General features: G+C 66.6%; 45 protein-coding genes (2 of these 45 cut by a window edge). 38 read left to right on the top strand and 7 right to left on the bottom strand.

All coding sequences use genetic code 11. The features are described from left to right. The 7 genes from U5809_RS19005 to U5809_RS18975 all read left to right on the top strand — a co-directional run. Positions 1-609: the 3' portion of a LacI family DNA-binding transcriptional regulator gene (locus U5809_RS19005; protein WP_176048098.1), read on the top strand. It extends 423 nt beyond the left edge of the window; 609 of the gene's 1,032 nt are visible here — the last part of the coding sequence; its start codon lies off the left edge, out of view; the stop codon is at positions 607-609. Then, a complete protein-coding gene (gene rbsK / locus U5809_RS19000) occupies positions 606-1,541 on the top strand; it encodes a ribokinase (RefSeq protein ID WP_322087696.1) in 936 nt (311 codons plus the stop codon). The genes U5809_RS19005 and rbsK overlap by 4 nt, the downstream gene beginning before the upstream one ends. Positions 1,542-1,828: 287 nt before the next feature. After that, on the top strand, positions 1,829-3,589 hold the full coding sequence (locus U5809_RS18995; protein ID WP_322087695.1) for a methyl-accepting chemotaxis protein: 1,761 nt from the start codon (positions 1,829-1,831) through the stop codon (positions 3,587-3,589). A 549-nt stretch (positions 3,590-4,138) separates the two neighbouring features. Further along, positions 4,139-6,061 carry a PrkA family serine protein kinase gene (locus tag U5809_RS18990; protein ID WP_011351905.1) on the top strand — a complete coding sequence of 641 codons (1,923 nt, stop codon included), beginning with the start codon at positions 4,139-4,141 and terminating at the stop codon, positions 6,059-6,061. Positions 6,062-6,186: 125 nt separating this feature from the next. Beyond that, entirely contained in the window at positions 6,187-7,455 is a 1,269-nt protein-coding gene (locus U5809_RS18985) for a YeaH/YhbH family protein (RefSeq protein WP_011351906.1), read from the top strand. Further along, positions 7,452-9,131 (top strand): SpoVR family protein, encoded by a 1,680-nt coding sequence (locus tag U5809_RS18980; RefSeq protein WP_282507441.1) that lies wholly within the window; start codon positions 7,452-7,454, stop codon positions 9,129-9,131. The genes U5809_RS18985 and U5809_RS18980 overlap by 4 nt, the downstream gene beginning before the upstream one ends. A 234-nt stretch (positions 9,132-9,365) precedes the next feature. After that, on the top strand, positions 9,366-10,670 hold the full coding sequence (locus U5809_RS18975) for an MFS family transporter (protein WP_176048093.1): 1,305 nt from the start codon (positions 9,366-9,368) through the stop codon (positions 10,668-10,670). Positions 10,671-10,746: 76 nt separating this feature from the next. Here U5809_RS18975 and U5809_RS18970 read toward each other — a convergent pair whose 3' ends face one another. Further along, entirely contained in the window at positions 10,747-11,676 is a 930-nt protein-coding gene (locus U5809_RS18970; protein WP_176048092.1) for a LysR family transcriptional regulator, read from the bottom strand. A gap of 101 nt (positions 11,677-11,777) precedes the next feature. Here U5809_RS18970 and U5809_RS18965 point away from each other — a divergent pair, with 101 nt between their 5' ends. The 16 genes from U5809_RS18965 (at position 11,778) to U5809_RS18890 (ending at position 31,709) form a co-directional block, all read left to right on the top strand. Continuing rightward, a complete protein-coding gene (locus tag U5809_RS18965) occupies positions 11,778-12,815 on the top strand; it encodes an agmatine deiminase family protein (RefSeq protein ID WP_322087694.1) in 1,038 nt (345 codons plus the stop codon). 45 nt (positions 12,816-12,860) lie between these two features. Further along, the gene (aguB, locus tag U5809_RS18960; protein WP_322087693.1) at positions 12,861-13,775 is read left to right on the top strand and encodes an N-carbamoylputrescine amidase; all 915 of its coding nucleotides are present in this window, start codon (positions 12,861-12,863) and stop codon (positions 13,773-13,775) included. A gap of 10 nt (positions 13,776-13,785) precedes the next feature. After that, positions 13,786-14,898, top strand: a complete 1,113-nt coding sequence (locus U5809_RS18955; protein WP_322087692.1) for a polyamine ABC transporter substrate-binding protein — start codon at positions 13,786-13,788, stop codon at positions 14,896-14,898. A gap of 50 nt (positions 14,899-14,948) precedes the next feature. Then, entirely contained in the window at positions 14,949-16,061 is a 1,113-nt protein-coding gene (locus U5809_RS18950) for an agmatine deiminase family protein (RefSeq protein WP_322087691.1), read from the top strand. 22 nt (positions 16,062-16,083) lie between these two features. Continuing rightward, on the top strand, positions 16,084-17,724 hold the full coding sequence (locus U5809_RS18945; protein WP_322087690.1) for an agmatine deiminase family protein: 1,641 nt from the start codon (positions 16,084-16,086) through the stop codon (positions 17,722-17,724). A gap of 702 nt (positions 17,725-18,426) precedes the next feature. Beyond that, positions 18,427-19,161 carry a fimbrial protein gene (locus U5809_RS18940; RefSeq protein ID WP_322087689.1) on the top strand — a complete coding sequence of 245 codons (735 nt, stop codon included), beginning with the start codon at positions 18,427-18,429 and terminating at the stop codon, positions 19,159-19,161. 3 nt (positions 19,162-19,164) lie between these two features. Then, on the top strand, positions 19,165-19,944 hold the full coding sequence (locus tag U5809_RS18935) for a molecular chaperone (protein WP_322087688.1): 780 nt from the start codon (positions 19,165-19,167) through the stop codon (positions 19,942-19,944). A gap of 205 nt (positions 19,945-20,149) precedes the next feature. Beyond that, the gene (locus tag U5809_RS18930) at positions 20,150-22,783 is read left to right on the top strand and encodes a fimbria/pilus outer membrane usher protein (RefSeq protein ID WP_322087687.1); all 2,634 of its coding nucleotides are present in this window, start codon (positions 20,150-20,152) and stop codon (positions 22,781-22,783) included. 4 nt (positions 22,784-22,787) lie between these two features. After that, positions 22,788-23,591, top strand: a complete 804-nt coding sequence (locus U5809_RS18925; protein ID WP_322087686.1) for a molecular chaperone — start codon at positions 22,788-22,790, stop codon at positions 23,589-23,591. Between the two features lie 84 nt (positions 23,592-23,675). Continuing rightward, positions 23,676-26,693: a filamentous hemagglutinin N-terminal domain-containing protein gene (locus U5809_RS18920; RefSeq protein ID WP_322087685.1), complete on the top strand. Its 3,018-nt coding sequence runs from the start codon at positions 23,676-23,678 to the stop codon at positions 26,691-26,693. Between the two features lie 53 nt (positions 26,694-26,746). After that, a complete protein-coding gene (locus tag U5809_RS18915) occupies positions 26,747-27,928 on the top strand; it encodes a fimbrial protein (protein ID WP_322087684.1) in 1,182 nt (393 codons plus the stop codon). Between the two features lie 39 nt (positions 27,929-27,967). Then, complete coding sequence (locus U5809_RS18910) at positions 27,968-28,228, top strand: hypothetical protein (RefSeq protein ID WP_322087683.1); 261 nt, start codon at positions 27,968-27,970, stop codon at positions 28,226-28,228. Between the two features lie 203 nt (positions 28,229-28,431). Then, positions 28,432-29,124, top strand: a complete 693-nt coding sequence (locus U5809_RS18905; RefSeq protein ID WP_282507455.1) for an alpha/beta hydrolase — start codon at positions 28,432-28,434, stop codon at positions 29,122-29,124. A gap of 224 nt (positions 29,125-29,348) precedes the next feature. Then, positions 29,349-30,164: an ABC transporter substrate-binding protein gene (locus tag U5809_RS18900; RefSeq protein ID WP_282507456.1), complete on the top strand. Its 816-nt coding sequence runs from the start codon at positions 29,349-29,351 to the stop codon at positions 30,162-30,164. 94 nt (positions 30,165-30,258) lie between these two features. Next, a complete protein-coding gene (locus U5809_RS18895) occupies positions 30,259-30,981 on the top strand; it encodes an amino acid ABC transporter permease (protein WP_322087682.1) in 723 nt (240 codons plus the stop codon). A 2-nt stretch (positions 30,982-30,983) separates the two neighbouring features. Then, entirely contained in the window at positions 30,984-31,709 is a 726-nt protein-coding gene (locus U5809_RS18890) for an amino acid ABC transporter permease (protein ID WP_322087681.1), read from the top strand. 28 nt (positions 31,710-31,737) lie between these two features. Here U5809_RS18890 and U5809_RS18885 read toward each other — a convergent pair whose 3' ends face one another. Further along, positions 31,738-33,003: a M23 family metallopeptidase gene (locus tag U5809_RS18885; RefSeq protein WP_322087680.1), complete on the bottom strand. Its 1,266-nt coding sequence runs from the start codon at positions 33,001-33,003 to the stop codon at positions 31,738-31,740. A gap of 338 nt (positions 33,004-33,341) precedes the next feature. Next, the gene (locus U5809_RS18880; RefSeq protein ID WP_322087679.1) at positions 33,342-33,989 is read right to left on the bottom strand and encodes a TetR family transcriptional regulator; all 648 of its coding nucleotides are present in this window, start codon (positions 33,987-33,989) and stop codon (positions 33,342-33,344) included. 150 nt (positions 33,990-34,139) lie between these two features. Between U5809_RS18880 and U5809_RS18875 the strand changes: the two genes are divergently transcribed. The 3 genes from U5809_RS18875 to U5809_RS18865 are packed head-to-tail and all read left to right on the top strand — an operon-like array spanning position 34,140 to position 39,952. Continuing rightward, positions 34,140-35,339 (top strand): MexX/AxyX family multidrug efflux RND transporter periplasmic adaptor subunit, encoded by a 1,200-nt coding sequence (locus U5809_RS18875; RefSeq protein ID WP_322087678.1) that lies wholly within the window; start codon positions 34,140-34,142, stop codon positions 35,337-35,339. A 15-nt stretch (positions 35,340-35,354) separates the two neighbouring features. Continuing rightward, a complete protein-coding gene (locus U5809_RS18870; protein WP_322087677.1) occupies positions 35,355-38,492 on the top strand; it encodes a multidrug efflux RND transporter permease subunit in 3,138 nt (1,045 codons plus the stop codon). Continuing rightward, the gene (locus U5809_RS18865) at positions 38,489-39,952 is read left to right on the top strand and encodes an efflux transporter outer membrane subunit (protein ID WP_322087676.1); all 1,464 of its coding nucleotides are present in this window, start codon (positions 38,489-38,491) and stop codon (positions 39,950-39,952) included. Before U5809_RS18870 ends, U5809_RS18865 begins: the two co-directional genes overlap by 4 nt. A gap of 614 nt (positions 39,953-40,566) precedes the next feature. Here U5809_RS18865 and U5809_RS18860 read toward each other — a convergent pair. Continuing rightward, positions 40,567-40,785: a hypothetical protein gene (locus tag U5809_RS18860; protein WP_322087675.1), complete on the bottom strand. Its 219-nt coding sequence runs from the start codon at positions 40,783-40,785 to the stop codon at positions 40,567-40,569. A gap of 23 nt (positions 40,786-40,808) precedes the next feature. Here U5809_RS18860 and U5809_RS18855 point away from each other — a divergent pair, with 23 nt between their 5' ends. The 4 genes from U5809_RS18855 to U5809_RS18840 all read left to right on the top strand — a co-directional run bounded on the left by U5809_RS18855 (position 40,809) and on the right by U5809_RS18840 (position 45,682). Next, positions 40,809-41,321, top strand: coding sequence for a fimbrial protein (locus tag U5809_RS18855; protein WP_322087674.1), 513 nt, complete (start codon positions 40,809-40,811; stop codon positions 41,319-41,321). A gap of 122 nt (positions 41,322-41,443) precedes the next feature. Continuing rightward, a complete protein-coding gene (locus tag U5809_RS18850; protein WP_322087780.1) occupies positions 41,444-43,897 on the top strand; it encodes a fimbria/pilus outer membrane usher protein in 2,454 nt (817 codons plus the stop codon). Positions 43,898-43,913: 16 nt separating this feature from the next. Beyond that, on the top strand, positions 43,914-44,660 hold the full coding sequence (locus U5809_RS18845) for a molecular chaperone (RefSeq protein WP_322087673.1): 747 nt from the start codon (positions 43,914-43,916) through the stop codon (positions 44,658-44,660). Then, positions 44,657-45,682, top strand: a complete 1,026-nt coding sequence (locus U5809_RS18840) for a fimbrial protein (RefSeq protein WP_322087672.1) — start codon at positions 44,657-44,659, stop codon at positions 45,680-45,682. Before U5809_RS18845 ends, U5809_RS18840 begins: the two co-directional genes overlap by 4 nt. Positions 45,683-45,914: 232 nt before the next feature. Here U5809_RS18840 and U5809_RS18835 read toward each other — a convergent pair whose 3' ends face one another. Together U5809_RS18835 and U5809_RS18830 are read right to left on the bottom strand one after the other, a co-directional pair. Then, positions 45,915-46,052: an HHHH-motif protein gene (locus U5809_RS18835; RefSeq protein ID WP_176048069.1), complete on the bottom strand. Its 138-nt coding sequence runs from the start codon at positions 46,050-46,052 to the stop codon at positions 45,915-45,917. Between the two features lie 48 nt (positions 46,053-46,100). Further along, positions 46,101-46,343: a hypothetical protein gene (locus tag U5809_RS18830; RefSeq protein WP_322087671.1), complete on the bottom strand. Its 243-nt coding sequence runs from the start codon at positions 46,341-46,343 to the stop codon at positions 46,101-46,103. Positions 46,344-46,668: 325 nt separating this feature from the next. Between U5809_RS18830 and U5809_RS18825 the strand changes: the two genes are divergently transcribed. The 7 genes from U5809_RS18825 (at position 46,669) to U5809_RS18795 (ending at position 53,494) form a co-directional block, all read left to right on the top strand. Continuing rightward, the gene (locus U5809_RS18825; protein ID WP_322087670.1) at positions 46,669-47,337 is read left to right on the top strand and encodes an RNA polymerase factor sigma-70; all 669 of its coding nucleotides are present in this window, start codon (positions 46,669-46,671) and stop codon (positions 47,335-47,337) included. Positions 47,338-47,423: 86 nt separating this feature from the next. Continuing rightward, the gene (locus tag U5809_RS18820) at positions 47,424-47,666 is read left to right on the top strand and encodes an MbtH family protein (protein ID WP_039358664.1); all 243 of its coding nucleotides are present in this window, start codon (positions 47,424-47,426) and stop codon (positions 47,664-47,666) included. A gap of 45 nt (positions 47,667-47,711) precedes the next feature. Next, complete coding sequence (locus U5809_RS18815) at positions 47,712-48,719, top strand: TauD/TfdA family dioxygenase (RefSeq protein ID WP_322087669.1); 1,008 nt, start codon at positions 47,712-47,714, stop codon at positions 48,717-48,719. After that, positions 48,719-49,567: an ABC transporter ATP-binding protein gene (locus U5809_RS18810; RefSeq protein ID WP_322087668.1), complete on the top strand. Its 849-nt coding sequence runs from the start codon at positions 48,719-48,721 to the stop codon at positions 49,565-49,567. Before U5809_RS18815 ends, U5809_RS18810 begins: the two co-directional genes overlap by 1 nt. Continuing rightward, complete coding sequence (gene fhuB / locus U5809_RS18805; protein WP_322087667.1) at positions 49,564-51,654, top strand: Fe(3+)-hydroxamate ABC transporter permease FhuB; 2,091 nt, start codon at positions 49,564-49,566, stop codon at positions 51,652-51,654. Before U5809_RS18810 ends, fhuB begins: the two co-directional genes overlap by 4 nt. Next, a complete protein-coding gene (gene fhuF, locus U5809_RS18800; RefSeq protein WP_322087666.1) occupies positions 51,651-52,451 on the top strand; it encodes a siderophore-iron reductase FhuF in 801 nt (266 codons plus the stop codon). The genes fhuB and fhuF overlap by 4 nt, the downstream gene beginning before the upstream one ends. After that, complete coding sequence (locus tag U5809_RS18795; RefSeq protein WP_322087665.1) at positions 52,448-53,494, top strand: iron-siderophore ABC transporter substrate-binding protein; 1,047 nt, start codon at positions 52,448-52,450, stop codon at positions 53,492-53,494. The genes fhuF and U5809_RS18795 overlap by 4 nt, the downstream gene beginning before the upstream one ends. A 128-nt stretch (positions 53,495-53,622) precedes the next feature. Here the strand turns inward: U5809_RS18795 and U5809_RS18790 are convergent, their stop codons facing one another. Next, positions 53,623-55,368: a cyclic peptide export ABC transporter gene (locus U5809_RS18790; protein WP_322087664.1), complete on the bottom strand. Its 1,746-nt coding sequence runs from the start codon at positions 55,366-55,368 to the stop codon at positions 53,623-53,625. Between the two features lie 274 nt (positions 55,369-55,642). Here U5809_RS18790 and U5809_RS18785 point away from each other — a divergent pair, with 274 nt between their 5' ends. After that, positions 55,643-57,671, top strand: partial view of a non-ribosomal peptide synthetase gene (locus U5809_RS18785; RefSeq protein WP_322087663.1) — the 5' portion only. 7,637 nt of this gene lie beyond the right edge of the window; only the first 2,029 of its 9,666 coding nucleotides appear in the window; it begins with the start codon at positions 55,643-55,645; the stop codon falls past the right edge of the window.

The following is a 57,671-nucleotide window of genomic DNA, read 5'->3' as shown; positions in this document are numbered from 1 at the left end:
GTCGTGGTCGACCGCAACATCGAAGGGCTCGCGGCCGATCTCGTGCAGATCGACCACGAGCGCGGCGCGTATCTGGCGACGCGCCACCTGCTCGAACTCGGGCACGCGAAGATCGGCTGCATCACGGGGCCGACCGACACGGCCGTCAGCGCGATGCGCGTGCACGGCTTCATCCGCGCGATGGCCGAGCGCGGCGTCGATATCGTGCCGGGCGCGATCGCGGAAAGCGATTTCTCGTGCCTTGGCGGCTATCACGCGGCGTCGCGGCTGTTCGAATCCGTGCGGCCGAGCGCGATCTTCGCGGGCAACGACCTGATGGGCGTCGGCGCGCTGCGCGCGGCGGCCGAGCGTGGGCTGCGCGTGCCGGACGACTGCTCGATCATCGGTTTCGACGACATCGAATTTTCCCGCTACACGTATCCGGCGCTGTCGACGGTCGGCCAGTCGGTGCGCGCGCTCGGCGAAATGGCTGCGCAGACGCTGATCGAGCGGATCGGCGGCGGCTCGACGGCCGTGCCGAGCCGTCGCCGCGTGGTGTCGCCGCGCCTCGTGCTGCGCGAATCGACGGCTGTCTACCGCGAGCCGCCCGTGTCGGGCGGTCGCGCATGACCGCGCACGCAATGAACACCGGCCGCGTGACGGTGGTCGGCAGCCTCAACATGGATCTCGTCGTGCGAGCGCCCCGGCTGCCGCTGCCGGGCGAAACGCTTGCCGGCCATGCGTTTGCACAGGCGGCAGGCGGCAAGGGCGGCAATCAGGCCGTCGCCGCCGCACGGCTCGGTGCGCAGGTCGCGATGATCGGCTGCGTCGGCGCGGATGCGCACGGCGCGGCACTACGCGCGGGCCTGGAAGCCGAAGGAATCGACTGCTCGGGGCTCGCGACGAGCGCGTCGGCGTCAACCGGCGTCGCGCTGATCGTCGTCGACGATGCGAGCCAGAACGCGATCGTGATCGTCGCGGGTGGCAACGGCGAGGTCACGACCGGGACGGTTGCGCGGCATGAGGCCGTACTGGCGTCGGCCGACGTGCTGATCTGCCAGCTCGAGACGCCGCCGGACGCCGTGTTCGCGGCGCTGTCGGCCGGGCGTCGGCTCGGCCGCACGGTGGTGCTCAATCCGGCGCCGGCCGTCGCGCCGCTGCCGGATGGCTGGCTGCCGCTCGTCGATTACCTGATCCCGAACGAGGTCGAGGCGGCCGCGCTGACCGCGCTGCCCGTGCGCGACCCGGCCGAGGCGGAAACCGCCGCACGGGCGCTGCAGGCCGGCGGCGCGCGCAACGTGCTGGTCACGCTCGGCGCGCGGGGCGTGCTCGCGCTGACGGCCGACGGCACCGCGCGGCACTATCCGGCGCCGGTCGTGCAGGCCGTCGACACGACGGCCGCCGGCGATACCTTCATCGGCGGTTTTTCCGCCCGGCTTGCGGCCGGCGCGGACGTCGACACGGCCATCCGCTTCGCGCAACGCGCGGCGGCACTGTCGGTCACGCGCGCGGGCGCGCAACCGTCGATTCCGACCCGCGCCGAACTGGCCGATCAGGGCTAATCCTCCGACTCACGATTCCGTATCGCGGCCGGCCGTCTCCCGGGACGGCCGGCCGCGCCGACTGCAACACGCTGAAACCTGGGCGTGCCGCGGTTCCGTCATGTTTTCCGCATCCATCGGGTGCCGGGATAATTATTCAGCTATCTGTAATAAACAGACGAATAATTCGAAAAAATACATATAAAACCATCAAGTTGTGCACTGCACGGTCGTAAATGCACGGAGTGAAGCAATGCTTCCACGCAACGGGCCGAGCCCGTTCATGACGACGCAACACAGGATGGATGATGGTGTTCAGGAACCTGACGATTCGTGCGCGCATCGCTTTGACGATGGCGTTTCTGGCGGTGCTGCTGGGCGTGACCGGCGTGCTCGGGCTGTATGGGATGACGCGTTCGAACGATTCGACGCGCGATATTTTCACGAACCAGATGCCGAGCGCGGTCGACGTGGCCGTCGCGGAAATGTTCGCCGCGCGCGAACGCCTCGCGCTCGACCGCGCGGCGCTGCTGGCCGGCACGCCCGACTCGGCGGCGGCCGTCGAGCGCAGCCACGGGATGCGCACGCAGTCCGACGCATCGTGGCAGAAGTACCTCGCGCTGCCGCGCGGCCCGGAAGAAGACCGGCTCGCGCAGGACGTCGCCGCGAAGCGGCTGGCGCTGCAGCGCGCCTGTGACGCGTTCGCGAGCATCCTCGGGGCCGACCAGCGCGATCGCATCGGCGACGGCGCCAAGCAGCTCCAGGCGCTCTACAACGACCTCGCGGTGTCCAGCGAAGCGTTGCGCAATTTCCAGTTCACCGATGCGCAGGCGAGCTTCAACCAGGCGGAATCCGTGTTCGACACGCTGCGCGTGTTGTCGATCGTCGCGCTACTGGCCGGCGTTGGCGCCGCGCTGCTGTCGTGGCTGACGCTGAGCCGTGCGATCGGCCGCCCGATCGCCGACGCGCTGTCGCATTTCGACGCAATCGCCGCCGGCGACCTGCGCCGTCCGATCGTCGTGGACCGGCGCGACGAGATGGGCCAGTTGCTCGACGGCCTCGCGAAGATGCAGCGCGGGTTGGTCGACACGGTGCGCACCGTGCGCGGCGGCAGCGAGTCGATCGCGACCGCGGCGCGCCAGATCGCGGCCGGCAACATCGATCTGTCGTCGCGCACCGAGGAGCAGGCCGCCGCACTGCAGGAAACCGCGTCGAGCATGGAACAGCTGACCGGCACCGTGAAACAGAACGCGGACAATGCGCGCCAGGCCAGTTCGCTGGCCGCGAATGCGTCGGAGATTGCAAACAAGGGCAATACGGTGGTCGGCCAGGTGGTCGGCACGATGGGCGAGATCAACGACAGCTCGGCGAAGATCGCGGACATCATTGCGATCATCGAGGGAATCGCGTTCCAGACCAACATTCTTGCGCTGAATGCGGCCGTCGAAGCCGCGCGTGCGGGCGAGGAAGGCCGCGGCTTCGCGGTCGTCGCGGGCGAGGTGCGCAGCCTCGCGCAGCGTTCGTCGAGCGCGGCGAAGGAAATCAAGGCGCTGATCGACGCGTCGGTGGAGCGTATCCGGACGGGTTCGACGCTGGTCGACGAAGCGGGGCGCACGATGAGCGACGTGATCGGCGCGGTGCAGCGCGTGACCGACATCATGGGCGAGATCGCGGCGGCGTCGGAGGAGCAGAGCGGCGGGATCGATCAGGTCGCGCGTGCCGTCGCGCAGATGGACGAAGTCACGCAGCAGAATGCGGCGCTCGTCGAGGAAGCCGCGGCCGCCGCGCAGTCGCTCGACGAGCAGGCCGGGCGCTTGCGTGAGACGGCAGCGGTATTCCAGCTCGATGACGAAGCGGCGCGCGCTGTCGCGCCGGTTGCGGCGCGTCACGTGTCGCGCGCGCCTTCCGCTGCGGTTGCCGCGCCCGTGCAGGTCGCTGCGCGCGACGATCGCGATGCACCGCCGAAGCGCACGGCCGCGACGATGCCGGCACGCAAGCCCGCCGTGGCCGCTGCCGTGCCGGCACCGGCTGCCGCTACCGCCGGCGGTGACGACTGGGAGACCTTCTGATTCGCGCGTGCCGCGCATCTATCCCCATTTGGTGATGAACGACGCCCGCGACATGCGGGCGTTGTCGTTTCCGCGGCAGACGAAATGTGACAGCGCGAATGATCGATCGTGCATCGTCGCGAGCGTCGCGCGTCCTGCATCGATGGATACGTGTACGCGTGCAGCATCAATCACGTTCCCGCATCCGTCGTACGGGTATCTCCGTAAGGGCGCTGCGAAAAAAATTTGTAACGGCGCGCGCAACGTGTCATCGCATGCGGCTGCTCGAACGTCTAGGGATGAAGGGGGAAGCGACGACGTCGGATGTGTCCAACGCACAAGACGTTCCGTCGTTCGACGAGACGTGACGGATGCAGTTTCTGCGGCTCGGGACGACAATTGTAAAACGACGAAATGCGTTGTCCAAGCGGTGTTGTCGAGAATGACGAACTTCATACGAAGAGTTCGTGAAAAAAAATAAGAAAGGGTTTAGGATGAATTCGAACGCGCTTGCTTCTGCGCAGTCGTACGAAGGCAGGCACGTCTTCAGACTCAGGCGAGGGAGGTAGCATGGATATTTACAGCAGCTTCGCGAACCGCTTCGAAAAAACGCGAGAGGAAGAGCTCTCGCTGGAGGAGTATCTCGCGCTCTGCAAGAACGATCCATCCGCGTACGCGACGGCTGGTGAACGCATGCTGGAAGCAATCGGGGAACCTGAACACATCGATACCCGCAACGATCCGCGCTTGTCGCGCATCTTTGCGAACAAGGTCATCAAGGTCTATCCGGCATTCCGTGAGTTCTACGGAATGGAGGAAGTGATCGAGCAGGTGGTTGCGTACTTCCGCCACGCTGCGCAAGGGCTCGAAGAGAAGAAGCAGATCCTCTATCTGCTGGGCCCGGTGGGCGGCGGCAAGTCGTCGATCGCCGAGCGTTTGAAGCAACTGATGGAGCGCGTGCCGTTCTATTCGCTGAAGGGCTCGCCCGTCAACGAATCGCCGCTCGGGCTGTTCGACTACGACGAAGACGGCCCGATCCTCGAGGAACAGTACGGCATTCCACGCCGCTACCTGAAAAACATCCTGAGTCCGTGGGCCGTCAAGCGCCTGCACGAATACAACGGCGACATCCGCCAGTTCCGCGTGGTGCGTCGCTATCCGTCGATCCTGCGGCAGGTCGGCATCGCGAAGACGGAGCCGGGTGACGAGAACAACCAGGATATCTCGTCGCTGGTCGGCAAGGTCGATATCCGCAAGCTCGAACAGTACGCGCAGGACGACGCCGATGCGTACAGCTACTCGGGTGGCCTGTGCCTCGCGAACCAGGGCCTGCTCGAGTTCGTCGAAATGTTCAAGGCGCCGATCAAGGTGTTGCACCCGCTGCTCACCGCCACGCAGGAAGGCAACTTCAAGGGCACCGAGGGCTTCGGCGCGATTCCGTTCGACGGGATCATCCTCGCGCACTCGAACGAGTCGGAGTGGAAGGCGTTCCGCAACAACCGCAACAACGAGGCACTGCTCGACCGGATCTTCGTCGTGAAGGTGCCGTACTGCCTGCGCGTATCGGAAGAGACCAAGATCTACGAGAAGCTGATTCGCAACTCGTCGCTGGCCGAGGCCGTGTGCGCACCGGGCACGCTGAAGATGATGTCGCAGTTCTCGGTGCTGTCACGCCTGCACGAGCCGGAGAATTCGAGCCTGTTCTCGAAGATGCAGGTGTATGACGGCGAAAATCTCAAGGATACCGATCCGAAGGCGAAGTCGTACCAGGAATATCGCGACTACGCGGGCGTGGACGAAGGGATGACGGGCGTGTCGACACGCTTCGCGTTCAAGATCCTGTCGCGCGTGTTCAACTTCGATTCGAGCGAGGTCGCGGCCAACCCCGTGCACCTGATGTACGTGCTTGAGCAGCAGATCGAACGCGAGCAGTTCCCGCCGGAAACCGAGCAGAAGTACCTGTCCTTCGTGAAGGACGTGCTCGCGTCGCGCTACGCGGAATTCATCGGCAAGGAGATTCAGACGGCCTACCTCGAGTCGTATTCGGAGTACGGCCAGAACATCTTCGACCGCTACGTCACGTATGCGGACTTCTGGATCCAGGACCAGGAATTCCGCGATCACGACACGGGCGAGAGCTTCGACCGCGCCGCGCTGAACGCGGAGCTGGAGAAGATCGAGAAGCCGGCAGGCATCAGTAATCCGAAGGATTACCGCAACGAGATCGTGAACTTCGTGTTGCGCGCACGGGCGGCGAACGCCGGCAAGAACCCCGTGTGGACGAGCTACGAGAAGTTGCGCGTCGTGATCGAGAAGAAGATGTTCTCGAATACCGAGGAACTGTTGCCGGTGATTTCGTTCAACGCAAAGGGTTCGGCGGAGGAACAGCGCAAGCATGAGGACTTTGTGAACCGGATGGTCGCGAAGGGCTATACGCCGAAGCAGGTGAGGCTGCTTTGCGACTGGTACCTGCGCGTGCGCAAGTCATCATGACGCGCGCGGTACCGCGCCCGTACGGCCTCGCCGTGCGGGCGCTTTCAGAGGCGCCGCCCGCATGACGGGAGACGGCATGTGCGGCGAGCGTCCCGGCAGATCGACTTTCGAGCGGGAGACCGGCAGTGCTTCATCAAATCATCGACCGCAGGCTGGCCGGCAAGAACAAGAGTATCGCCAACCGCGAACGCTTTCTGCGTCGCGTCAAGAACTACATTCGTCGTGCCGTGTCCGACGCGGTGCGCGACCGTAGCATCAAGGATATCCAGAGCACGCAGAGCATCACGATCCCGCGCAAGGACATCGCGGAGCCGAATTTCCGGCACGGGCCGGGCGGGCGTCGCGAATACGTGCACCCCGGCAACGAGGACTACGTGCGCGGCGACAAGATCCCGCGTCCGCAGGGCGGCTCGGGCGGCGGAGGCAGTCAGGCGAGCAACGAGGGCGAAGGGCAGGACGACTTCGTGTTCGAGTTGTCGCGCGACGAGTTCATGCAGTACTTCTTCGACGATCTCGAACTGCCGCGCCTCGTGAAGACGCACCTGCTGACGGTGCCGAGCTGGAAGAACGTGCGCGCGGGCTGGTCGGCGGAAGGCACGCCGAACAACATCGATGTCGTGCGTTCGCTGCGTAGCGCACTCGGGCGTCGCATCGCGCTCGGCTCGCCGCTCGTCAACGAGCTGCGCGAGCTCGAGGCGCAGCTCGAGGCGATGAAGAGCGATCCGGAGGACCGGCGCGCGGAGATCGCGGTGCTCGAGGCCGAGATCCATCACCTGAAGGGGCGCATCTGGCGGATTCCGTTCATCGATCCGTTCGACCTGCGCTACATCAACCGCGTGAAGCAGCCGCAACCGTCGAGCCAGGCCGTGATGTTCTGCCTGATGGACGTGTCGGGCTCGATGGACGAGCAGCGCAAGGATCTGTCGAAGCGCTTCTTCATCCTGCTGTACCTGTTCCTCAAGCGCAACTACGAGCGCATCGAGGTGGTGTTCATCCGTCACCACACGCGTGCCGAGGAAGTCGACGAGGACACCTTCTTCCATTCGACCGAGAGCGGCGGCACGGTGGTGTCGAGTGCGCTCGAGCTGATGCGCAAGGTGATGAACGAGCGCTACTCGCCGACCGAGTGGAACATCTACGGCGCGCAGGCGTCCGACGGCGACAACTGGACCGACGATTCGCCCAAGTGTCGCAAAATCCTGGAAGAGGATATCCTCACGAAGACGCGTTACTTCGCGTATATCCAGGTCGCGCCGGAAGAGCAGAACCTGTGGCTGGAATACGCGCAACTGGCCTTGTCGCAGCCGCATCTCGCGATGAAAAAAGTGGAATCGGCTGCCGACATTTACCCGGTGTTTCGCGAATTGTTCGAAAAGCAGGTGGAAATGTCATGACGACCCGCCATCTGCACAACGAGTCGCGCGGCTACGCGCCGCGCCCCTCCGGCGACGACACGGCCGGCTCTGCCGCATCGCAGCAACGCGGGCAGGCCGAACCGCCGCCGCCGGCCGCCGACTTGCCCGGCTCAGGGCAAAAGGAAGCGCGTATGAACGTTGCCGAACGCAAGCCGCTGCCGTGCCCGTCCGACTGGACGTTCGAACTGCTCGAGGAATACGACACGCACATCTCGCAGGTCGCCGAACAATACGAGCTCGATATCTACCCGATCCAGCTCGAACTGATCAGCGCCGAGCAGATGATGGACGCATATGCGTCGGTCGGGATGCCCGTCAACTACCGTCACTGGTCGTTCGGCAAGCACTTCCTGTCGACCGAGAAGAGCTATCGTCGCGGCCAGATGGGGCTCGCGTACGAAATCGTCATCAACTCGAATCCGTGCATCGCGTATCTGATGGAAGAGAACACGATGACGATGCAGGCGCTCGTCATCGCGCACGCGGCGTACGGGCACAACTCGTTCTTCAAGGGCAACTACCTGTTCCGGCTGTGGACCGACGCGCACGCGATCATCGACTATCTCGTGTACGCGAAGAACTACGTGGCGGAATGCGAGGAGCGCTACGGTCTCGATCGCGTCGAGGAACTGCTCGATTCGTGTCATGCGCTGATGAACTATGGCGTCGACCGCTACAAGCGGCCGCAGAAGCCTTCGCTGTCGAAGGAGGCCGCGCTGCGGCGCGAACGCGAGGCGTACCTGCAGTCGCAGGTGAACGAACTGTGGCGCACGCTGCCGGGCAAGAAGCCCGAGCTGATGGAAGAGCAGGAAGGCCGTTATCCGCCCGAGCCGCAGGAAAACCTGTTGTATTTCGCGGAAAAGAATGCGCCGCTGCTCGAGCCGTGGGAGCGGGAAGTGATCCGCATCGTGCGCAAGATCGGCCAGTATTTCTACCCGCAGCGGCAGACGCAGGTGATGAACGAAGGCTGGGCGACGTTCTGGCATTACACGCTGCTCAATACGCTGTACAACCAGGGGAAGCTGGAAGACAGCTTCATGATGGAGTTCCTGCATTCGCACAGCAACGTGGTCTACCAGCCGCCCGTCACGAAGCCGTACTACAGCGGGATCAACCCGTATGCGCTCGGCTTCTCGATGATGAGCGACATCCGGCGGATCTGCGAAGCGCCGACGGAAGAAGACTACAAGTGGTTTCCGGAGATCGCGGGCACCCCGTGGTTGCCGGCGATGCATTACGCGATGCGCAACTTCAAGGACGAGAGCTTCATCGCGCAGTACCTGTCGCCGAGCCTGATCCGCGACATGCGGCTCTTCTCGGTGCTCGACGACGACATGCGCGATTCGCTCGAGGTCTCGGCGATCCACGACGATTCCGGCTACCAGTACGTGCGGCAGGCATTGTCGCGGCAGTACGACATCCATCACCGCGAGCCGAATATCCAGGTGTGGGCCGTCAACACGCGCGGCGACCGCAGCCTCACGCTGCGCCACTTCATGACCGACAACCGTCACCTGTCGAACGACAGCGACGAAGTACTCAAGCACATGGCGCGGCTCTGGCAGTTCGACGTGTACCTGGAAAGCGTCGACGAGGCCGGTACCGTGCGCAAGCGCTACGAGTGCCGCTACGTGCCGCCGGAGATCCGCGTTTGATCGGTGCCTTCGAAAATGTTTGCATCGGACGCCAGCCTGACGGCTGGCGTTTTCATATGACGAACACGTGGCGGGAGAAAATTTTTCTACATCCGGACGAACCCGGAGCGCTTGTTACTTTACATTTCGCTAAAATCCCGTAGCGCCGTGCGCCGGAACCGGTGCCACGTGCGATCGCACGCGACGGCCCCCAGCCGTCTCGCCCAGAAAGCACTAAAAGGAACAGACCAACCCATGGACGTCCAGACCGACCAAGCTGCGCTGTCCGCGCATGACACCCGGCGGCGCGTGTTCGCCATCGTCGGCGCCTCATCGGGCAACCTCGTCGAGTGGTTCGACTTCTATATCTACTCGTTCTGCGCGCTGTACTTCGCGCCGGCGTTCTTCCCGAGCGGCAACACGACGACGCAGCTGCTGAACACGGCCGGCGTGTTCGCGGCCGGCTTCCTGATGCGTCCGATCGGCGGCTGGCTGTTCGGCCGCATCGCCGATCGTCACGGCCGCCGCGCGGCGATGATGATCTCGGTGCTGATGATGTGCGGCGGGTCGCTCGTGATCGCGGTGCTGCCGACCTACGCACAGATCGGCGCGCTCGCGCCGGCGCTGCTGCTGGTCGCGCGCCTGTTCCAGGGCTTGTCGGTGGGCGGCGAGTACGGCACCAGCGCGACCTACATGAGTGAAGTCGCGCTGAAGGGGCGCCGCGGCTTCTTCGCGTCGTTCCAGTACGTGACGCTGATCGGCGGCCAGCTGTGCGCGCTGCTGGTGCTCGTGATCCTGCAACAGACGCTGTCGACCGACGAGCTGAAGGCATGGGGCTGGCGCATTCCGTTCGTGGTCGGCGCGGCGGCCGCGCTGATCTCGCTGTACCTGCGGAAATCGCTCGACGAGACGTCGACCAGCGAATCGCGCGACAAGAAGAATGCCGGTACGATCCGCGGCGTGTGGGAGCACAAGGGCGCGTTCTTCACGGTGGTCGGTTTCACGGCCGGCGGCTCGCTGATCTTCTACACGTTCACGACGTACATGCAGAAGTACCTCGTGAACACGGCCGGCATGCACGCGAAGACGGCCAGCAACGTGATGACCGTCGCGCTGCTCGTCTACATGCTGATGCAGCCGGTATTCGGCGCGCTGTCCGACCGGATCGGCCGCCGTACGTCGATGATCCTGTTCGGCTCGTTCGCGGTGATCGGCACCGTGCCGCTGATGCATGCGCTGAAGGACGTGACGAGCCCCGTGGCCGCGTTCGTGCTGATCACGGTTGCGCTGGCGATCGTCAGCTTCTACACGTCGATCAGCGGCCTCATCAAGGCCGAGATGTTCCCGCCCGAAGTGCGTGCGATGGGCGTCGGCCTGTCGTATGCGGTTGCGAACGCAATCTTCGGCGGCTCGGCCGAGTACGTCGCGCTGTGGTTCAAGTCGATCGGCAGCGAGGAAACCTTCTACTGGTACGTGACCGTGCTGTGCGCGATCTCCCTGATCGTGTCGTGGCGGATGCGCGACCCGAGCAAGGAAGGCTATCTGCGTCACGAGCCGTGATCGGCTGCGCGTTGCACGCATGTGCGTCATGACGAACGTCCCGCCAACCGGCGGGACGTTTTTTTGCGGCGCGCGATTACGCGGACGGCGGCTTCGCGCGGTCGGGCGCCGGGTCGGCCACGCTCGACAGGATGCCTTGCTCGACCAGCCAGTCGAACATCTGCTCGACGATCGGCGAGCGCGAGGGGCCTTCCATCCGCGACAGCCACCAGGTGGTGCCGGGCAGGCGCGGGTAGTCGGCGAGCACGGTCAGCGCGTGCTGGTCGAGGCCCGCCTGGGCGACGAGGCGCGGCAGGCACGCGATGCCGCGGCCGCGCTGCACGGCGTCCAGTACCAGCCGCTGATCGTCATAGATCGCTTGCATCCGGAAATCCGACAGCTGTTCGCGAAAAACGGTCGCCATACGCTCGTCGGTCAGGCTCGCTTCGAGGCAGACGAGCCCCGCGTGCCGCGCATGTTCGGCGCGCGGCACGCGGGCGAGCGTCTCGGCCAGCGGCGTCGCGCACACCGTCACCCACTCGTCGCGCATGAACGGGATATCGACCAGGCCGGGCTGCAGCATCGGCCGCGTGCCGATCGTCATGTCGACGTCGATCTCGTCGACGTAGCGCGCCGTTTCGTCGGTCGACAGCAGCGGGCACAGGTCCGGCAGCACCTGCTGCAACTGCTCGAGGCGCGGCTGCAGCCAGCCGTGCAGCAACGGCGCCGGACACACCAGCACGACGAGCCCCGGGTTCAGGTAGGTCGCGATGCGGTCGAGCCCGCCGCGCAACGTGTCCATCGCACGCTGCACGCTGCGCTGCAGGACCTCGCCGGCGATGGTCAGCTCGACGCCGCGGCCGCGCCGGCGGAACAGCGGCTGCCCGAGTTGCGCTTCGAGCTGCTGGATCTGATGGCTGATCGCCGATTGCGACAGGTGAAGCTCGTCGGCCGCACGCGAGAAGTTGCCCAGCCGGGCCGCGGCTTCGAAGCCGCTCAGCAGTTTCAGGGACGGAACGCGTTGCATGGAGATATGAGTTGAATTGATTAATTCGGCCAAGAAATATCAATATTCATCAAGTTTAACCTGACGGACAATCGCTCATCAATCACAACGGAGTCGGATCGATGGGTCGCTTTGATGCTCGCCAGCGCGGTTACCGGATGCCCGCCGAATGGGAATCCATGCACGCCACGTGGCTCGGATGGCCGGTTCTCGAAGACCGCGAGGACTTGTGGGGGACGCATTACGCGCAGGTTTGCCGCGAATTCGCGCTGGTTGCGCGGACGATCGCGCGCTACCAGCGCTGCGTGGTCGCGGTGCACCACAGCCAGGCCGACGCCGCGCGAGCGCTGGTGGGCCCGAGCGTCGACGTGCTGCCCGTCGCGGCCGAGGACAACTGGTTGCGCGACTGCGGACCGATTTTCCTCGTGAGCGAACAGCACGGGCTCGGCGCGGCCGTGTTCCGCTTCAACTGCTGGGGCGAGAAGTATCAGCCGTACGACGGCTGCCAGCAGGCCGGGCAGGACATCGCGCGTGCGGCCGGCGCCGAGATCTTCAACTCGCACATGGTGCTGGAAGGTGGCTCGTTCTACGTCGACGGGCAGGGCACGCTGGTCACGACCGAGAGCTGCCTGCTGCATCCCAACCGCAATCCGCACCTGAGCCGCACGGAGATCGAGGCGGAGCTGCGCCGGATGCTGGGCGTCGAGAAGATCGTATGGCTGCCGGGCAACCCCGACGAAGTGGAGACGAACGGGCACGTCGACGGCATCGCGTCGTTCATCGCGCCCGGCCGGATGCTGTGCCAGACCGCCGTACCCGAGCAGGGCGACTATTTCCGCGTGATGCGCGAAAACCGCCGTGCGCTGGAACTCGCGACCGATGCGGCGGGGCGCCGTTTCGAGCTGCTCGACCTGCCGTCGCCGATCGTCAGCGAACGCTTCGGCTCCGAGCGCTATTGCGATTGCTACGCGAACTACATCCTGGTGAACGGCGCGGTGATCGTGACCGCGTTCGGTGTCGAGCAGGACGAGGCCGCACGCGACGCTTTCAGCCTGGCATTCCCGGGGCGTAAGGTGGAGATGCTGCCGATTCCAACGCTGTCGATCGGCGGCGGCAGCATCCACTGTTCGACGCAGCAGCAGCCTTCCGTCGCGCGCTGAGCGACGTTCCATCAGCGGTTTCCGGTCCTACCGAGGAGCAACGCAATGCCGTCCAAACACATTACCGTCGCCGCCGTGCAGATGGCGTCGGGCAGCTGGAATCTCGAAGACAACATGGCCACCGCGGAGCGCCTGATCCGCGTGGCCGCCGCACAGGGCGCGAATCTCGTGCTGTGCCCGGAGCTGTTCGCGATGCCGTACTTCTGTCTCGACCAGAACGTGCGCCATCTCGAACTCGCGCAGCCGTTCGAAGGCAATGCGCAGATCGCCCGGTTCGCGGCGCTGGCCGGCGAGCTCGGCATCGTGCTGCCGATCGGCTTCTTCGAGCGTGCGGGCAATGCCGCGTACAACTCGATCGCCGTGGCGGATGCGGACGGACGCGTACTCGGCGTCTATCGCAAGACGCATATCCCGGACGGGCCCGGCTATACGGAGAAGTTCTATTTCACGCCGGGCGACACCGGTTTCAAGGTGTGGGACACGCGTTTCGGGCGGATCGGCATCGGCATCTGCTGGGATCAGTGGTACCCGGAGACGGCGCGCAGTCTCGCGCTGATGGGCGCCGAGATCCTGTGCTTTCCGACCATCATCGGTTCGGAGCCGTTCAGCAGCGAATTCGATTCGGCCGGCCACTGGCAGCGCACGATGCAGGGCCATGCGGCGGCCAACATGGTGCCGGTCGTCGCGGCCAACCGGATCGGACGCGAAACGGGCTTCGGCAACGGCAATCCGCGGCAGCATGGGCTGACCGGCGTGTTCTACGGGTCGAGCTTCATCGCGGATCACACCGGCGAGAAACGGGCCGAGGCGAACCGCACCGACGAAGCCGTGCTCGTGCAGACGTTCGACCTCGACGCGATCCGCGCCGACCGTCAATCGTGGGGCTTTTTCCGCGATCGCCGCCCGGAGATGTATCGCACGTTGCTGACCAGCGACGGCGTGTCGTCCTGTTATCGATAAGAGGTTCGCCATGAAACGGAAAGGATGGCTGCGCGTCGCGGCGCCGGGCCTCGCGTTGTGCGTGCTGGCCGGTGCGGCCCGCGCCGACGAAGAGAAGGTGCTGAACCTGTACAACTGGAGCAACTACTTCGCGCCGGATACGATTGCCGCGTTCGAGAAGGAAACCGGCATCAAGGTGCGCTACGACGCGTACGACAGCGACGAGACGCTGCAGTCGAAGCTGTTGACCGGCAACAGCGGCTACGACCTCGTGTGGCCGACCAACGACTTCATGGCCAAGCAGATCCAGGCCGGCGTGTATCGGAAGCTCGACAAGGGCCGGCTGCCGAATCTGAAGTATCTCGACCCGTCGCTGTTGAAGCAGATGGCGCAGTCCGATCCCGGCAACCAGTACGGCGTGCCGTACATGTGGGGCACCGTGGGCGTCGGCTACGACCGCGCGAAGGTGAGCGCGATCCTCGGCAAGGACATGCCGGCCGACAGTCTCGACCTGCTGTTCAACCCGGCGATCGCGGCGCGCGTCGCCGCGAAATGCGGGCTGGGCCTGCAGGACTCCGCGAGCACGGTGCTGCCGCTGGCGCTGCGCTACATCGGCCGCGATCCGATGCGTCCGTCCGCGCAGGATTACGCGGCCGCGCAGGCGATGCTGATGAAGGTCCGGCCGTTCATCCGCCAGTTCGTCGGGTCGTCCGACGCCAACGAGCTGATCGAAGGCGAGCTGTGCGTGACGGTCGGCTTCTCCGGTGCGATCAACCTGGCCGCGCAGAAGGCGAAGGCGCGCGATCCGAAGCGTGACGTCGTGTACGACATCCCGCGCATCGGCAGCCTGATGTGGTTCGACGCGATGGTGATCCCGGCGTCGGCGAAGCATCCGGACAACGCGCACGCGTTCATCAACTACATCCTGCGTCCGGACGTGATCGCGAAGATCTCGAACTCGACGCGCTACGCGAACGCGAACCAGGGCGCGCTGAAGCTGATGGACCCGGCGCTGGTTCGCGATCCGGGCATCTATCCGGACGACGCGACCCGGCGCACACTGTTCACGCCGATCGCCGAGTCGCCGGCCACGATGCGTCTGGAAGGCCGGACCTGGCTCGGCTTCAAGACCGCGCGGCCATGACGGCGCACCACGAAATCATTGAAGCAACCGGCAAGCGAAAGAGGAATGCCATGACCACACGACGTCAACTGTTGAAACGCGGCCTGTCCGTATCGGGCGCGGCGCTGGCCGCCGGTACGCTGGGCGGATTGTTCGGCCGCGCCGCGCACGCGCAGCAGGGCGCCACCTGGCACATGCCGGACGAAGGCGCGCCGCACACGGCGACCTGGATGGCGTTCGGCCCGAGCGAGGACATCTGGGGCGCGCGATTGCTGCCGGTGGTGCGCGAGAACCTCGCGGCCGTCGCGAAGGCAATCGCGGCGCACGAGCCGTTGAAGATGCTGGTGCGGGAGCAGGACTATGCGATCGCATCGCGGCTGTGCGGCTCGTCGGTCGAGCTCGTCCAGCATCCGGTCGACGATCTGTGGATGCGCGATACGGGGCCCGTGTTCGTGAAGAACGCGTCGGGCCAGCTCGGCGGCGTGAGCTTCAATTTCAACGGCTGGGGCAACAAGCAGGAACACGACCAGGACGCGGAAGTCGCACCGTTCGTGACCGAGCGCGCCGGCGTGCGGCTGATCGACACGAAGCTCGTGCTGGAAGGCGGCGGCATCGAGGTGGACGGCGAGGGCACGGCGATCATCACGCGCAGTTGCGTGCTGAATGCAAACCGCAACCCGGGCGTCAGCCAGGCCCAGTGCGAGGCCGAGCTGAGCCGCCTGCTCGGGCTGAAGAAGATCATCTGGCTGCCCGGCATCGCAGGCAAGGACATCACCGACGGGCATACCGACTTCTACGCGCGTTTCACGAGCCCGGGCGTCGTGGTGGCCGGGCTCGACACCGATCCGTCGTCGTACGATCACGCGGTGACGCGGCAGCATCTGGAGATCCTGCGGAAATCCACCGATGCGAAGGGGCGCCCGTTGAAGGTCGTCGTGCTGCCGGGGCCGAAGACGGTCCGGCACGCCTACGAGAACGCGGAGTTCGCGGCGGGCTACATCAACTTCTACGTGTGCAACCGTGCGGTGATCGCGCCGCAATTCGGCGACAGTCGTGCCGACCGCAATACGCGCGACACGCTCGTCGACCTGTTCCCCGGCCGCGAGGTCATCCAGCTGAACATCGACGGCATCGCCGCGGGTGGCGGCGGCATCCACTGCACCACGCAACAGCAGCCGGCCTGAGCACGGCGACGGGCCGGTCCGCGTGACCGGTCCGCAGGCTGCTTCAATTTTCCAGTCTTTCCTGACTACTGAAAACAAGGCGGAATCCGTCCCGCGGGACGGAAGCCGGCGCGCACGCCTGCGCGCCGTCCGCGCAATGGAGTTGAAATACATGACGAAGAAAGGCAACAACGCGAGTACGAACCCGCACGCGCCGCCCATGCCGGATGCCGGCCGACGCAGTTTCATCCGCTGTTCGGCCGCGTGGCTCGGCATGCCGCTGCTGGGCAGCCTGGCCGCGTGCGGTGGCGGCGACGGCGGCGGCGCGTCCGATGCGGCCGCCGCGTCGCGCCCGACGCCGTCGGCACGGCAGGCCGGGTACCGGATGCCGGCCGAAGATATGCCGCACGCATTGACCTACATGACCTTCGCGTCCGCCGTGGACGGCATCTGGGCGCCCGTCACGTCACAGAGTACGGATGCCGGCATCGACCGCGTGCGGGCCGACCTGATGGACGTCGCGAAGGCGATCGGCGCAACCGAACCGGTCAACATGCTGGTGCTGCCGGTCGATCTGGACGCGGCGCGCGCGCTGCTCGCGACCGCGAGCGTCGCGAATCCGGACCTGCATGCGCGCTATGCGACGCGCGCCGCGGGTACGGGCGGGATCACCCTCGTGCCGCTTGCCGACGGCTTCAACGATTTCTGGGTCCGCGACACGGGTTGCGTGTTCGTCCGGGACACGGCGAACGGCAATGCGCTGAATGCGATCGGCTTCAATTTCAACGGCTGGGGCAACGCGAACACCGACGGCGCCGGCCAGGGTACGGGGACGATTCCGCCAGCGATCCTGGCCGCGAGCAACCGGTCGAAAGCGGGCAAGTTTTTCCAGTCGTTCAGCCAGGACAGCAGGGTGGCGGGCTGGATGGCGCAGACCAGAGGTGCGAACCTGATCCGCAGCACGTTGACGCTCGAAGGCGGCGCGATCGAATTCGACGGCGACGCGACGGCGATCCTCACCGAGTCGGCCGTGCTGCACGTGAACCGCAATCCGCAGCTATTCGACATCCCGAACGGCGCGATTGCCAACGCGACGCTGTTGCCGACGGCCCGCGATACCGTGCTCGCCGAACTGAAGCGCACGCTCGGCGTGCAGAAGATCATCTGGCTGCCGGGCACGGCGACCTACCCGCGCGGCAGCGGCGTGGGTGGTGCCGGCGGCGCGGCGTCGCCGGCTGACGAGACCGACATCACGAACGGTCACGTCGATTTCTACGCGCGCTTTCTCGCGCCCGGCGTGGTCGCATGCTGTTACGACGCATCGAATTCGACCGGCGAGCGCGCATTGACGGACGCGAACCGGAAACGCCTGGCCGGCCAGACCGACGCGAACGGCCGGCCGCTGCAGATCGTCGAGTTCGTGCCGCCGGTCAACTACGGCACGTCGGCCGGTACGACGCTGAGCGCGCGGCAGATGTCGCATTTCGCGGCCGGTTACATCAATTTCTACACGTGCAACGGCGCGATCGTGATGCCGAAGTTCAACGACGCGGCGGCCGACGCGGCCGCGGTTGCCGCGATCCGGCCGTATGCGGCGAACCGTGCGATCGTGCAGGTCGACATCCTCGGCATCGCATCGGGCGGTGGCGGCATCCACTGTGCGACCCGGGAAGTACCGGCATGAGCGTATCCCGTCATATCGATATGGGAATCGATTCGTTGTCCGTTGCACGCGATTTCCTTAATCTGGGCCTGTAGTTCGTGTGACACCTCCTTGACTGGGATTCGCGCCCGCTGCGTGCAGCGGGCGTCTTTTTTTAGCGTGCCGCCGGCCATGGCGCCACGATCGGTCCCATCACGTCTGCGCGAAGCGCGCAGACTTCGTGCGCGGTCGCCCGACCGACGCATGCAGGCGCCGGCCTGCATCACGATATTTCCTTGCCTTCCGGCCCAGGCCGTTCGGATTTGCGGTAATGGACGTCGCGCGTTCTCTCGACGTACCGCAGTAGTAAAAAACGAAAACATCGGACAATGGTGCATTGCTTTTTCCCGTTGGCATGGCCGCTTTTCAGTTAAATCATAAATTCTAGTAAATGGATTGAGATTTATCTCAACTTTATTTATTGAATTGGGACTTTTCTGTTGACTGGAAAATATATGTCATTGGGCGTATTGACGCAATTCTCTACTCATGCCTGAGTCATTCGTTGGATGGCCTGCCAGGATGGCGGTACAGACGTGCCGGAATGGCCTCGTTTGCTGGAAAGCCGTTTCGATGGCGGATGTGCAAATAAACTGCCCGAATCCAGTTCTTCAAGAATGCTTTCGATTCCGTCAATTTCATACTTGTACGATATTAATTTCTGGCTCGAATAAATAGAATGGCGTGGTCGTCAGTATTCGAAGGGAAGCGGAGTATTCCGCTTTCCCGGGAATGACGGCGCGGCCGTCATTTCGCGCCATGTCGTTGAAGAAAGCGGCATTGCGCATGTCGGCCGCTATGCAACAAGCCAATCAATCTCTTAGGAAAGTGGAAATGAAGATGAAACTTCTTCGGTGCTGGATTGCGACCGGTATCGCAAGCGCAGTCCTGGCTCCGACGGTTGCCCATGCATACGACGGGACGATCAAGTTCGAGGGAAGCATCTCGGACGTGACGTGCAACATCAACGGCCAGGCGCCTGGCGTAGACAATATCCGCGAAGTGTCGCTGGGCGACCATATCAACCCGAGCACGTTCGCCACGGCAGGCTCGACGTCCACACCCGTGCCGTTTGCGCTGAATCTCGGCGGCAACGCGGGATGTACCGACGATACCAAGGTCGTGATCGATTTCGACCCGGCATCGGTCAACGTCAATCCGGCCACCGGCAACCTGAAGCTCGTCGGGACGAAACCGGCCGAAGGCGTGGAGATTCAGGTCAGCGACGCCGGCAACGGCAAGGCCGGCAAGATCTGGCTCGGCAAGCCGCAAAACATGGCGGATGCGCAGGTCGCAACCGTGAAGGACAATACAGCGACGCTGACCTATTCGGCCGCCTACGTGTCGACGGTCGATCAGGCCGCCATCAAGACCGGCTCGGGCAATTCGTTTATCCGCTACACGCTCGCTTACTACTGATCGTTGCTGTCCAGGTTCCATGCCATGATCTTGTCATTTCGGACTATTAATTATGTAGTGACGTGTTGCGTCATGGCATGGGCTGCCTGCGCCGTGCCGGCGCAGGCGGCGCTTGTATTGAACGGCACGCGTGTGGTTTTCCCGGAACGCGAGCGCGACGTGACGGTACGCGTCGAAAACACGTCGGAGCAACCGGTGCTTGCGCAAAGTTGGGTCGACGATGGCCGTGTCGACGTGCCGCCCGAACAATTGCAGGTGCCGTTCATCGTTGCTCCGTCCCTGAAGCGCGTCGAGCCCGGCCGCAGTGCCGTGCTGCGCATCACGCACACGCCGGCATCGCTGCCCGGCGACCGCGAATCGATCTACTGGCTGAACGTACTCGAGGTGCCGGCCGGCCCGAAGGATGCCGGTAACCAGCTGCGCTTCGGATTCCGGACGCGCATCAAACTCTTCTTTCGACCGACGGCGATCGCCGACGGCGTGGATGCCGCACCCGATCAACTGGTCTGGAAAACGGCTGCGGCAGCGCCTGGCACGGGCGGCCGCGGGGTCGTGCTCGAGGTTGCCAACCCCACGCCGTATTACGTTTCGTTCGGCAAGGTGGAGAGCGATGCGGGTGGCACGTTCGTATCGGCAGGCGGCGGAATGGTCGCACCGTTTGACCGCGCGCAGTTTGTATTGCCGGGTGTTGCGGCATCGACGCGCAAGCCGGCAACCGTGCGGTACATGGTCATCGACGACTACGGCGGCCGCACCACGATAACGAAAAAACTGGCGGACTGAGCAGGACGTCCGGCCACACCGTGTCGAGGCACGATTCAACACGCCGTTTCACGGGTCGATACGACGACCAGTTGATTCGGCATGCGAAATAACGCAATTTCTCATGCAGAGCTTTTCGGTTATTCCTACCTTGCACGCCCCGGTACCAGCGTCTCGCCGCCGATCGCGATCGCGTCGGCGGGCAATCGCATCGGCACTGACGCCGGTGGCGGTCGCCGTCGCGAGCGCGGGCCTGCTCGTGGAGCGCGCGGCCGCGGCAACCGCAACGCTGGCGCACGACGATACAGGCCACGACACGCCGGTTGCGGCGGAACCGACATCGCAGGCTGGCGACACGGTCCGCTTCGACGAATCGATGCTGATGCACGGGGCCGGGGCGACACCGATCGACACGACGCCCTACGAGCGTCCGAACGTGCTGACGGAAGGGCAGCGTCGCGTGGATTTCGTCGTCAACGGGCAATGGCGCGGTGTGGAGGAGATCTCGTTCCGGCGCGCCGGCGACGGCCGCGTTCGGCCGTGCTACGACCGTGCGATGCTGCAGCGCGCGGGCGTCGATCTGGCGCGCAGCGAGCGCGGCCAGGATCGCGATGCGCGGCCTGAACCGATGCCCGACGGGCTGCTTTGCGAGCCGATCTCCCGCCATGTTCCCGGCGCCGAGCTGTCGTTCGATCAGGACGAACAGAAGCTGTATCTGGTCGTCCCCCAGTTCTACATGCGGCTCGCGAACCGGAGCACTTACGTCGACCCGTCGACCTGGACGAACGGCGTGCCGGCCGCACTCGTGAACTACAACGCGATGGCGTTTACGACGCGTGCTGGCGGCTACGAGTTCGCGCAGCTCTATACGGGGCTGACGATGGGGGCGAACGCCGGGCCGTTCCGGATTCGCCATACGGGCAATTTCACCTGGTCGCAGCGCGGTGTCGTGCGTTACCAGCGCGGCAACGTCTACGCACAGACGGATCTGCCTGCATGGCGGGCCCAGTTGCTCGTCGGGGAAAGCTCGACGAGCGGCGATCTGTTCGACGCCGTATCGTTTCGCGGCGTCCAGATCTCGAGTGACGACCGGATGCTGCCCGATACGCTGCGCTACTACGCGCCCGTCGTGCGCGGCGTTGCACAGTCCAACGCGCGCGTGACGATCCGCCAGCGCGGCTATCTCGTGCATGAAACGACGGTTGCACCGGGCCCGTTCGAGATCGACGACCTGCAGGCGATGAGTTACGGCGGCGACCTGAATGTGACGGTGACCGAAGCGAACGGCGATGCGCACAGCTTCATCGTGCCGTTCGCGACGACGGTTCAGCTGCTGCGGCCGGGGAGCACGCGATTCAGCGCGATGGCGGGCCGCGCGATCGATTTCGGTTCAGGTACCGGCGGCGGTGCGCAGTATGTCGGCCAGTTCACCGTGCAGCGGGGGATCAACAACCTGGTGACGGCATACGGCGGCGGCGCGTTCGCCGGGCGCTACCAGTCGGCGCTGATGGGCATCGCGTTCAATACGCCGATCGGCGGCATCGCGGCCGACGTCACGGTCGCGCGCACGCAGCCGGCCGGCGCCGAGCGGATGAACGGGTCCAGTATCCGTGTGTCGTACAGCAAGAATTTGCCGAACAGCGGCACGAACTTCTCGCTGCTCGCGTATCGCTATTCGACGAAAGGCTATCTCGGCCTGAGCGATGCGTTGCAACTGGCCGGCAGGGCCGCCCAAGGGCTGTCGGTCGACGCGTTTCCCCGGTTGCGCAATCGCGTCGATCTCAACATCAGCCAGCAGATCGGGCAGGCCGGCAACGTCTATCTGAACGGCTCGTCGCTCAGTTATTGGGCGGGACGCGGCCAGACGCTCAGCTTCACGCTCGGCTACAGCAAGCAGTGGCGCGACGTGACGCTGAGCGCGTCGGTCCAGCGGGTGCGCAACATGTCGGCCGGCATGTCGTCGTTCGGGCGCCCGGAAGGCAACACGCTCGCGAATGTAAGCGTGTCGATTCCGCTCGGCCAGCATGCGCGTCGCGCACCGACGTTCAACACGCTCGTCACGCACGACAGCAGCGCGGGCACGAGCGCAATGGCAGGCGTGTCCGGGCGCTTCGGCGAACAGGGCGACGGCTCGTACTCGCTGTCGGCGACCTACGACGGCAGCAACCGCGCGTCGTCGGGCAGTTTCGGCGTCGGCTACCGGACGCCGACGGCGTCGCTCGCGGGCAACTTCGGGATGGGCAGCGGCTACCAGCAGGCGTCGCTCAGTGCGTCGGGCGGGCTGGTGGTGCACCCGGGCGGCGTGACGCCCGGGCCGACGCTGGGCGAGACGGTCGGTGTCGTGCGCGCGCCGGATGCGCAAGGCGCGTCGGTCGGCAACTCGGATGCCAGGGTCAACCGGTTCGGCTACGCGATCATTCCGAGCCTCGTCCCTTATCAGCTCAACCGGATCGACATCGATCCGAAGGACGTGGCGGACGATGTCGAGATGACGACGGTCTCACGCAGCGTCGCGCCCCGCGCGGGCGCGGTCGTGATGCTTTCATACGATACGGTGAAGGCGCGCGCGCTGCTGATCGACGCGACAACCGAGGACGGCCGCCCGTTGCCGTTCGCCGCGCGCGCGCTCGATGCACGGACGGGCGCGCCGCTCGGGGCAGTCGGTCAGGGCAGTCGCCTGTTCGTGCGCAGCGCCGAGCATGACGGCCGAATCCGGGTCGAGTGGGGGCAGCGACAGGATCAGCAGTGCGCGATCGACTATTCGGTGCCGGCGGAGCAACGCGCGGGCACGGGCTATGTGACGCTCACTCGCGTGTGCCGTTCGCCCGCGTCGCTGCCGCCGCGAGCCGGGAGGCCGTAGTTCGATGCGCTTCGTTTTCCCCCGTTTCGTGTCGCTCGCGACCCGGCTGCCGTCCATGTCATGCAACGCGCACATTCTGCTCGGCGTGGTCCGGGCGGCGTTGCTCGCGGCCGCCGCGTCCGTGCCGGCCATTGTTTCCCTCCCCGCGTCGGCAGCGCTGTCGGTCGTCGGCACGCGCTTCATTTATTCCGGCGGTGCGCGTGCGCAGACCATTGCCGCCCGCAATCTCGGCAGCACGCCGATCCTCGTTCAGATATGGCTCGACGACGGCAACGCGAACGCGGATCCGGGCGGCCTTCGCGTGCCCTTCGTCGTCGCGCCGCCGCTTGCGCGGCTCGACCCGCAGCAGGCGCTGGCGGTACAGGTGCGCGCGATGGGCGACGAACTGGCAACGGATCGGGAATCCCGCTTCTGGATCAACCTGCTCGAAGTTCCGCCAGCCGGGCAGGCCGACAACATGCTGCGCATCGCGTACCGGTTGCGCATGAAGCTGCTGTACCGGCCGCGCGGCATCGACGGCGATCCGCGCGACGCACCGGATCGCCTGAGGTGGACGGTGTCGGACGCGGCGGCGCATCCCGTCCTCGTGTCGGTCAACCCGACGCCGTACTACGTGACGCTGACGCGGGTCGTCGTGCAAGGGCGGCCCATCGTGCTGGCCGGTGGCGCGGTCGACGTCGAGCCGTTCGGCCGCACCGAGATTCCGCTCGATGCGCCGTCCGGCCCACCGGCGAACGAAATCCTCTTTGACACGGTCGACGACGACGGCCGGTCGCGCGAGCACCGGGGGCGGCTCGACGCGCATTGATCGCCGACACCCCGGCAAACCGTGCAATACCCGTCCTGCCGGGGATATCGGCAGGGATTCAACTATTAACGAGGCAAATCGACAATGAACAAAACCTACGCTCTGGTGTGGAACAGCGGGCAGGGAGTGTGGCAGGTTGCGGGTGAACGCGTGCGTCGCCGCGGCAAGGCATCGACGCGCACCAGGAGGATGCTGGCCGTCGCATGCGTCGCCGGCGGTGCGATGAGCGCCGCGCATGCGTTGCCGGTCGGCGAGAACGTCGTGTCCGGGAGTGCCGACATCCAGCGTTACGACAACGGCCGGCAAATGTCGATCAACCAGCACAGCGACAAGCTGCTGACCGAATGGTCGTCGTTCAACGTCGATGCGGGGCAGCGCGTCAGGTTCAACCAGCCGTCCGCGTCGTCGATCGCGCTGAACCGGGTCGTGGGGCAGCAAGGCAGTACGATTCACGGCAGCATCGACGCGAACGGCCGCGTGTTTCTCGTCAACCCGAACGGGATCCTGTTCGGTGGCGGTTCGCAGGTCAACGTCGGCGGCCTCGTAGCCTCGACGCTCGACATCAAGAACGCCGATTTCGCCGCCGGGCACTACCGGTTTTCCGGCACGTCGATCGGCAACATACAGAACAGCGGCAACCTCGTCGCGGCCGAAGGCGGCGCCATTGCGTTGCTCGGCGCGCAGGTCGCGAACCGTGGCGTCGTCGAGGCGCAGATGGGCACCGTGGCGCTCGCCGCGGGCGACGCCGTCACGCTGAACTTCGACGGCAGCAAGCTGCTCAACCTGCAGGTCGACGAGCGTGCGGTCGACGCGCTGGTCAGTAACGAACGACTGCTCAAGGCCGATGGCGGACAGGTGCTGATGAGCGCGCGCACCGCCAATGCGCTGTTGCAGACGGTGGTGAACAACCAGGGCGCCATCGAGGCGCGCACGCTCAGGAACTCCGCCGGGCGGATCTCGCTGGACGGTCATGACGCAGGGACGGTCAACGTCGCCGGCACGCTTAACGCCAGCGCGACGACCCCCGGAATCGGCGGCACGATCGACACGCGCGGTGCGGACGTGAAGGTTGCGCTCGGCACGACGGTCGATACCCGTGCCACCAACGGACGCAACGGCGTCTGGCGAATCGCGTCGTCCGACCTGTCGGTCACGCCGGGTGCGAGCCGCCACGGGACGATCGTCGCCGATACGCTGTCACGCAATCTGGAGATGACGGATATCGAGCTCGTCGCCGAGCAGGGCAAGCTGTCGGTCGACGGCCCGGTGAACTGGGCAACCGGCAATCAGCTGACGCTGACGAGCCGGCAGGGTGATGTAGCCGTGAACGGCGCGTTGCGTGCAACGGGTGCGAACGCCGGCGTGGCCATCGACGCGGCACAAGGCACGCAGATAACCGCGCCGGTCTCGCTGACCGGCGCGAACGCCCGTTTCAAGCTCGATTACGGCGGTACGTACGCGCTCGGCAACGGCGCATCAGTCACGCTGTCCGGTGCGGGCGCAGGGTTCGAGTCGAACGGTTTTTTCCATACCGTGATCCAGAACCTCGCGCAGTTGCAGGCGATCAACGCGAACCTGGGCGGCCTGTACGTACTCGGCAACGACATCGTCAGCCGTTCCAACACCGCGTTCCAGACGATCGGCGCCGACACGCCGTTCTCCGGTGTGTTCGACGGCCTCGGTCATTCGGTCAGCCGGCTGTCGATTACGAGCGGCAGTCCCTACGCGGGTCTGTTCGGCCTCAATACAGGCCGCATCGCGAACCTCGTGCTGAAATCGTCGAGTGTCGGTGCGGCCGCGGGCCCGGGACCGGTCGCGATCGGTGCGGTGGCAGGCGAGAATCGCGGCGAGATCGCGAACGTCGTCGTGTCGGACAACACGCGGGTGCGGGCCGGGGCGCGCCGCAGCAACGTGCTCGGCGGCCTCGTTGGCATCAACCGCGGCAGCGTGGCGCAATCGTCGTTTACCGGCAAGGTGGAAGGCAACGGCATGACTGACGCTGCCGGCGGTCTCGTCGGCGAGCAGGCGTCGTTTGCCGGACATGCGGTGGCAACGATATCCGACGGCACGGCGAACGCCACCGTGTCGGGTGGCGCATCGAACATCGCATCGCTGGGCGGCCTCGTCGGCCTGAATCGTGGCGGCGTGATTCGCAACGGCACGAGCCTCGGCTCGACATCCGCCCATGGCTTGTCGGGCGTCAACGTCGGCGGCCTGGTCGGCGCGAACCTGGTCGACGGGGTCGTGCAGGGCAGCGCCTCCGGACGCACGACGGGCGGCACAGCCGGTACTGCGGGCGGTTTTGTCGGCTACAACACCGGCACGATCTCCGATTCGATTGCAAGCGGCGTGGTTGACGGCAAGTCCGCGCAAGCCATCGGCGGGTTCGTCGGGCTGAACCAGAATTCCGTGGTCAAGAGCAAGGCGCTGGGCGCTGTCACCAGCGCGTCGTCCGGCGCAACGGGCGGTTTTGTCGGCATCAACCTGGGCCGCGATGCGCTGATTGACGACGCACAGGCACACGGCACGGTATCGGGCGGGCAGGGCACCGTTGGCGGCTTCGTCGGCAGCCACATCGACGGGACGATCGCGCATTCGGTCGCGCGTGGCAAGACGACCGGCGGCAGCCACAGCAAGACGGGCGGCTTCGCCGGCTACAACGAGAGCGTACTGGCCGACAACGATGCGAGCGGCGACGTATCTGCCGGCATGTATGCGTCGGTGGGCGGTTTTGCAGGGACCAACGCAACGTCGGGCACGCTCGCGGTCGCATCGGCGACGGGCAACGTTCAGGGCAGCACGTCGAGCGTCGCCGGCGGGCTCGTCGGCGACAACCTCGGCGAGATCTTCGGCTCGTCGGCGTCGGGCACGGTCAGCGGCGGCCGCCAGGCAACGCTCGGTGGCCTGGTCGGGCTGAACGCGGGGCTGGTCGAGAGCTCGGCGGCAAGCGGTCGCGTCAACAACAGCACCTATTCGTCGTGGCGGCAGGTTTACGGGGGCCTCGTCGGCGTCAATCGCGGCACGTTCCGGTGGAGCCATGCGGTCGGTGCCGCCGCCCAGCACAAGATCGCGGGCGTCAACCTCGGTGTGATCGAGCAGTAAGGCATTCGGCGACGGGCGATGCGACGCCCGCCGCCGCTTCAACGGGAGACAGTATGACAACGATACTGCGGCGCGTTTGTCGATGGGCGCGCACGCCCGCGCGCTGGTTCAGGGCAGCCGTGTCCGTGTGCGCGGCGTGCGCATGCTATGTCAATGCGGCAACGGCGGGGACGCCGGCCGTCGATTGCACGTTCAGCAATGTCCGGGCGACGAGCTGGCGGCAGGTCACGCGCCTGACGAACAGCACACCGGTCGGCGCCGTGCTCTATCAGCGCATGGTGTCGCTCATCGTGACGTACAGGTACGGGCCTCCGGGGCCCAGCGCGTACGAGCTGGTGAGCGCCGGGCACTGGGAGGTGGGGACGGTCGTTCCCGACGGCCTCGCGCGCACGAACGTGGACGGCATCGCGTTGCGCTGGTCGGGTGTCGACAGCGACGGCGAATCGCGCAAGCTGGTGCAGAGCGTCTACCCGACCGCGGTTGCGAAGTGGGCAATCAATCGCGTGGAGGGGGGCGGGACGTCCGTCGGCGACAATATCATGGTCTATTTCGAGCAGCACCTCGTGCTGACCAAGGCGGCGACCTCGTTGCCGGAAGGCGAGATCGTCGTGAACGATCTGCTCGGGACGCCGCGGATCAGGTTGTACGCGTATACGTTGCCGGAAAACGCCGCTTCGCTCGGCAGCGACGTGATCTTAACCCCACCGCTTTCACCGAACATGTGCAGGCAGTCGATCACCTATACCGGCGTCGGCAATCTGACGATCGGCGGCGGTGGGGGTATTCCAGTGCCGAAGCAATGCGAAGTCGAGTCGAACATGATCGTTCCGGTCAATCTCGGCAGAGCGTCGCTCGGCCAGTTCCCGAGCCTGAACGCAACGTCGCAGCCGGTCGACTTCAACATCACGCTCAGCCGGTGCGCGGCGGCGGCGAAACCGACGATCAGCTTCCGCGACAAGGCCGTCCAGCCGAACGCCGACAAGACGCTGCTGCAACTCAGCGCGCCCGAAGGGCAGGCGACCGCCCGCGGCTTCAACATCGTGATGACGAACGGCCTGACTGGCGAGCGGATCAGCTACGATGAACCGGACAGCGCGAAACAGTATCCGATGAGGCGCGTCGGCGACACCGCCGTGATGCCGTTGAGCGCGCAGTACATCCGGACCGGCACCGACAGCGAACTCAGGGCCGGTTACGCGGGCGGCGCCGCGGAGTTTACGTTCACGTTTCCGTAACGGCCCCGTCACTGCGCGCATGCGGAGAAGGTGCGTGCAGTGGCTTTCATCGCACCAAGTGTGGAGAAAAGCACCTTTTGCCGGTTCGGATTCGCCACGCGCGCCGATGCACTGGCGGTTTCGCGACTTGCACGCTTCGCGATGTTCGTCGAGCCGGGCCGCCGCATTCCCCGGCCTCGCGTCGGGCTGCGGGATTCACGGCTCGACGCGGGAAGAACCCGCGTACGCGTGTCTCGGCATATCGATATCGAAATCGATTCGTTGTCCATCACGCGAGATTTCCGCACGCTAAAGGCGTAGTTCGTGCAACACCTCCTTGACTGGGATTCGCGCCCGCTGCGTGCAGCGGGCGTCTTTTTTTGTGCGCTGCACCGCATGCCGGCACCGGCGGGGTTGGTGGCGTGCGGCCGCTCGCCTATGCTGGTTGCTGCGTGTCCGCGCGTCGGTCCGGATCGGCCGGGCCGGTGACGGTTCGATGACATGCCACGTCAAGGAGAAACACGATGAGCAAACCCGCGATCGTGCTCGTGCACGGCTTCTGGGGCGGCGCCGCGCACTGGGCAAAAGTGATCGTCGAACTCGCGCGCAAAGGCCATACAGCGCTGCATGCGGTCGAAGTACCGCTGACGTCGCTCGCCGACGATGCCGAACGCACGCGCAAGATGGTTGCGCAGCTGGCCGGCCCCGTGCTGCTGGTCGGCCATTCGTACGGCGGCGCCGTGATCAGCGAGGCTGGCAACCTGCCGAATGTCGCGGGCCTCGTGTTCATCGCCGCGTTCGCGCCGGATGCCGGTGAAAGCCCCGGCGGGATCACGCAGGAACACCTGCCGGAGGCCGCGCCGAATCTCGCGCCCGACAGCGACGGCTATCTGTGGATCAAGCCGGACAAATTCCACGAGAGCTTCTGCCAGGATCTTTCGTCTGACGAAGCGCTGGTGATGGCCGTCACGCAGAAGGCGCCGGTGGCGAGCACGTTCGCGGACACCGTCAGCACGCCCGCATGGCGCTCGAAACCGTCGTGGTACCAGATCTCGAGCGAGGACCGGATGATTGCGCCGGAAAATCAGCAGCGGATGTCGGCGCGCATGGACGCGCGCAAGGTCATCACGCTCGATGCGAGCCATGCGTCGCTTGCGTCGAAACCGGTGGCCGTTGCCGCGTTGATCGACGAGGCCGCGACGGCGCTCGCCGGGTAACGCACGGGAAGCGGGGATGGCGGGAGGGGCGCGGCGCGATGCCGCGCCCGTGCCCCGCGCGGCTCATCACGAAACCCGCAGAGCAAAGCACCATTTGTTGGTTCGGATTCGCCGCACGCACTGATACGTTAGCGGCTTCGCGACGACACACTCTGTCGCGATGTTCTTCGAACCGGGCCGCCGCGCGATCCGCGGCGGCCTTCATAACAAATCAGGTCGTGCTCATGAAATTCCACACTCTCGCTACGTGGCTCGTCGGGGCCGCGCTTATTACCGCAGGCACCGTCGCGCATGCGGACCGACTCGACGATATCAAGAAGGCCGGTGTGCTGCGCGTCGCGACGTTCGACAGCAACCCGCCGTTCGGCTATGTCGACGCGAAGAACAACCACATCGTCGGCCTCGACGTCGACTATGCGAAGGCACTCGCCGACAAGCTCGGTGTGAAGCTGCAACTGCAGCCGACCAATCCTGCGAACCGCATTCCGTTCCTGACGTCCGGCAAGGTCGATCTCGTGCTCGCGAACTTCACGATCACCGACGAGCGTGCGAAGCAGGTCGACTTCAGCATTCCGTATTTCTCGTCGGGCCAGCAGTTTCTCTCGAAGAAGGGTGTGCTGAAATCGGCCGACCAGTTGAACGGCCTGCGCGTCGGCGCGGACAAGGGCACGACCAACGAGATCACGCTGCGCGAGAAATTCCCGAAGGCCACGATCGTCGCGTACGACGACACGCCGTTCGCGTTCGCCGCGCTGCGCGCCGGCAACGTGCAGGCGATCACGCAGGACGGCCCGAAGCTGATCGGCCTGCTCGCCAACGTGCCGGACAAGCAGAACTACGAGATCCCGGCGTTCACGATCTCGAACGACTACATGGGCGTTGGCGTGCCGAAGGGCGAGACGCGCCTGCTCGGCTTCGTCAACGACACGTTGAAGGGCCTCGAGGCGAACGGCCGCGCGACGCAGATCTACGATGCATGGTTCGGGCCGACGACGAAGACGCCGCTCACGCGCATCTTCCGGATCGGCGACAAGACCTGATCCACGTCGCACGCGCGCCGCGATCGGCCGGATCATCGGCCGCGCGGCGCATTTCGTTTTCTTCCGATCGCGCGCTTCGCGCCCGCAACACAGCATGCTCGGGTTGGCTCCCAAATATCTGTCCTGGCTCTGGCAGGGGTTCCTGCTGACGCTCGGTCTCGCGGCCGCGTCGGCCGTCGCCGCGACCGCCGGCGGGCTTCTGCTCGCGGTCATGCGTCACGCACGCGGCGCGGCGCCGCGCGCGGCCGCCGCCGCGTACGTCGTCACGTTCCGCAACACGCCACTGCTCGTGCAGTTGCTGTTCTGGTATTTCGGCGTTGCGTCGTTGCTGCCCGACACGTGGATCGCATGGCTGAATGCGCGCCATGCGTTGAACGCGGGCCCGTTCACGCTCGCCTGGCCGTCGTTCGAATTCGTCGCGGGCTGGGTCGGGCTGAGTGCGTATACGGCCGCGTTCGTCGCCGAGGAATGCGAAGCTGGCCTGCGCGGCGTGCGTCGGGCGCAGCATGACGCGGCGGCGGCGCTCGGCCTCACGCCGATGCAGTCGTTGCGTTACGTGGTGCTGCCGCAGGCCGTGCGCATCGCGCTGCCGCCGCTGTTCGGCCAGTACATGAACCTCGTGAAGAACTCGTCGCTCGCGATGGCGATCGGCGTGGCCGAACTATCGTATGCATCGAGGCAGGTCGAGACGGAAACGTTCAAGACGTTCGCCGCGTTCGGCGTCGCGACGTTGCTGTACGTCGCGGCCGTGGCCGCGATCGAGGCCGGTGCGTACGCGGCCACGCAATGGCGCGACCGGCTCGGTGCGGGGCGTTGACGATGGATCTTTCGCTGCTTCTCTCCAACCTCCCGTACCTGCTCGTTGGCGCGTTTCCGGAAGGCCCGCTCGGCGGCGCCGCGCTGTCGCTGCTGCTCGCGATCGCGTCGGCCGTCGCGTCGGCCGTGCTCGGCGTGGCGCTCGGAGTCGCGATGGCGCTCGCACGCGGGCCCGCGCGCGTGCTGCTGCTCGCGTTCATCGGCTTCTTCCGCGCGATTCCGGTGCTGATGCTGATCTTCTGGACGTATTTCCTGATGCCCGTGCTGCTGCACATGGACGTGCCGGGGCTCGCGACGGTCGTGTGCGCGCTCGCGCTGATCGGCGGTGCGTATCTCGCGCATGCGGTACATGCGGGTATCGTCGCGGCCGGCGACGGGCAATGGCAGGCCGGGCTGTCGCTCGGGCTCACGCGCTGGCAGACGGTGCGTTATGTGCTGCTGCCGCAGGCGATCCGGATCATGACACCGTCGTTCGTCAACCAGTGGGTCGCGCTGGTGAAGGACACGTCGCTCGCGTATATCGTCGGCGTGCCGGAGTTGTCGTTCGTCGCGACGCAGGTGAACAACCGGCTGATGGTGTATCCGGCGCCGATCTTCCTGTTCGTCGCGCTGATCTACCTGGTGCTGTGCACGTCGCTCGACGGCGCGGCACGCTGGCTGCTGTCGCGCCGCCCGCGCGCGGAGCGCGCCGCGCAGGCGACGGCGGAGTACACGGAACCCGCGCGGTAACGGTGTGCCGCACCCGGCGGCACCTGCATCACGACGCCGAGTAGTGCGTGTTGAAGACCGCGCGCAGCGTCGATGTGTCCGTGGCGAAATCACCCCACAGCGGCCCGTCGTTCTGCGCGAACGCGAACGGCGTCGTATTGATCGACGCGAGGCGGAAGCGCCATTGCGCGGCTTCCTGGCGGAACGCGGTGAGCTGCATGTCGGACAGCGCCGTCTGCGCATTGGCGAGCGTGACGAGCGGGTCGACCGGATCGTTCGCGACACGCACCTCGAAATGCAGGTGCGGGCCCGTCGCGGCGCCTGTCATTCCGACCGAGCCGATCCGCTGGCCCTGCTTGACGGTTTCGCCGACCTTGAGCCCGTGTGCGAACGCGGACAGGTGCGCGTAGTAGGTCGAGTAGCCATCCGCATGATCGACGATCACGTAGCGGCCATAGCCACCGGGATCGAACCCGGCGAACGACACGACGCCGTCGGCCGCCGCGTCGACGGGCGTGCCGCTCGGCGCGGCGAGATCGACGCCCGTATGGAACGCCATCGCCTGCGACAGCGGATGGATACGCTCGCCGAAGAACGAGCTGATGCGCGTCCACTTGACCGGCATCATGAAGGCAGCGGCTTCGAGCGGCGAGCCGTCGAGCGTGTAGTACGCGCCGTGGTCGGCGCCCGGCGCGCGGAACCAGATCGCGCCGAAGGTGCGACCGGCGACGCGCAGTTCGAGCGCGGTAAGGCGCGGCGTGCCGTCGTTCGTGTCGAATGCGACGCGGTAGTAGTCGCCGCGCTGTGCACTCGCGCGCATCGCGACCTTGCCAGTGACGAGATCGCCGAGCTGGATGCGTACTTCGGGCGGAACGTCGAGACGGTTCAGCGTATCGGACAGCGTGAGCTCGATGTCGCCCGCGCGCATCCCGTGCTGGTTCTCGGGCTGTGCGAACTGGAACAGGCTCGCATAGCCGAGCATGTCGTTGCGGTGCGCGCTGAGCGGCGCGAACAGGCCGGGCTGCGAGCTGCGGTCGTTGCGATCGGTGTGTTCGTTGCGCTCGCCGATCGTGCGCGCGAGTTCGCTCGTCACGAAATGCTGCGCGGTGGGAAACGGCGTGTCCGACAGCACGCGCTGCGGCAGCGCGGCCGTGCCGGAATCGACGGCGCCGGGCAGTTGCGATACGGCCGGCAGCGCGGCGGCGAGACCGAATGCGGCGAGGGCGCCGAGCACGGCGGCCGGTACGAGCGCGCGCGCGACGCGCTGCGCGCGACCGGGCGCGAAAGCATCAGGGGTAGCGGCAGACTTGACCAAGGTGTCCACATCCAGGAAAGCGGTTCAAAGGGGTGTGGGCAGGGGCCGCCGGCGGCTCATCCGTCGAACGGCGACGGGGCGGGTGGCGGGCGTGCAACAAAACAGGCCCCGCCAGGGGCCTGTGTCGTTTCCGTTCGACCCAACACACGGGGCGGGCCCGCTTCGAACGGCGGCGTGCATACCGGGTCGAACCCGGTTATCACGAAGACGCTAAAGAAAGATGACAGCGTCAGTCTACCGATGTTCCGCGAAACGTTAAAAATTTTAAAAGGGGTCAGCTCATTCGTTTCGCAGTGCGGTAAATCGGGTTAAATCAGCATTTATTACGATAAATTCCATCAGTCCGGCAATTTCTGCGCGCGGCCGCGCAATGCGGCGGACATGCGAACGGTGTCGAAACCGGCGTCGAGCATCGCTTCGGCGTCGTTCCACAGGTTGCCGCGCAGCCGGTTGGTCCAGATCATCGACGCGAACACGCCTTCGAGCAGCGACACGAGATAGACGGCGGCCAGGTGCACGTCGAGATCGGCGGCGAGTTCGCCGGCGCCAATCGCGCGGCGCAGCAGCGCCTTCGTGATCCGCAGCATCTGCAGTTCGAGCAGCATCCGGCGGCGTTGCAGCGCGCCGTTTTCCTCGCTTTGCTCGCATTTCGTATAGAGGATCACGAGCACGCGCTGCATCGGGCCCGGCTCGCCGCATTCCTGCAGGTAGTGCGACGCCGCGCGCCGCAGCGTGGCGAGCGGCGGCAGGCCGTCGCCCGCGTCGAAGCCTTCCGACGTGCGCGCGAAAGCGCGGTCGCACATCGCGAGACACACCTCCATCTTGTTGCGGTAGTGGCCGTAGACGGCGCCGCGCGACATCCCGGCAGCCTCGGCGAGGTCCGCCATCGCGGTTTGCGCGACGCCTTTCTCGAGCAGCACCAGTTCGGCGGCGTCGAGGATCCGGTGCTTGATGGCGAGCGATTCTTCCCGGGTCTTGCGGGCCATGGCGTTAAATTCCTTACAATTCGCTGTCGTTTTATTGAGACAGAGTGTCGGTCAGATTGAAACCGCATGTATTTAATCAGTCGTGACTGATTATAATCGGCCACCCTGAGCCGCCGCATTGTATCGGCGGCGAACGATCCGAGGTCACATATGAATAACAATCGCTCCCTGTTGCGCCACGGGCTGGCGCCGTTCGCGCTGGCGGCCGTATTGGCCGTGGCCGGATGTGGAAAGGGCGACAAGGACGCCGCGCCGGAGACCGCGAAGCAGGCCACCGTCGTGACGGTGCATCCGACGGCCGTCCCGATGACCGTCGAGCTGCCGGGCCGGCTCGACGCCTATCGGCAGGCGGAAGTGCGGGCGCGGGTCGCGGGCATCGTCACCGCGCGCACCTACGAGGAAGGCCAGGAGGTGAAGCAGGGCGCGGTGCTGTTCCGCATCGATCCCGCGCCGCTGAAGGCCGCACGCGATGCCGCGCAGGGCGCGCTCGCGAAGGCGCAGGCCGCCGCGCTTGCGGCGAGCGACAAGCGTCGCCGTTACGACGATCTCGTGCGCGACCGCGCAGTGAGCGAGCGCGACCATACCGAAGCCGTTGCGGCCGACACGCAGGCGAAGGCCGAGGTTGCATCGGCGAAGGCCGAGCTCGCGCGTGCGCAACTGCAACTCGACTATGCAACCGTCACCGCGCCGATCGCGGGCCGTGCGCGACGCGCGCTCGTGACCGAAGGCGCGCTCGTCGGGCAGGACCAGGCGACGCCGCTCACGACCGTCGAGCAGCTCGATCCGATCTACGTGAACTTCTCGCAACCGGCCGCCGACGTCGACGCATTGCGCCGCGCGGTAAAGAGCGGGCGCGCGACGGGCATCGCGCAGCACGACGTCGCGGTGACGCTGGTGCGTGCCGACGGCACCGCATATCCGTTGAAGGGCAAGCTGCTGTTCAGCGATCTCGCGGTCGATCCGACCACCGACACCGTTGCGATGCGCGCGCTGTTCCCGAACCCCGAACGCGAACTGTTGCCGGGCGCGTACGTGCGGATCGCGCTCGACACGGCGGTCGACCAGCGCGCGATCCTCGTGCCGCGCGACGCGCTGCTGCGCACGGCCGACCGCACGTCGGTGCGCGTGGTCGGCACGAACGGCAAGGTCAAGGACGTCGAGGTCACGGCCGACCAGATGAGCGGCCATGACTGGCGCATCACGCACGGCCTCGCGGGCGGCGAGCGCGTGATCGTCGACGACGCATCGCAGTTCGCGCCCGATACGGCCGTCAAGCCCGTCGAGAAGTCGCCGCCGTCGAAGGCGGCGCCGGCAGCGGCCGCTTCGCAGGCGGCCGCCCGTCAAACCTGACCGGTTCAAACCAACATGGCACGTTTCTTCATCGATCGCCCCGTCTTTGCGTGGGTGATCGCCATCTTCATCATGCTGGGCGGCATGTTCGCGATCCGCGCGCTGCCCGTTGCGCAGTACCCGGACATCGCACCGCCCGTCGTCAGCATCTATGCGACGTATCCGGGCGCATCCGCGCAGGTCGTCGAGGAATCGGTGACCGCGCTGATCGAGCGCGAGATGAACGGCGCACCGGGCCTGATGTACACGTCCGCGACGAGCAGTGCCGGCATGGCATCGCTGTACCTGACGTTCAAGCAGGGCGTGAACGCCGATCTCGCGGCCGTCGAAGTGCAGAACCGGCTGAAGACGGTCGACGCGCGCCTGCCCGAGCCCGTGCGCCGCGACGGCATCCAGGTCGAGAAGGCCGCCGACAACATCCAGCTCGTCGTGTCGCTGACGTCCGACGACGGCCGGATGACCGACGTGCAGCTCGGCGAATATGCGTCGGCGAACGTCGTGCAGGCGCTGCGCCGCGTCGAGGGCGTCGGCAAGGTGCAGTTCTGGGGCGCCGAATATGCGATGCGGATCTGGCCCGACCCGGTGAAGATGGCCGGGCACGGCCTCACCGCGTCGGACATCGCGTCGGCCGTGCGTGCGCACAACGCGCGCGTGACGATCGGCGACATCGGCCGCAGCGCGGTGCCGGACAGCGCGCCGATCGCGGCGACCGTGTTCGCCGACGCGCCGCTGAAGACGCCGGCCGATTTCGGCGCGATCGCACTGCGTGCACAGGCCGACGGGTCCGCGCTATTCCTGCGCGACGTCGCACGCATCGAATTCGGCGGCAACGACTACAACTATCCGTCGTACGTGAACGGCAAGGTCGCGACCGGCATGGGCATCAAGCTCGCGCCGGGCTCGAACGCGGTGTCCACCGAGAAGCGCGTGCGCGCGACGATGGACGAGCTGTCCGCGTACTTCCCGCCGGGCGTGAAGTACCAGATCCCGTACGAGACCTCGTCGTTCGTGCGCGTCTCGATGAACAAGGTCGTCACGACGCTGATCGAGGCCGGCGTGCTCGTGTTCCTCGTGATGTTCCTGTTCATGCAGAACCTGCGCGCGACGCTGATCCCGACGCTCGTCGTGCCGGTCGCGCTCGCGGGCACGTTCGGCGTGATGTATGCGGCCGGATTCTCGATCAACGTGCTGACGATGTTCGGGATGGTGCTCGCGATCGGCATCCTCGTCGACGATGCGATCGTCGTCGTCGAGAACGTCGAGCGGCTGATGGTCGAGGAAGGGCTCGGGCCTTACGACGCGACCGTCAAGGCGATGAAGCAGATCAGCGGCGCGATCATCGGGATCACGGTCGTGCTGACATCGGTGTTCGTGCCGATGGCGTTCTTCGGCGGCGCGGTGGGCAACATCTACCGGCAGTTCGCGCTGTCGCTCGCGGTGTCGATCGGTTTCTCGGCGTTCCTCGCGCTGTCGCTGACACCCGCGCTGTGCGCGACGCTGCTCAAGCCCGTGTCAGGCGACCATCACGAGAAGCGCGGCTTCTTCGGCTGGTTCAACCGCTTCGTCGCACGTGCGACGCAGCGCTATGCGACACGCGTCGGCGCGATGCTGAAGAAGCCGGTGCGCTGGCTCGTCGTATACAGTGCGCTGACCGCGGCCGCGGCGCTGATGCTCACGCAACTGCCGACCGCGTTCCTGCCGGACGAGGACCAGGGCAACTTCATGGTGATGGTGATCCGCCCGCAAGGCACGCCGCTCGCGGAAACGATGCAGAGCGTGCGCGAGGTCGAGTCGTATATCCGCAAGGACGAACCGGCTGCGTACACGTTCGCGCTCGGTGGTTTCAACCTGTACGGCGAAGGGCCGAACGGCGGGATGATCTTCGTCACGCTGAAGAACTGGAAGGACCGCAAGGCCGAGCGCGATCACGTGCAGTCGATCGTCGCGCGCGTCAACGAGCGCTTTACGGGCACGCCGAATACGACGGTGTTCGCGATGAACTCGCCGGCGCTGCCCGATCTCGGTTCGTCGAGCGGTTTCGACTTCCGGCTGCAGAACCGCGGCGGGCTCGACTACGCGACGTTCAGCGCCGCGCGCGAGCAACTGCTCGCGGCGGGCGGCAAGGACCGTGCGCTCACCGACCTGATGTTCGCGGGCACGCAGGACGCGCCGCAACTGAAGCTCGACATCGATCGCGCGAAGGCGTCCGCGCTCGGCGTGTCGATGGACGAGATCAATACGACGCTCGCGGTGATGTTCGGCTCCGACTATATCGGCGACTTCATGCACGGCACGCAGGTGCGGCGCGTGATGGTGCAGGCCGACGGGCTGCACCGGCTCGATCCGGACGACGTGAAGAAGCTGCGCGTGCGCAACGCGCGCGGCGAGATGGTGCCGCTCGCGGCGTTCACGACACTGCACTGGACGCTCGGGCCGCCGCAGCTCACGCGCTACAACGGCTATCCGTCGTTCACGATCAACGGTTCGGCCGCGGCAGGCCACAGCAGCGGTGAGGCGATGACCGCGATCGAGCGGATCGCCGCGAAGCTGCCGGCCGGCATCGGCTATTCGTGGTCGGGGCAATCGTTCGAGGAGCGGCTGTCGGGCGCGCAGGCGCCGATGCTGTTCGCGCTGTCGGTGCTCGTCGTGTTCCTTGCGCTCGCGGCGCTTTACGAGAGCTGGTCGATCCCGTTCGCGGTGATGCTGGTCGTCCCGCTCGGCGTGATCGGCGCAGTGCTCGGTGTCACGCTGCGGATGATGCCGAACGACATCTATTTCAAGGTGGGGCTGATCGCGACGATCGGGCTGTCCGCGAAGAACGCGATCCTGATCGTCGAAGTCGCGAAGGATCTCGTGGCGCAGCGCATGTCGCTCGTCGACGCCGCGCTCGAGGCCGCCCGGCTGCGGCTGCGGCCGATCGTGATGACGTCGCTCGCGTTCGGCGTCGGGGTGCTGCCGCTCGCGTTCGCGTCGGGCGCCGCATCCGGCGCGCAGATGGCGATCGGCACCGGCGTGCTCGGCGGCGTGATCACGGCGACCGTGCTCGCGGTGTTTCTCGTCCCGCTGTTTTTCGTGATCGTCGGCCGCTTGTTCGATGTCGGCCCGCGCCGGCGCGGCGCGGCGCGGCCGGCGACGATGGAGGGTTCGCAATGAAGTTTGCGCTGAATGCACGCGCCGCGCTGCGGGTTCAGCTCGCGCTGGCCGCCGCGCTCGCGCTCGCCGGGTGTTCGCTCGCGCCGCGCTATGAGCGGCCGGCGGCGCCGGTGCCGGCGACTTATACACCGGTCGACGGCAGCGCGGCACCGGCTGCCGAACCGGCCGCGGCGCAGGACGCCGCGTTGCTCGACGACTGGCACGCGTATTTCACCGATCCGGCGTTGCAGGCGTGGATCGACGCCGCGCTCGCGAACAACCGCGATCTGCGGATCGCGGCCGGCCGGCTCGACGAAGCGCGCGCGCTGTACGGCGTGCAGCGCGCGGAACTGATGCCGTCGGTCGACGCGAATCTCGGCTACGAGCGCGCACGGCAGTACGACCCGGTCGTGCGCGAAAGCGCGATCAGCGGGCTGTACCGCGCGGGCGTCGGCGTCAGTGCGTACGAGCTCGACCTGTTCGGCCGCGTGCGCAACCTGTCCGATGCGGCGCTCGCCGAGTATTTCGCGACGGCCGATGCACAGCGCACGGTTCGCATCGGCGTGATTGCCGAAGTGGCGGGCGCGTACGTGTCGGAACGCTCGCTGCACGAACAGCTTGCGCTCGCGCAGCGTACGCTCGACGCGCGCGAACGCATGGCCGCGCTCACGCAGCGCCGCTATGCGGCCGGCACGAGCGATGCGATCGAGCTGCGCTCGGCCGAGATGCTGGTGGCATCGGCGCGTGCGTCGCAGGCCGCACTGCAGCGCGAGCATGCGCAGGCCGTGCGGGCGCTGCAGCTGCTGGCGGGCGATTTCGCGCGTAACGCGCCTGGCGATGCGAGCGCGCTCGACACGCTGTCGATCGCACCGGTGGCGCCGGGCGCGCCGAGCGCGCTGCTCGAACGGCGGCCGGACATCCGGCAGGCCGAGGCGCGGCTCAAGGCCGCCAATGCGCAGATCGGCGCCGCACGCGCGGCGTTCTTTCCGCGCATTGCGTTGACGACCGACTACGGCTCGGTCAGCGATGCGTTCTCGAGCCTGTTCTCCGCCGGCACGAGCGTGTGGACGTTTGCGCCGCGCATCACGTTGCCGATCTTCGCGGGCGGCCGCAACCGCGCGAACCTCGACGTTGCGAACGCGCGAAAGCACATTGCGGTCGCCGAATACGAGAAGACGGTGCAGACCGCATTCCGCGAAGTGGCCGACGCGTTCGCCGCGCGCGACTGGATCGATCGCCAGCTCGCCGCGCAGCAGGACGTGTATTCGGCCGACGGCGCGCGGCTGAAGCTCGCGGAACGCCGTTATGCGGGTGGCGTCTCGACGTATCTCGAACTGCTCGACGCGCAGCGCAGCACGTACGAGTCTGGGCAGGAGCTGATCAGGCTCAAGCAGCTCAGGCTCGCGAATGCGATCGCGCTGTACCGTGCGCTCGGTGGCGGGTGGACGCCGGCATCGGCGGAGGCCGCGGCTTCCGCTTGAGGCGTGTGCCATCGCCCGACGCCGCTGCGTGTCGGGCGACCTGATGGCGGCCGTACGATCCGGCGTGCGGCCGCCGCTTCGATTGTCGTGCTGCCCGCCGTATCGCCGATCACCGTCGGCACTTCCTTTCGCTGTCCGGCGAACCATCCCGACGTTCTTCATCTCGCGGCAGGGCGGAGGCACACCTTCCGCGGAACCTGCATCCAGCGACCGATCGTACCGCTCATCGGCGCAAACGGTTGCGCTGCACCCTCGTCATTTCATCTCGTCGACCCAGGCCGGGAAATCGAATTCCGATGACCACGGATGCGTGCGATTTCCGATTCGGAATTGACGGATGAATTAATCAATGAACTGGAATTAATGAGGGCGGCAAAGTGTCGCAGTAAAACGTTTGTATTCATTCGCAATCGTTTGCGCGACAAATCTGTATTGATGAAATGCCTCGGTTAATTTCCTGTCAGTTGAAAATGATTTGATATGGGCGTTGCCGTCGGGCAACGATGGCGGCATTGGACAATATTTTGTCTTTGGGGTGATGGATATCGTCGAGGCCAATGCTGGCAAGGCAGTGCGGGGTGCAGGCGGTTATCGGAAAGAATTTCCCTTAATCTTCAATCGGTTCCGTGAAATAAAAAAGGACTGCGGATAAAAAATACGGGATTGAAAATTGAGTGGAAAGAATGGAGTTTTAGAGGGGCAAATCTGACATTGTCAGATGCATTTGACAATGATTTACAGAAATCTTTCATGATTATCTCGATAATGCCGCCTCGTGTCGGACGGAAGCCACCATGCGCTGCCGTTTGTGTCCGCCACGTCGTCCAATCCATTTGCACTCCTTACGGGAAACGTCATGAAAAAATCCATCCTGACCGCTGTCGCTCTCGCGGCCCTGTCCACCTCGGCCTTCGCAGCGGGCACCGGCACGATCAACTTCACGGGCGAAATCGTCGCGGGCGCATGCGGTATCGATTCGCATTCGGAAAACCAGACCGTGCATCTCGGCAAGGTGCCGACCCACACGTTCAAGCAAGTCGGCGACAAGTCGACGGCGGTCAATTTCGATATCAACCTGACCGACTGCGACACCAGCATCTCGAAGACCGCGCTCTTCACGTTCACGGGCACGTCCAGCGCGGGCCAGCCGAAGCTGATCGCGACGGTCGGTTCGGCAACCAACGTCGGCATCCGCCTGCAGGCCCCGTCGGGCGAATACCTCGACAACGGCGTCGAGCAAAAGGCGCCGACCATTCTGTCGAACGGCACGAACGTCGTGCGCTTCGCGGCGATGTACGAGTCGACCGCTGCCGACGTGACGCCGGGTACCGCCGACGCCGTCGCGAACTTCACGGTCCGCTACCCGTAAGCATCCGTACCGGAGGAAGGGTGCGTGCATCCCTTCCTCCTTCTGCTTTCCTCCCCGTTTTTTTCATCTCGGACTTCCGGTAGCGCCGCGTGCGAATCAGACATTCCTTCCTTTGCGTCTCCGTGCTGGTCGTCGGCAGCCAGAGCCATGCGACGGAATTCAATTCGTCGTTCCTCGACATCGACGGAACGAGCAATGTCGACCTGTCGCAGTTCTCGCAGGCCGACTTCACGCTGCCGGGCGAGTACATGCTCGACGTGCAGGTCAACGACCTGTTCTACGGGCTACAGGCGATCGAATTCATCGCCGTCGACACGTCCGGTGCGGGCAAGCCCTGCCTGCCGCCGGAGCTCGTCGCGCAGTTCGGGCTGAAACCGTCGCTTGCGAAGGACCTGCCGCGCTTCCAGGGCGGACGTTGTGTCGACCTCGGCGCGATCGAGGGCGCGACCGTGCGTTACCTGAAGAGCGACGGACGGCTCAAGATCACGATTCCGCAGGCCGCGCTCGAATTCAGCGACTCGACCTATCTGCCGCCGGAGCGCTGGTCGCAAGGGATCCGCGGCGCGATGCTCGACTATCGCGTGATCGCGAACACGAACCGCAACTTCGGCGCGGGCGGCGGGCAGACGAATTCGATCCAGGCCTACGGGACGGTTGGTGCGAACTGGGATGCATGGCGCTTTCGCGGCGACTACCAGGCGCAATCGAACGTGGGCAACACGGCATACGCGGACCGCACGTTCCGCTTCAGCCGGCTGTATGCATTTCGCGCGCTGCCGTCGATCCAGTCGACGGTGACGTTCGGCGACGACTACCTGACCTCTGACATCTTCGACACGTTCGCCTTGACGGGCGCGTCGATCCGCAGCGACGACCGCATGCTGCCGCCTTCGCTGCGCGGCTATGCGCCGCTGATCTCGGGCGTGGCACGCACCAACGCGACGGTGACCGTGTCGCAGGCGGGCCGCGTGCTGTACGTGACGCGCGTGTCGCCGGGCGCATTCGCGCTGCAGAACATCAACACGAGCGTGCAGGGCACGCTCGACGTCGCGGTCGAGGAAGAGGACGGCAGCGTGCAGCGCTTCCAGGTGACGACGGCCGCCGTGCCGTTCCTCGCGCGCACCGGGCAACTGCGCTACAAGGCCGCGGTCGGCAAGCCGCGCCTGTTCGGCGGCGCCGGCATCACGCCTTTCTTCGGCTTCGGTGAAATCGCGTACGGCCTGCCGTTCGACATCACCGCGTACGGCGGTTTCATCGCCGCGTCGGGCTATACATCGGTCGCGCTCGGCGTCGGCCGCGATTTCGGTACGTTCGGCGCGGTATCGGCCGACGTCACGCATGCGCGGGCGCGTCTGTGGTGGAATGGCGCGACGCGCAACGGCAACTCGTATCGCATCAATTATTCGAAGCACTTCGATGCGCTCGACGCCGACGTGCGCTTCTTCGGCTATCGCTTCTCCGAACGCGACTACACGAACTTCGCGCAATTCTCGGGCGACCCGACCGCGTACGGCCTCGCCAACAGCAAGCAGCGCTACTCGGCGACGATGTCGAAGCGCTTCGGCGACACGTCGACCTATTTCTCGTACGACCAGACCACCTACTGGGCGCGTTCGTCCGAGCAGCGTGTCGGCCTCACGCTGACGCGCGCGTTCTCGATCGGCACGCTGCGTAACGTGAACGTCAGCGTGTCGGCATTCCGCACGCATAGCGCGGGCGCGAGCGGCAACCAGTTCTCGGTCACCGCGACGCTGCCGATCGGCGGCCGCCACACCGTCACGTCGAACCTGACGACCGGCAGCGGCAGCACGAGCGTGAACGCCGGCTATATCTACGACGATCCGGACGGCCGTACCTATCAGGTCAATGCGGGCGCGACCGACGGCCGCGCGTCGGCGAACGCGAGCTTCCGTCAGCGCACGTCAGCGTACCAGCTCACCGCGCAGGCGTCGTCGGTGGCCAATTCCTACGCGGCTGCGTCGCTGGAAGTCGACGGGTCGTTGGTCGCGACCCAGTACGGCGTGTCCGCGCACGCGAACGGCAATGCTGGCGACACGCGGCTGCTGGTGTCGACCGACGGCGTGCCGAACGTGCCGCTGTCCGGCACGCTCTCGCACACCGATTCGCGCGGCTATGCGGTGCTCGACGGCATCTCGCCGTACAACGTGTACGACGCGACCGTCAACGTCGAGAAGCTGCCGCTCGAAGTGCAGGTGTCGAACCCGATCCAGCGCATGGTGCTGACCGACGGCGCGATCGGCTTCGTGAAGTTTTCCGCCGCGCGCGGCAGCAACCTGTACCTGACGCTGACCGACCCGGCCGGCAAGCCGCTGCCGTTCGGCGCATCGGTGCAGGACGCGGCGAACGGCAAGGAACTCGGCATCGTCGGCGAGGCCGGCGCGGCGTTCCTGACCCAGGTTCAGCCGAAGTCCACGCTGGCGGTGCGCGCGGGCGAGCGCACGCTCTGCACGGTCGATGCACTGCCGAACCAGCTCCAATTCGAAGGCACGCCGATCCCGGTGACGTGCCAGACGCCCGGCGAGTCGCATGCAGCGGCCGCGCGGCTCGAACGATGATTTCATGGATCCAGCGATGAAGAACGCTTTCTCCCTTTCCTTTTCGCGGCGCGCGTGGTGCGTGCTCGCGACCGCCGGCGCGCTGCTCGCGGGCGCCGCGCAAGCGGCGATCGTCCCCGATCGCACGCGCGTGATCTTCAACGAAGGCGAGCAGGCCGCGATCGTCACGATCACGAACAAGAGCGCGACGTATCCGTATCTCGTTCAGTCGTGGCTCGAGGACGCGAAAGGCAACAAGATCACGACGCCGCTGATGGTCGTGCCGCCGCTGCAGCGCATCGAGGCGAACGAGCGCAACGTGCTGCGGATCGCGAGGCTGCCGGGCACCGAACTGCCGGCCGATCGCGAATCGGTGTTCTACCTGAACATCCGCGAAGTGCCGCCGAAGACCGACACGCCGAACTCGCTGCAGATCGCACTGCATACGCAGATGAAGCTGTTCTACCGGCCGAAGGCCGTGCAGCCCGCGCGCGACGAGGACTGGACGCTGCCGATGACGCTGCGCGTCGACGCTGCCGCGCACAAGCTGGTGTTCGACAATCCGACGCCGTATCACGTGACGGTGGTCGACGTGACATCGGGCACGCAGAAGACGCCGGTGCCGATCGATCCGGTAATGGTGAGCCCGATGAGCACGGCCGACGTGCCGTTCAAGGCCGCGACGCCTTCCACGTTGTTCGTTACGCATATCGACGATTACGGCGGCCAGGTGGCGGTCGAGTATGCGTGCGAGGGCAGTGCTTGCAAGAGTGTGAAGAAATGAGCGGCGTGCGACGAAACGGCATTGCATCGCGAATGCCGGCCTGGCTCAGGTGGTGTGCGCTCGCGCTGTTCGTCGTGTTCGCGCAGCCGGCGTGGGCACTGAAATGTATTGCGGACAACGGCGGCCTGTCGCAGATCGAGACGATCGGCAATGTCGCGTCGTATCCGACCGACGCGCCGGATGGTTACGTGATCTGGGTGTCGCCGCCGCGCACGACAACGGGCTATTGCTACAAGGATATCGGCGGACTGCAGAATTTCCCCGAACAGATCTACTTCTACGCGAACCCGGAGAAACAGAATCCGGCCGCATGGGGGCTCGAAGTCGGCATTCGCTTCGAGGGCACCGATTATTACGGACGCAGCAGCCAGCCGGGGAACGGCATTGACTCGCACCGCTCCGTGAAAATCTGCGAGTTGAACGACCGGCAGGTCGATGCCGGGATGTGTCCGAAATGGCCCATCAGCATTACGTATCAGGTGGTCATTCGCAAGCGGGGGGCGTGGACGAGGCCACCCTCGGATATCTACGCGGTGTTTCAGTTCGACGGCGAGCGCGGACTGAACAGCAAGGGAAGCTTTCGCTACAAGCTGAGCGGTCTGCAGAATCTCAAGCCGACACCTTGCATGGTCGACGTGAAGGTCACGCCGGAGCCCGGCATCGTGAAGTTCGGCCAGGTTCAGGCGACGCGCAACGGTTTCTCGCCCGCGGTGCCGCGCCAGTCGTTCAGTCTCGCGCTGACCAAGCAATGCAACGTGCCGGTGCGCGTGGACGGCTACTTCGAGACTTCGCAGACGGTGCAGAACGGGCTGCTCGTGCCGGATCCGAAGAGTAATTTCGGCATCGGCATCGAGGACCGAAACGGCAAGGCGATTGCGTTCAACGAACAATTCGTGCTCGCGCAGATGCCGGGAAGCGTGAACTACCAGAGCGTGACGCTCGATGCCGTGCTGAAGGCGTTCGGGCCGCCGAAGATCGGTCCGTTCAACGGTACGGCGACGATTCGATTGTTCATCTACTGATGACGGCAGGCCCGCCCCGGGCGAAGACGATGGGCTGCGTTCGCTTCGGGTGATGACTTACGGGACGGTGGGGCCGTGCCGAGGTCGCGCAATGTGGTTGCTTAAGCAACCACATCCGACAACGACCGCGTGTCCGCCCACCGACGATCGACCACCTCGCTGCGGCGTTCCAGCCGCCAAAACGAAAAAAGCGCCGGCTTGCCGGCGCTTTCCCGTATCTGCGGTGCGGCGCTCAACGCACCCAGCGGCACATCTTGTGATGGTGATGGTCGAAGTGACACACGCGGTGCGGATGTGCTTCGGCGATGGCCGGCACGAGCACGGCGGCGGCAACGGCCGCGACGGCGAGCGATTTCAGTAGCGTTTTCATGTTGAAGTCCTTGTCGTTGAAAAGTGAATCACGGGATGGGGGTGGGCCTTACCACTGCGGCCGCTGATCGTCGCGCCGGTCGTCCCGATGGTCGTCGCGGCGATCGTCATATCCGCGCTGATGCTGCGCTTCCCAGTCGCGGCGCTCCCAGTAGCGATTCCCGTCCCAGTAACGATCGCCATGCCAGCCGATCGTGACTTGAGCCGGGCCGGCTGGATAGGCAACGCACCCGGTCAGCATCACGCTCGACAGCGCGCCAACCATGACGGCGGACAACACGATGGATTTCATGGTTTTCTCCCTTGGAAACGGCACCCCGATCGTACGAGCCCCCAAAATTTCACGTGGTAAGAAGTTGCTACCGCACATGACAGGCGCCGGCGCTTCGTCAGGCGAGTGAAAGATCGTGCCGACGTGTCGCAAGCCGGTCGCGCCATTCGGATTGGCCGACGACCGCGTACCAGGCCAACGGACGTGCATCCCATCCGCCCGGGCAACGATTCCAGCAATTGTTCAGACAAATCCTGATAACTGAAAGGGTCATCCGGTAATGTGATTGAGAATGATTTGCGTTTACGTTAAATTGCGCTATCTCGGAATTTGACGGAGCAGATCGATGGCCATGGCGGAAGTGCTCGACCGACCGGCGGCAGCAGCGGCGAACCCGTTCCTCGGCAGTTATCCGGACCTGCCGCCGCGCGCCGCGCCACGGGCGCGCGGTGCCGCGGAGCCCCGCGCGCAGGGTGCGCTGCTCGACGTGCTGATCTCGCATCGTTCGATGCTCGTCAATGTCGCGCGCGGCTTCGTCGGCTGCGCGAGCCGCGCCGAGGACGTCGTGCACGACGTCTTCGTGAAGCTCGTCGAATTCCCGAACCAGGACGCGGTGCGCCAGCCGGTCGCGTACGTGACGCGGATGGTGCGCAATGCGTCGATCGACGCATGCCGCCGGCAAAGCCTCGAGAACGTCTATCACACGGAAGAGGACGACGGCTTCGACGTGCCGTCGCCCGAGCCGACACCGGAAGCCGCGCTGATGACGCGCGATACGCTGCGGCGCGTGTGGGCGGCGCTCGAGGACCTGCCGGCGCGCAGCCGCGCGGCCTTCGAGATGGTGCGGCTGCGCGAGGAAACGCTGCAGACCGCGGCGCGCGCGCTGAACGTGTCGCAGACGCTCGTGCATTTCATGGTGCGCGACGCGGAGCGTCACTGCGCGGAATGCCTCGACGCATGCCAGCGTGGCGTCGCGTGCCCTGTGTTCCTGGGCGGCCGCGCGCGGCGGCGGTAAAAAAACGCGCCGGCCAATCGTCTATCAGACAGAAGCGGCCGAAACCGCCGCTTCGCCTCCTTCAACCGTCTCAGCGATTTCCGATCATGACGCAAGCCCCGACGCCTTCCGCCGACACCGACGATCTCGTCTACACGGTCGTCATCAACGACGAAGAACAGTACTCGATCTGGCCGACGTTCCGGCCCGTGCCGGCCGGCTGGCGCGAGGTCGGCGTGAGCGGCCCGAAGGCGGACTGTCTCGCGCACATCGAGACAGTCTGGACCGACATGCGCCCCGCGAGCCTGCGCCGCGCCATGGACGGCGAGCGCGCGTCGCGCGCATCGTGACCTGCTGCGCCGCGTGTGCGGCGCGCCACCTGAAGAGGACGTTGCATGACCCTGCTTTCGTTGCCGACGCTCGACGACCTGCGTATCGAGCCGGGGCTGCCCACCGTCGTGTCGCCGCGCGGCAGCGACAGCCTGTCGATCGATGACATCGTGCCGCTGGCGCGCGAGATCGCGGCCGACACGCTCGAACGCGCGGGCGGCGTACTGTTCACGGGCTTTCACGTGCCGTCGATCGATGCGTTCCAGCAGTTCGCGGCATCGTTCGGCGATCCGCTGATCGGCTATGAATACGCGTCGACGCCGCGCAGCCAGGTCGAGGGCGCCGTCTACACGTCGACCGAATATCCGCCGCACCGCGCGATTCCGCTGCACAACGAGCAGTCGTACACGCGCGAATGGCCGCTGCGGATCTGGTTCCACTGCGCGCTCGCCGCGCCGAAGGGCGGGGCGACGCCGATCGCGGACAGCCGCGCCGTGTATCGCGCGCTCGATCCGGCGCTCGTCGCGCGTTTCGAGAAGCGCGAGCTGCTGTACGTGCGCAATTTCGGGCAGGGGCTCGACCTGCCGTGGCAGCAGTCGTTCGGCACCGCCGAACCGGCCGAGGTCGAACGGATGTGCGCGGCGCGCGGCATCGAATGCGCATGGCGCACCGACGATGACGGCGAGCTGCTGCTGCGCACGCGCGAACGCTGCCAGGCCGTCGCACGCCATCCGCGCACCGGCGACCGCGTGTGGTTCAACCAGGCGAACCTGTTTCACCTGTCGGCGCTCGACGACGACATGCAGGAAGCGCTCGTCGACGCGGTCGGGCTCGAGAACGTGCCGCGCAACGTGTACTACGGCGACGGTGAACCGCTCGAGGCCGATGCGCTCGCGGAGATCCGCGGCGTGCTCGACCAGCAGCGCATCGTGTTTCCGTGGCGCACGGGCGACGTGCTGATGCTCGACAACATGCTGACCGCGCATGCGCGCGACCCGTTCGAAGGGGCGCGCAAGGTCGTCGTCGCGATGGCGCAGAGTTATACGGTCCCGCGCGGCCGAACGGAGGATTGATGACGCGTAGTACCGCCGCGCTTGCCGCGCGCGGGCTGTCGGTAGGATATCGCGACCATGTCGTGATCGACGGGCTGGACCTGTCGATCGCGGCCGGCCGCGTAACCGCGCTGTGCGGACCGAACGGCTGCGGCAAGAGCACGCTGCTGCGCACGCTTGCGGGCCTGCAGCCCGCGCGTGCCGGCCATGTCGAAGTGAACGGGCAGCCGCTCGCGGCGTTTCGCCGTCGCGCGCTCGCGCGCGAGCTGACGATGCTCGCGCAGTTCAACCAGATTCCATCGGGCCTGACGGTGCGCGAACTCGTCGCCTACGGGCGCTATGCGTACGGCGGCTTCCTGCGCGGCCTGTCGCGGGCCGACCATGCGGCGATCGACGAGGCGCTCGACACGAGCGGCCTCGCCGCCGATGCGGAGCGCGACGTCGGCGCGCTGTCGGGCGGCGAACGCCAGCGCGCGTGGATCGCGATGGCGCTCGCGCAGCAGGCGCCGATCGTGTTGCTCGACGAACCGACGACCTATCTCGACATTCATCACCAGCTCGACATCCTCGACGCACTGCGCACGCTGAACCGCACGCGCGGGCTGACGATCGTGTGGGTGCTGCACGACATGAACCAGGCGGCCGCATACAGCGACGAAATCGTGCTGATGCGCGCGGGCCGTCTCGTCGCGCAGGGCACGCCCGACGCGATGCTCGATCCGGCGCGGCTGCGCGCGGCGTTCGGCGTCGAGATGCTGAAGCTGGCGCATCCGCAGACGGGCGCGCCGATGTGCGTGCCGGCCTACGGCCCGACAACCGACGGCGCGCCGCAGGCGGCCGGCGTCTTCGACCGGGATCTCGCCGTATGACCACGTTCGCGATGCGCAAGCGCCTCGCGGCGACGGGGAAGGGTGCGTCCACGGGGCGGGCCGGCGCGATCGCGTTCGGCCTCGCCGCGTTGATCGCGATACTCGCGGCGCTGCGCGTCGCGCCCGACCTGCGCGTGTGGTGGAGCGCGGTGCCCGGCAGCGATGCCGCGTCGCTCGCGCACGTGTTCCTGTTCGACCTCAACCTGCCGCGCGTCGCGGCCGCGCTCGTCGCGGGCGGTTGCCTCGGCGTCGCGGGCGCGCTGTTCCAGTCGCTCACGCGCAATCCGCTCGCGTCGCCCGACTTGCTCGGCGTGACGGGCGGCGCCCAGCTCGGCCTGCTCGCGGCGATGCTCGTGCCGGCGCTGGCCGGCGTCGCGACGGTGCCGCTGCTGTTCGTGTGCGGGCTGGCCGCCGCCGCGTGCGCGATCGTCGCGGCCGGCGGCTGGCGTGCGACGCCGCTGCGGCTCGTGCTCGCGGGCAGCGTGTGCATGCTGCTGTTCGCCGCGCTGTCGACGCTCGTGCTCGCGTTCTTCGAACAGAACATCGCGGGCGCCGCGCTGTGGACCAACGGCAGCTTGTACCAGCCTGGCGCCACGGGCCTCGCGCTCGCCGCGCGCTGGCTCGTCGTGCCGCTCATCGCGCTGCCGTTCGTGATCCGGCCGCTGAATCCGCTCACGCTCGGCGACGACGCGGCGGCAGCAGCCGGCGTGCGCGTCGACGCGACGCGGCTCGCCGCGACGATCGTCGCGGTTGCGTTCACCAGTGTGGCCGTCAGCATCGCGGGCCCGCTGTCGTATGTCGGCCTCGTCGCGCCGAACCTGCTGCGCCAGGTACGCGGGGCGCGTGCGGCACGGCTCGGCGTGCTGGTGCCGTTGTCGGCGCTCACCGGCGGCGCGCTCGTGCTCGTCACCGACAGCGCGGTGCTCGCGTCGGGCCTCGACGCGACGCTGTCGACCGGCGTCGCGATCGCGCTGGTCGGCACACCGTTGATGCTCGCGATGATCCGGCGCGGCGCCGCATGGTCGGGCGTGCTGCATGCGGATGCAGAACGCGCGGCGGGTGGCGGTTCGACGCGGCTCGTCGGCTGGCTCGAACGGCTCGGCTGGCCGCTGCGCACGGCGCTGTTCGTCGTGGTCGGCGCACTCGTGGTGTGGGTCGGCGTGTCGGCCGGCCCCGAGTGGTTGTCGCCCGCGCGCTGGTCGGCCGCGTTGTCGGGCCAGGACGCGCTCGCGCGGATGCTGATCGACCTGCGCATGCCGCGCCTGCTGTGCGCGCTGCTCGCGGGTGCGCTGCTCGCCGTCAGCGGCGTCGCGATGCAAAGCGTCGTGCGCAATCCGCTCGCGGGCCCCGAAGTGCTCGGCGTCACGCAGGGCGCGGGGCTCGTCACGCTGTTCGCGTTGTCGACGTGGCCGCTGATGGGCCATGTGACGCTTGCGGCCGCCGCGTTGATCGGGGGCGGCCTGTCGCTCGCGATCACGCTCGCGCTGAATCACCGGCATCGCTATGCACCGCTCGCGGTCGCGCTGACGGGCATCGTGATCGGCGCGCTGTGGACCACGCTCGCGCAATGGTTGATCACGCAGGAAAGCGTGCAGCCCGCGCGCTTCGTCGTGTGGCTCGTCGGCGGTACCTATGGCCGCAGCTGGGGCGAGGTGTCGATGCTGCTGCCGTGGTGCGTGCTCGCGGTGCCCGTGTTCGCATGGCTCGCGAAGCCGCTCGACATGCTCGCGCTCGGCGACGACCAGGCGGCCGCGCTCGGTCTGCCGGTGGCCGTGCTGCGGCCGCTCGCGCTGACGATCGCGACGCTCGCCGCCTGTGCGGCCGTCGCGGCGGTCGGGCCGGTCGGCTTTATCGGACTGATGGCGCCGCACGTCGCGACGATGCTCGGCGCGCGCCGGCATCGCACGCGGCTGTGGCTCGCGGCTGCGTGCGGCGCGCTGATCCTTGGTATCGCGGATCTCGCGGCGCGCACGGTCGTTGCGCCGCGCGAAGTGCCGGCGGGCGTGCTGACCGCGCTGATCGGCGCGCCGTATCTGCTCGGCCTTTTGATTCTCGAGGGGCGCCGCGCGCGGCGCGCAGGGCGATGACCCCGGCGCTCGACGGCACGCGCGCCACGCGCTTTGCGGCGTTCGCGCCGGAACCGTTCGCCGACCATCTCGACGTCGTCTGGCTCGGCATGCCCGACGATGCCCACATGCCGGGCCGTATCGTCGTACCCGTCAGCGCATTGCCCGCGCATCGCGACGCGGTGCTCGGCGCGATGGTCGACCACTACGGCGGCGATCCCGCGCAGCATGCGCGCGCGCTGATGTCGCAATGGAGCAAATACTATTTCGGCCGCGCGGCGCCGGCGGGTGTCGTTGCCGCGCTGACGCTCGGCCGGCCGCTCGACATGAACCCGGAGCGTACGTTCGTTGCGCTCGACGACGGCATGCCTGCCGCGCTGTATTTCGCGCCGGACGCGCTCGGCGCGCCGTGCGACGATCCGGCGCCGCGCTATGCACCGCTCATCGCGCATCTCGGCGCGGTGATCGACCTGCTCGCGGCGATGGGCCGCGTCACGCCGCGCGTGCTGTGGAGCAACGCAGGCAATCTGCTCGACTATCTGCTCGCCACGTATCGTGCGCTGCCGTACGCGGCCGATCCCGTCCGCGACGCGGACTGGCTGTTCGGTTCAGCCTGCGTACGCGGCGAACCGAATCCGCTGCGGATGCCCGTGCGCGACGCCGTGCCGCGCTCGGCGCTGCTGCCGACGCCGTTTCGCGCGCGTCGCGTGTGCTGCCTGCGCTATGAAATTCCTGGAGAAACGCAACTGTGTGGAAGCTGCCCCCTGCTACTGACGATGGACGACGCGGCGCTGGCCGAGCAGGACGCGATCCGGTGATGCACGCCGGCCGCCGGCATGCGCTCGGCGCGCTTGCGGCGGCATTCGGCGCCGCGTGCTGCGGTGCGCTCGGCGCATCGTCCGGCGCGGTTGCCGCGACCCTCGATGCACATCGCGCGCAGGGCGTGCGTGCACCGGGCGCGGTGTCGCTGGCCGGCAATCCCGTCGTGTCGCAGGCGAGCGCGACGATGCCCGTGCGGCCGCAGCGCGTGGTCGCGCTCGACTTCATGTTCGCGGAGAGCGTGATCGCGCTCGACATCGTGCCGGTCGGGATGGCCGATACGGCGTTCTATCCGGGCTGGCTCGGCTACCAGAGCGAACGGCTCGCGCACGTGACCGACATCGGCTCGCGACAGGAGCCGGGGCTCGAGGCGATCGCGGCGGTCAAGCCCGATCTCATCATCGGCGTCGGCTTCCGCCATGCGCCGATCTTCGCGGCGCTCGACCGGATCGCGCCGACGATCCTGTTCCAGTTCAGCCCGAACGTGTCCGACGGCGGTATCCCCGTCACGCAGCTCGACTGGATGCGGCAGATCTTCCGGACGATCGGCGCGGTCACGGGGCGCGATGCGCGTGCGCAGGCGGTCGATGCGCAACTCGATGCGGGCATCGCGCGCAATGCGGCGCGGCTCGCGGCCGCGGGCAGAAAAGGCGAGCGCGTCGCGCTGCTGCAGGATCTCGGCTTGCCCGATCGTTACTGGGCCTATACGGGCAACAGCACGTCCGCTGGCCTCGCGCGTGCGCTCGGGCTCGATCCGTGGCCGCAGAAGCCGACGCGGGAAGGCACGCTGTACGTGACATCGGCCGATCTGCTCCGGCAGCGCGACCTGGCCGTGATGTTCGTGACCGCATCGGGGCTGGACGTGCCGCTGTCCGCGAAACTCGATTCGCCGGTGTGGCGTTTCGTCCCCGCGATGAAGGAACACCGGATCGCGCTGATCGAACGCAATATCTGGGGGTTCGGCGGGCCGATGTCGGCGCTGAAACTGGCCGACGTGATGACCGACACGATGCTGAAGCTGCCGGCCGTGAGCAAGACGTGACGGGCAGGGTGTCGCAATCGACGTGGCCGGCGTGACTGGGGCGCCACGCATCGGCAATATTCCCTTCCGAAATGCAAATCGCCGACGCACTGCCATTGCAGCGCGTCGGCGATTTTTTCGACTGTTTCTTAAGCGCTCAGCGCATCGACGCCATCCTGCGCACGCAGGCGCGCAGGCATCGTGTCGCTGACGATGCGCCCGTTGTCGAGCTTCAGCAGCCGGTCGGCGAGATCGAAGTAGCGGTCGTCGTGCGTGATCACGATCACGGCCTTGCCGCGCGCGCGCAGCTCGGGCAGCAGCTGTTCGTAGAACACGGCCTTGAACGACGGGTCCTGGTCGGCCGCCCATTCGTCGAACAGGTAGAACGGCCGGTCTTCCAGATAGGCGACGACGAGCGCGAGCCGCTTGCGCTGCCCGGTCGACAGCGCGCGCGTCGAGAACGCGCCGTCGACCACTTTCACCTTGTGGTCGAGCGCGAGCTTCGCGACGAGCGCGTTCGCGCGGGCATCGGCCTGTGCGCGGGACGGAGCGTCGGGGTCGACGATGCCGAGCAGCGCATCGAACAGGTGGAAATCGTTGAATACCGCGCTGAAGCGCTGCCGGTACGCGGCACGTTCGCGCCAGCCGATCATGCGGCCGTCGACCTCGATCGTGCCTTCCTCCGGCTCGTAGAGCCCCGTCAGCACCTTCGCGAGCGTCGTCTTGCCGCTGCCGTTGCCGCCGACGATGAACACGAGCTCGCCCGGCTTGATCGTCAGGTCGATCGGCCCGATGCTGAACATCCGCTCGTCGCGTTCGTGGAAGTACGCGTGCGTGACGCCGCGCAGCGTGACGGCGCCGGCCGGCGGCACGTCGGGCGCATCGGCCGCGGGCGGCACCGTGCGCAGCGCGCCGAATTCGGCCATCACGTCTTCGATCCGCTTGAGCGACACGCGTGCGGCATTGACGGTCGGCAGGTTGTTCAACAGGCCGTCGAGCGGCACGAGCATGAACAGGAACACGACGACGTAGCCGGCGGCCGCGGCCGGGTCGGCATGCACGCCGAGCTGCGGCCAGAACGACGCGACGCCGAGGAACACGTAGAACAGGAAGATGATCCAGCCGACCCCGACCGCATACGCGCTGAACGCGCGGCGGCGGTGGTCGCGCACTTCGCCGATCGCGGCGCCCAGCTGGCCGTCGACGAACTGGCGGGCGCGTGCATCGTGCAGCTTCAGCTCCTTCGCGCCGGAGAACAGCGAGCCCAGATAGCCGAACAGGCGGTCCTGCGCCTGGCCGGCCGCCTCGAGCGACGCGATCGCGCGGCGGTCGCCGGTGTGGTAGCCGAGCGAGCCGGCGATGATCGCGGCCAGCGCCAGCAGGCACACGGGCCACGACAGCCACGCGAGATAGCCGAGGCAGCCGAACACGATCGAGCCGTGCATGACCAGGTTCGGCAGCGCAAAGAACAGCATCGACACGTTGGTCGCGTCGTCGGTCAGCACCGACTGAACGGGCGCCGCGCCGATCCGCTCGATGTCGCGCAGCTCGGCCGCGCCGACGCGCCGCGCCAGATGCACGCGCAACCGCGCCATCGTGTCCTGCGACAGGCGGGCGAACAACGTGCCCGACACGATCCGCGTGACGAGCGCGATCACCGCGCACAGTGCAAAGCGCCACGCGAGCGACGCATCGGCCGCGCCCGGTTGCGACAGCGCGCGGTTCAGCGTCGCGACGAGCAGCACGCTCGCGACGCCGTTCAGTACGCATGCAGTGAGCGCAAGCGTGAGCGACACGCGGCTTTCGCGCAGCAGTGCAAGGATCAGGCGCGCAGCGGGGCGGCCGGGGGAAGCGTCGAGGGACGGCGGGGAAGAAGGCTCGTGGGCGGCTGTCATCGGCAACGTCGGTAAAGGGAAGGCAGGCAAAAAACGCGGAAACGGCAAATCTGACGCGAAAGCAGCGGGCGAGGCGGAGCCCCGTTGCGGCTTTCCTCCCTGATAGACGAACGGGCCGCGCAAATATTTAGCAGCACCGTCAAAAAAATGCGGCCGCACGCACTTTGCGCACAAAACGGTAAAAAATCGGCCGCGTCGTTCGTCACACCAGTGAAGCCGCCCCAAGCGGCCCCGAGACTTGGCCGAAGCGGCCGGACCGAAGGACTTCACGCACATGACGAGTTTCCCGACTGCGCTGCATCACCGAATCCGCGAACTGGCGCGCATCGCGCCCGACGCACCCGCCATCGCGGTCCCTTTCCAGCATGACCTGCGCCTGTCGCGCGGCGCACTCGACGCACGAGCGTCGCACCTGGCCCGGCGGCTGCGCGCAGCCGGCGTCGGCGCGGAAGTGCGGGTCGGCGTGTGTGTCGAGCGTTCGTGCGAACTGTTCGTCGCGCTGCTGGCCGTGTTGAAGGCGGGCGGCGTGTTCGTGCCGCTCGATCCGCGCCATCCGGCCGCGCGCCTCGACTGGATCGTCCAGGATGCGCAACTGCGCCACGGCATCGTCGATGCCGCCGGCCGTGCAGCGCTCGGCACGCCGTTCGAACACGCGTTCGACCCCGCAACCGAAGCCGTGGACAGCCCGGCTCCCGGCGCCGACGACGAAGCGGTGCCGGTCCATCCGCGTTCGGCCGCCTACATGATCTATACGTCGGGCTCGACCGGCACGCCGAAGGCGGTGGTCGTCGAGCACGGGCCGCTTGCCGCACATTGCGCCGCGCTCGCGGCCGCGCTGCCGATCGAGGCCGGCGACCGCCTGCTGCATTTCGCGTCGGTCAATTTCGATGCCGCGCACGAATGCTGGCTCGCGCCGCTCGCCGTCGGCGCCAGCATCGTCGTGGCGCCGCCGCAACCGTTCGCGCCGGACGCCGCGCATGCGCTGCTCGTGCGCGAGTCGGTCAACGTCGCCGCGTTCCCGCCTGCCTACCTGCGTGAATTCGCGGCCGTCGCCGCGCGCGACGGCGTGCCGCCGGCGCTGCGCGTGCTCGCATTCGGCGGTGAGGCGCTGCCGCAACAGGCATTCGAATTCGTGCGCGGCACGTTTCCGTCGGTATGGCTGATCAACGGCTACGGGCCGACCGAGGCCGTGATCTCGCCGATGCTGTGGCCGGTCGAACCGGGCGAGACGCCCGTGCTGGCCGCGGACGACGCATATGCATCGTTGCCGATCGGCCGCGTGATCGGCCCGCGCGTCGCGCGTGTCGACGGCGCCGAGGCCGATGGCGTAGGCGAGCTGCTGCTCGGCGGCGACTGCGTCGCACGCGGTTATCACGGCCGCCCGGCCTTGACCGCCGAACGTTTTATTCCCGACGCGGATGGCGAACCCGGCGCGCGCGTCTATCGCACCGGCGACCTTGCACGGCTGCGCGACGATGGCGCATTCGACTACCTCGGCCGCCTCGACGATCAGGTTCAGGTGCGCGGCGTGCGTGTGGAGCCTGCGGAAATCGCCGCATGCCTGCGTTCGCATCCGGCCGTGGCCGACGCGGCCGTGGTTGCCGAAACCGGCAACGGGCCGACGCGGCTGATCGCATGCGTCGCGCTGCGCGCGGCGGTCGACGATGCAGCGCTGAAGGCGCACGTGGCGGCGCAATTGCCGGCTGCGTGGCAACCGCACCGGTTCGTGCGCTGCGACGCGTTGCCGTATACGTTGAACGGCAAGATCGACCGTGCTGCGCTGCGCGAACGGATTGCCGCTGCCCGCGACACGACGCAAGGTACCGGCGATGCGCCGCGTACGCCGACCGAACTGCAGATCGCCGGCCTCTGGCAAACGCTGCTGGGCCTCGACGTCATCCCGTCGCGAGACGACCGGTTCTTCGCGCTGGGCGCCGATTCGCTCGCGGTCATGCAGGTGCAGGCCGCGATCCGGGCGACCGTGCGTGTGAACCTGCGGCTCGACACGTTGTTCGCCGATCCGGCGCTGGCCGAACTGGCCGAGCAGGTCGATGGTGCGGAACGCGAGACCGGCGAGCCGCTGGCCACGATTTCCGCACGCCGCGCACCGGCCGATGCGGCTGTATCGGCCGCACCGCATGTCGACCGTGCGGCCTCGCTTGCGCAGCAACGCTTCTGGGTGCTCGCGCAAACGCGTGACGCGAGCGCCGCGTATCACATCGCCGCGCAGTGGACGATCGACGGCGCACTCGACCGCGACGCGCTGCAGCGCGCGCTCGATCACGTGATCGGGCGTCACGAAG

Source organism: Burkholderia sp. BCC1999 (genome assembly GCF_905339975.1).
Lineage (GTDB): Bacteria > Pseudomonadota > Gammaproteobacteria > Burkholderiales > Burkholderiaceae > Burkholderia.
The sequence above is the reverse complement of the archived record's forward strand: the minus strand, read 5'-3'. Positions and strand labels throughout refer to the sequence as shown.

Coding starts and splice junctions, on each gene's coding strand:
- rbsK (WP_322087696.1), top strand. CDS start 606: ATGACCGCGCACGCAATGAACACCGGCCGCGTGACGGTGGTCGGCAGC.
- U5809_RS18815 (WP_322087669.1), top strand. CDS start 47,712: ATGACCCTGCTTTCGTTGCCGACGCTCGACGACCTGCGTATCGAGCCG.
- U5809_RS18890 (WP_322087681.1), top strand. CDS start 30,984: ATGGATCTTTCGCTGCTTCTCTCCAACCTCCCGTACCTGCTCGTTGGC.
- U5809_RS18975 (WP_176048093.1), top strand. CDS start 9,366: ATGGACGTCCAGACCGACCAAGCTGCGCTGTCCGCGCATGACACCCGG.
- U5809_RS18970 (WP_176048092.1), bottom strand. CDS start 11,676: ATGCAACGCGTTCCGTCCCTGAAACTGCTGAGCGGCTTCGAAGCCGCG.
- U5809_RS18920 (WP_322087685.1), top strand. CDS start 23,676: ATGAACAAAACCTACGCTCTGGTGTGGAACAGCGGGCAGGGAGTGTGG.
- U5809_RS18955 (WP_322087692.1), top strand. CDS start 13,786: ATGAAACGGAAAGGATGGCTGCGCGTCGCGGCGCCGGGCCTCGCGTTG.
- fhuB (WP_322087667.1), top strand. CDS start 49,564: ATGACCACGTTCGCGATGCGCAAGCGCCTCGCGGCGACGGGGAAGGGT.
- U5809_RS18915 (WP_322087684.1), top strand. CDS start 26,747: ATGACAACGATACTGCGGCGCGTTTGTCGATGGGCGCGCACGCCCGCG.
- U5809_RS18810 (WP_322087668.1), top strand. CDS start 48,719: ATGACGCGTAGTACCGCCGCGCTTGCCGCGCGCGGGCTGTCGGTAGGA.
- U5809_RS18840 (WP_322087672.1), top strand. CDS start 44,657: ATGAGCGGCGTGCGACGAAACGGCATTGCATCGCGAATGCCGGCCTGG.
- U5809_RS18980 (WP_282507441.1), top strand. CDS start 7,452: ATGACGACCCGCCATCTGCACAACGAGTCGCGCGGCTACGCGCCGCGC.
- U5809_RS18990 (WP_011351905.1), top strand. CDS start 4,139: ATGGATATTTACAGCAGCTTCGCGAACCGCTTCGAAAAAACGCGAGAG.
- U5809_RS18870 (WP_322087677.1), top strand. CDS start 35,355: ATGGCACGTTTCTTCATCGATCGCCCCGTCTTTGCGTGGGTGATCGCC.
- U5809_RS18830 (WP_322087671.1), bottom strand. CDS start 46,343: ATGAAATCCATCGTGTTGTCCGCCGTCATGGTTGGCGCGCTGTCGAGC.
- U5809_RS18995 (WP_322087695.1), top strand. CDS start 1,829: ATGGTGTTCAGGAACCTGACGATTCGTGCGCGCATCGCTTTGACGATG.
- U5809_RS18855 (WP_322087674.1), top strand. CDS start 40,809: ATGAAAAAATCCATCCTGACCGCTGTCGCTCTCGCGGCCCTGTCCACC.
- U5809_RS18820 (WP_039358664.1), top strand. CDS start 47,424: ATGACGCAAGCCCCGACGCCTTCCGCCGACACCGACGATCTCGTCTAC.
- U5809_RS18825 (WP_322087670.1), top strand. CDS start 46,669: ATGGCCATGGCGGAAGTGCTCGACCGACCGGCGGCAGCAGCGGCGAAC.
- U5809_RS18865 (WP_322087676.1), top strand. CDS start 38,489: ATGAAGTTTGCGCTGAATGCACGCGCCGCGCTGCGGGTTCAGCTCGCG.
- aguB (WP_322087693.1), top strand. CDS start 12,861: ATGCCGTCCAAACACATTACCGTCGCCGCCGTGCAGATGGCGTCGGGC.
- U5809_RS18925 (WP_322087686.1), top strand. CDS start 22,788: ATGCGCTTCGTTTTCCCCCGTTTCGTGTCGCTCGCGACCCGGCTGCCG.
- U5809_RS18950 (WP_322087691.1), top strand. CDS start 14,949: ATGACCACACGACGTCAACTGTTGAAACGCGGCCTGTCCGTATCGGGC.
- U5809_RS18905 (WP_282507455.1), top strand. CDS start 28,432: ATGAGCAAACCCGCGATCGTGCTCGTGCACGGCTTCTGGGGCGGCGCC.
- U5809_RS18790 (WP_322087664.1), bottom strand. CDS start 55,368: ATGACAGCCGCCCACGAGCCTTCTTCCCCGCCGTCCCTCGACGCTTCC.
- fhuF (WP_322087666.1), top strand. CDS start 51,651: ATGACCCCGGCGCTCGACGGCACGCGCGCCACGCGCTTTGCGGCGTTC.
- U5809_RS18845 (WP_322087673.1), top strand. CDS start 43,914: ATGAAGAACGCTTTCTCCCTTTCCTTTTCGCGGCGCGCGTGGTGCGTG.
- U5809_RS18895 (WP_322087682.1), top strand. CDS start 30,259: ATGCTCGGGTTGGCTCCCAAATATCTGTCCTGGCTCTGGCAGGGGTTC.
- U5809_RS18965 (WP_322087694.1), top strand. CDS start 11,778: ATGGGTCGCTTTGATGCTCGCCAGCGCGGTTACCGGATGCCCGCCGAA.
- U5809_RS18880 (WP_322087679.1), bottom strand. CDS start 33,989: ATGGCCCGCAAGACCCGGGAAGAATCGCTCGCCATCAAGCACCGGATC.
- U5809_RS18835 (WP_176048069.1), bottom strand. CDS start 46,052: ATGAAAACGCTACTGAAATCGCTCGCCGTCGCGGCCGTTGCCGCCGCC.
- U5809_RS18860 (WP_322087675.1), bottom strand. CDS start 40,785: ATGGATTGGACGACGTGGCGGACACAAACGGCAGCGCATGGTGGCTTC.
- U5809_RS18900 (WP_282507456.1), top strand. CDS start 29,349: ATGAAATTCCACACTCTCGCTACGTGGCTCGTCGGGGCCGCGCTTATT.
- U5809_RS18875 (WP_322087678.1), top strand. CDS start 34,140: ATGAATAACAATCGCTCCCTGTTGCGCCACGGGCTGGCGCCGTTCGCG.